Source organism: Nocardia brasiliensis, assembly GCF_011801125.1.
GTDB lineage: Bacteria > Actinomycetota > Actinomycetes > Mycobacteriales > Mycobacteriaceae > Nocardia > Nocardia brasiliensis_C.
On the sequence record NZ_CP046171.1, the window covers coordinates 915,231 to 972,901 of the forward strand.

The window sequence follows — 57,671 nt, forward strand, 5'->3', positions numbered from 1 at the left end:
TGGTTGCCTATGCCGCGCGGGCCGCGGGTGAGGCGCCGGGTTGGGCGCCGTTGCCGGTGCAGTATGCCGACTATGCGCTGTGGCAGCGTGCTGTGCTTGGTGATGAGTCGGATGTGGATTCGATTGCCGCGCAGCAGATCGGTTTTTGGCGCACGCAGTTGGCGGGGTTGCCGGATTTGTTGGAGTTGCCGACGGATCGGCCGCGTCCGGCGGTCGCGTCGATGGCGGGTGCGCGGGTCGATGTGCGGGTCGATGCGGCTACGCATGCGGGTTTGGTGGAGCTTGGCCGGGCGCACGGCGCGACGTTGTTCATGGTGGTGCACACCGCTTTGGCGGTCTTGCTCGCCCGGCTGTCCGGCACTCCCGACATCGCCATCGGCACACCGGTGGCGGGTCGTGGCGAGCGCGAACTCGACGACCTGATCGGCATGTTCGTCAACACGGTCGTGTTCCGCAGCACCGTGGACGGCTCGGCGTCGTTCACGGATCTGCTCGCGCGCCAGCGTGATACCGATCTGCAGGCGTTCGCGCATGCGGATGTTCCGTTCGAGCGGTTGGTGGAGGTGCTGAATCCGCCGCGTTCGACGGCGCATCATCCGCTGTTCCAGGTGGGCCTGTCGTTCCAGAACATCGCGCGTACCGCGCTGGAACTGCCCGGCCTCACGGTCGAGGGGCTGGACGCGGATCTCGCGGTCTCGCAGTTCGATCTGCATCTGATCGTGGGCGACAGTTACGACGAGTCCGGTGTGCCCGCCGGTATGGGCGGCTTCTTCACCTATGCCACTGATCTTTTCGACGCCGCGACGGTCGAGGGCTTCGCCGTCCGCCTCGCCAGGGTGCTCGACGCGGTGGTCGCCGCCGCGGACACGCCGGTCGGCGATATCGACATTCTCGTTCCCGGGGAACAGCATTCGGTGCTGTCGGCGTGGAACGACACCGAGCACCTGGTCGATCCGGCCGCGACGCTGCCGTCGTTCCTGCGGCGGGCGGTGCTGGCCGCCGCGCCGGAGGCGGTCGCCGTGGTGGCCGACCTGCCCGATGGTTCGCGGCACGAGCTGACCTATGTCGAGCTCGACACCCGCGTGAATCGCCTTGCCCGATATCTGATCTCGCGTGGCGTCGGCCCGGAGACACGCGTGGCGCTCGCGCTGCGGCGATCGGTGGATCTGGTCGTCGCGATGTACGCGGTCGCCAAAGCCGGTGGTGTGTACGTGCCGGTCGATCCGGACCAGGCGACCGAGCGCACGAACTACATCCTGGCCACGGCCGCCCCCGTGTGCGTGCTGACCAACGCCGAGGCCGATTTCGATACCGCCGCAGCCCCGGTGGTGCGTCTCGACGAACTGGTGCTGAGCTCGTTTGCCAGCGGGCCGCTCGCGGACGCCGAACGGGTCGCGCCGCTGCATCCCGAGCACACCGCGTACGTGATCTTCACGTCGGGCTCGACCGGCAGGCCGAAGGGCGTCGCCGTGTCGCATGCCGCGATCGCCAACCAATTGCAGTGGAAGATCGCCGAATTGGGCCTGGCCGAGCACGACGCCGTGCTGCTCAAGACGGCCGCGACCTTCGATCTCTCGGTCTGGGAGTTCTGGTCGGCGGTGGTCTGCGCGGGCAAGCTGGTGATCGCCGCGCCGGACGGGCACCGCGACCCGGCCTACCTCAACGACCTGATCATCCGGGAAGGCGTGACGACGCTGCACGTCGTGCCGTCCATGCTGGACGCGCTGCTGGTGCACACCAGCACGGCGGCCTCGGCACAGCCGTCGCCGCTGACCCGGGTGCTCGCCATCGGCGAGGCCCTGCCCGCCGCGCTGGCGCAACGCTTCCTGGCCGCGCAGCCGGAGGTGGAGCTGCTCAACCTGTACGGCCCGACCGAGGCGGCAGTGTCGATCACCCGGCACCGGGTCACTGCGGCCGATCAGACCGTAGTGCCCATCGGCACGCCGGAATGGAACAGCCAGGCCTATGTGCTGGATGGCCGGTTGCGTCCGGTGCCGGTGGGTGTTTCGGGTGAGTTGTATCTGGCTGGTGCGCAGTTGGCGCGTGGCTATTTCGGTCGTGCGGATTTGACCGCGGATCGGTTCGTGGCGAATCCGTTCGAGCCCGGGGTGCGGATGTACCGCACCGGTGACCTCGTGGCGTGGAACAGTTCCGGTGAACTGGAGTATCGGGGGCGCACGGACTTCCAGGTGAAGATTCGTGGTTTCCGGATCGAGCTCGGTGAGATCGAGGCGGCGTTGCTCGCGCTGCCCGAGGTCGCGCAGGCGGCGGTGGTGGCCAAGACCGACGCCAAGACCGGTGATCGCGTGGTGGCCTATGTGGTGGCCGCCCCGCCGCCCGCGGCCCCGCCCGCCACGTCCTTCGCGGTGCAGGCCGCATCGTTCGCCGCGCAGGCCGCCGAGGCCGTCGGCGCCGCGCCGGCGGCTTTCGATGTGGCGCAGGTGAAGTCGGCGCTGTCCGCGGAGTTGCCTTCGTATATGGTGCCGTCGGCGTTTGTGGTGCTCGATGCGCTTCCGTTGAATGTGAATGGGAAGTTGGATCGGAAGGCGTTGCCGGAGCCGGAGTTCGAGGCTCGGGTGTTTCGTGCGCCGTCGACGCCGATCGAGGAGATCGTGGCGTCGGTGTTCGCCGAGGTGCTCGGGGTGGAGCGGGTCGGTGCGGATGACGACTTCTTCGGTCTGGGTGGTAATTCGCTGTTGGCGACGCAGGTCGCGGCGCGTATCGGTGCGGCGCTGGATTCCCGGGTGCCCGTGCGCGCGCTGTTCGAGGCCGCCACGGTCGCCGGACTCGCGATCAAGGTGGAGCATCTCGCGGGCGAACGCGCCCGCACCCCGCTGGTGGCTCAGCAACGGCCCGAGCATATTCCGCTGTCCTTCGCCCAGCAGCGGATGTGGTTCCTCAATCAATTCGACACCGCCGCGGCCGTTTACAACATCCCGGTGGCCATCCGGCTCTCCGGCGACCTGAACGTCGAGGCGTTGCAGCAGGCCGTCACCGACCTGGTCGCCAGGCACGAGATCATGCGCACGGTCTATCCGGAGACGCTGGACGGCCCGCAGCAGCGCATCCTCGCGCCGCACGAGGTGCTGGTCGACCTGGCGCCCGCGCAGATCGGGGAGGAACGGGTCGCGCACGAGGTGCAGCGCATCGTGGCGGCCGGTTTCGACGTCACCATGGAGGTGCCGTTCCGCGCCAGGCTGTTCCAGCTCGCGGGCAGCGAGTACGTGCTGGTCTTCGTCGCGCATCACATCAGCGCCGACGGCTGGTCGATGGGCCCGCTGACCCGAGACCTGATGCTGGCCTACGCCGCCCGCAGCGGTGGCGAGGCGCCGGGCTGGTCCCCGCTGCCGATCCAGTACGCCGATTACGCGCTCTGGCAGCGCGCGGCACTCGGCGCCGACGACGATCCCGAATCGGTCGCGGGCGCCCAACTCGCCTACTGGACAACCGAACTCGCCGACCTGCCGGACGAGCTGAACCTGCCTGCCGATCGGCCGAGGCCGGCCGCGCAGAGCTTCGCGGGCGCCAAGACGCACTTCGTGGTCGACGCCGAGGTGCACGCCGCGCTGGTCGAGCTGGCCAAGCGGCACAACGCCACGCTCTTCATGGTGGTGCACACCGCGCTCGCGGTGTTCCTCGCGCGCCTGTCCGGCACCGAGGACGTGGTGGTCGGTACCCCGATCGCGGGCCGCGGCGAGGCCGAACTCGACGATCTGATCGGCATGTTCGTCAACACGCTGGTGTTGCGCACCCGGGTCGCACCGCAGCTCGGCTTCACCGAATTGCTCGCCGCCAACCGGGAAACCGATCTGCGGGCCTTCGCGAACGCCGACACCCCGTTCGAGCGGCTCGTCGAGGTGCTCGATCCGGAGCGCTCCGCGGGCAGGCATCCGCTGTTCCAGGTCGCGCTCTCGTTCGAGAACCTGGCCGCCACCAGCTTCGAACTGCCGGGGCTGAGCTTCGCGGCGCTGGACCCGGCGGCCGACACCGCCAAGTTCGATCTGCTGCTCACCCTGCGCGAGCAGCGCACCGAGGCGGGCGCCGAGGCCGGGCTCGCGGCCGAATTCACCTATGCCCGTGACCTGTTCGACGAATCGACGGTCGCCGACTTCGGCCGCAGGTTCCGCCGCATCCTCGCCGCGGTCGCCCAGGATCCCGGTATCGCGGTCGGTGATCTGGAGATCCTCGACGATTCCGAGCGCGCGGACCTGGTCGCGCGGGCGGGCGCCGAGGCGGTGCCGCCGCGCACCCTGCCCGAGCTGATGGCCGCTGCGGTCACCCGCAACCCCACCGGCCCCGCCATCGTGGTCAACGGGCGCGCCTTCAGCTACGTCGAACTCGACGCCGCCTCTTCGCAATTGGCACGCACCCTGATCGATCGCGGGGCGGCGCCGGACGTGCTCGTCGCGGTGGCGATTCGGCGCTCGGTCGAATCCGTGCTCGCGCTCTGGGCGGTCGCCAAGACCGGTGCCGCGCTGGTGCCGATCGACCCGACCTATCCGGCCGAACGCATCGCGCACATGGTCGCCGATTCCCAGGCGCACCTCGGCGTGACGTTGACCGCGGAACTCGGCGCGTTGCCCCCGATGGCGGGCGGACGGCCGTGGCTGGTGCTCGACGACCGGGACTTCACCTTCGACGTCGCCTCCCGCTCGGACCGCCCGATCGGTTTCGGCGAACGGCACGGCCCGATCCGCAGCGGCAACGCCGCGTACGTCATCTATACCTCCGGCTCCACCGGCCTGCCCAAGGGCGTCGTGGTGACGCACGCGGGCCTGGCCAATTTCAGTGCCGAGCAGGTGGAGCGCTATCAGCTCGACCAGTCGACGCGGGCACTGGCTTTCGCCTCGCCCTCGTTCGACGCGTCGATGCTCGAGCTGCTGCTCGCGCTGGGGTCGGCGGGTGCGCTTGTGGTCGCGCCGCCGCTCACCTTCGGCGGCGAGGAACTGGCCGCCCTGATCCGCGAGGAGCAGGTCACCCACGCCTTCCTCACCCCGTCGGTGCTCGCCTCGCTGGACCCGGACGCGCTGTCCGGGATGCGGGCCATCGTCGCGGGCGGGGAAGCGGTGCCCGCCGATCTGGTGGCCAAGTGGGCCGGGGCCGAGCACCGACGCTTCCACAACGGCTACGGGCCGACCGAGACCACGATCATGACCAACATCAGCGACCCGCTGCGGCCCGGCGAACCGGTCACCATCGGTGGTCCGATCCGCAGCATGCGCTCGCTGGTGCTGGACAGCAGGCTGCGCCCGGTGCCGGAAGGCGTTGCGGGCGAACTGTATCTGGGCGGCATCCAACTGGCCCGCGGCTATCACGCGCGGCCGGGACTCACGGCGGCCCGCTTCGTCGCCGACCCCTACGGCGCCCCCGGCGACCGGCTCTACCGCACCGGTGACGTGGTGCGCTGGCGCCGCGGCAGTGCCGTGCCCGAGGTGGAGTACGTGGGCCGCAACGACTTCCAGGTGAAGGTGCGCGGTTTCCGGATCGAGCTCGGGGAGATCGACGCGGTGCTGGCCGGGCAACCCGGCGTCGAGTTCGCGGTCACCGTCGGTCGCGAATCCGGTTCCGGCGCCACGATGCTGGTGTCCTACGTGCTGCCGGGCAAGGACGTCACCCTCGATCCGGCCGCGCTCACCGAGCAATTGGGTGCGACCCTGCCGGAATACATGGTGCCGACCGCCATCGTGGTGCTCGACGAGATCCCGCTGACGCCGGTCGGCAAGCTGGATCGACGCGCGCTGCCGGAGCCCGCGCTCGAGACCGCCGCGTATCGGGCGCCGCAGACCCCGGCCGAACTGGCCATCGCAGAGGTGATCGGTGAGGTGCTCGGGCTGGACCGGGTCGGGCTCGACGACGATTTCTTCGCACTCGGCGGCGACAGCATCGTGTCCATTCAGGTGGTGTCGCGCTGCCGCGCCCGCGGGGTGAACTTCACGCCCCGTGCGGTTTTCGAGTCGCGCACGGTCGCGGCGCTGGCGCGCGTCGCGGTGGTCGAGGACGGACCGGGCGACGAGTCCGGCGACCTGCCGTTGACGCCGCACGCGGCCCGGCTGCTCGATACCGGCGTCGAGGTGCGCGCGATCGCGCTTGACGTGCCGGACAGCTGTGCCGTCGAAGCCGTGCGCGCCGCGGTGGCCGCTGTGCTCGAGCAGCATCCGATGCTGTGGGTGCGCCTCGATCGCACGGGCGAGGCCCCGGTGTTGCGCATTCCGCCCGCCGACGAGCGCACCGGCGAGGCGTTCCGCAGGCTCGATCCGCGGCACGGTGAGACATCGCTGCCGATCGACGACGTGGTGCAGGCCGCGGCCGCAGCACTGGATCCGGAGCAGGGCCGCAATATCCACTTCGTGCTGACCGGCGGTCCGGAGGGCCGGTCGACCCTGATCGTGGTCGCCAACGGCCTTGTCGTGGACGACATCTCGTGGCGCACCATCGTCGACCAGCTGACCGCCGCGTGGAGCCGGGGCAGGCATGCCGCTCCCGCGGCGCCGGAGTCGGGCCTCGGCGTGCTGATCCGGGCGCTGTCGACGCGGGCGCACGATCTGCGCACCGTCGGCGAACTCGGTTGGTGGGAGCGCGCTTTGGGCGACGCACCGGACGACGCCGATATCGACCGGCTGGATCTGCGCACCCGCAGCCGGGTCTCGCTGGCCATCACCGCCGAGGGCGCGGCCGCGGTGGCCGCCGCGGCGGCGGCCTATCACACCCTGGTGGACGACGTGTTGCTCACCGCGGTAGCGCTGGCGGCGCAGACCGCGGCGCGGGAACCCGTCACCAGGGCGCTCGGTGGGTTGATCCGGCTGTCCGCCGATCAGCGTTCGGCGACCAGCGCCGAGGACAGCATGGTCGGCGGCTTCACCACCGAGTACCCGCTCGCGTTGCGGCTCAGCAGGATCGACACCGCGGAGGCCTTGGTCGGCGGTCCCGCGGCGGGGGCGGCACTGGCACAGATCAAGGAACTGCGCCGCGCGGTGCCGTCGCAGGGCGTCGGATACGGCCTGCTGCGCTACCTCAACGCCGATACCGCGGATGAGTTGAGTGCGCTCGGGCGTGGCCGGTTCGCATTGCGCTATCGGGATCTGCGCCCGGCGCGGGTGCACACCGACATCGCCGTCGACGATCTGCTGCTCGACCTGACCGTCGACGCCACCGACGACGGGCTGCTCGCCCGGTTCGACTACGCCACCGCCGCGTTCACCGCCGACGAGGTGAAAACCTTTGCCGAGCATTGGATCCGGGCGCTCGGCGGGCTGGCCGAGCACGGCCTGCACCCGGACGCGGGCGGTTTCACGCCGTCGGACTTCGCGCTGGTGCGGTTGAGCCAGCCCGGCATCGACCGGCTCGCCGCCGCGTACCCGAACCTCACCGATGTGTGGCCGGTGACGCCCTTGCAGTCGGGCATGCTGTTCCACGCGCTGCTGGCCGAGTCCTCGATCGACGCCTACACCACGCAGTTCGTGCTCGACCTCGGCGGCGCGGTGGACGCGGACCGGATGCGGCGGGCCGCGCAGGCCGTGCTGGACCGGCACGACAACCTGCGCGTCGCCTTCGCCGAGGACACCGACGGCACACCGCTGCAGATCGTGCAGGACGCGCTCGAAGTGCCGTGGCGGCTCATCGATCTCGCGCAGCTGGAACCGGAGGCCGCGGTCGCCGAGCTGGACCGGATCAAGGCCGCCGACCTCGCCGATCACTTCGACATGCGCACCGCGCCGCTGCTGCGCTTCGCGCTGATCCGTTCCTCGGCCGAGGCCTACCACCTGCTGGTCACCAGCCATCACATCCTGATCGACGGCTGGTCGATGCCGCTGCTGATGAAGGATCTGCTCACGCTGTACGCGCTCGGCGGCAACTCCCGGCACCTGACAAGGGTGCCGTCGTACCGGAACTACCTGGCCTGGCTGACCGCACAGCCCGCGGGCGCGGCCCGCGAGGCCTGGCGCGCGGCGCTGGCCGGTATCACCGAGCCGACGCCGCTGGCGCCGGTCGATCCCGGTCGTGAGATCGCCGCGGGCGTAGGCGAAGTCGGCTTCGAGCTGGCACCCGCGGACACCACCGCGCTGACCCGCCTCGCCTCCGGGCTCGGCGTCACGGTGAACACCGTGGTGCAGGCGGCGTGGGGGCTGCTGATCGGGTGCAGCGTCGACCGCGACGATGTGGTCTTCGGCGCCACCGTCTCCGGTCGTCCGCCACAGCTCGACGGCGTGGAGAGCATGGTCGGCCTATTCCTCAACGCGATCCCGGTGCGGGTCCGGCTCGGGGCCACCGACACCCTCGGCGGGCTGCTGCGTCAGCTGCAGGCCGAACAGGCCGGGCTGCTCGACCACCACTACCTCGGCCTGAGCGATATCCAGGAAACCGTGGGCGTGGAAGGACTTTTCGACTCTCTGGTGGTGTTCGAGTCCTTCCCGGTCGATCGGGACGGCCTGGACAAGGCCAGCGCGATCGACGGCATGAGCGTCACCGGTGTCGGCGCGGTCAACGGGACCCACTACCCGCTCACCGTGATGGTGGTGCTCGACAGTCAGCTGCGGGTGTCGGTGAAGTACCTGCGCGACCTGTTCGACGAGGCGACGGCGGAAGCACTGGCGCAACGGCTTTCGGGCCTGATCCGCCGCTTCGTGACCAACCCGCAGGCCCGTGTCGCCGACATCGACGTGCTGCTCGATCAGGAGCGGACCGAACTGGCCGCCCGCAACGGCACCGACGTGCCCGACCTGCTGGACGAGGCCACCCTGCTGTCGCTGTTCGACGCGCAGGTGGCACGGACGCCGGACGCGCCGGCGGTGCGCTTCGGCGAGACCACGCTGAGCTACGCCGAGCTCGACCTGCGCTCGCGCGCGCTGGCCGCCGAGCTGGCCCGCTGGGGCATCGGCGCGGAATCGCTGGTGGCCGTTGCCATGCGGCGCGGCATCGATCTCGTCGTCACGATCTACGGTGTGCTGCGCGCGGGTGCGGGCTACCTGCCGATCGACCCGGACCACCCGAGCGAGCGCAACGAGTTCGTGCTCGACGGTGCGGCTCCGGCGTGCGTGCTGACCACCACGGCCGACGGATTCGACACCGCGGCCACCGTGCCGGTCGTCGCGATCGACACGCTCTACCTGCCACTGGAGGCGGTGTCGCTCGCGCAGCCGCGGATCACACCGGACAACGTCGCCTACGTCATCTACACCTCGGGCTCCACCGGCAGGCCGAAGGGCGTGATGATCACCCACCGGCAGATGGTGAACCAATTCCGCTGGGCGCAATGGATCTATCCGCACGACGCGGGCGATGTGGTGCTGCACAAGACGCCGATCACCTTCGACATCTCCACCTGGGAGTTGTTCTGGCCCTTGCAGACCGGCGCCACGATAGTCGTCGCCGAGCCCGACGGGCACCGCGATCCGGCCTATCTGTCCCGGGTGATCGCCGAATACGGGGTCAGCACGGTGCATTTCGTGCCGTCCATGCTCGACGCGTTCCTCGATCCGGCACTCGCCGCGGAGTATCCGACGTTGCGCCGGGTGTTCGCCGCCGGCGAGGCGCTCTCCGGCGAGACCGCGGCGAACTTCGCCGCCACGATCCCGACCGCCCAGCTGATCAACTGGTACGGGCCAGCGGAAGCCACCGTGGTCACCGACTATCCGGTGCAGGACACCGCCGTCGTCGCGGTGCCGATCGGCACGCCGGTCGCCAACACCAGGGTGCACGTGCTCGACCGGCAGCTGCGTCCGGTGCCGCTAGGCGCCGCGGGCGAGCTGTACATCTCCGGCGTGCAGCTGGCCCGCGGCTATCTGGGCGCACCGGCGCTCACCGCGGAACGGTTCGTCGCGCACGAGGGCGGAACGCGGCTGTATCGCACCGGCGACATCGTGCGCTGGCACGGCGCCGCGCTGGAGTACTTGGGCCGCAGCGACTTCCAGGTGAAGCTGCGCGGCCAGCGGGTCGAACTCGGCGAGATCGAGACCGTGTTGCTCGGGCATCCGTCGGTGCGCCACGCGGCGGTCGCGCTCGTCCGAGGCGGCACCGGCGACCGGCTCGTCGGCTACCTGGTCGCCGCGCCGGGGGAGAGCATCGACAATGCCGAGGTGCTGAGCCACGCGCGCGGTGCGCTGCCGTCCTACATGGTGCCCGCCACGCTCGTCGTGCTGGACGCGTTGCCGCTCAACGCGAGTGGCAAGCTCGACCGCAAGGCGCTGCCGGTGCCCGAGTTCACCGCGCGCCCGTACCGCCCGCCGACGACCCCGCTGGAACGGACCGTCACCGAGGTCTTCGCCGAGGTGGTCGGCGCCGAACAGGTCGGCCTGGACGACGACTTCTTCGATATCGGCGGCAACTCGCTGGTGGCGACCCGCGCGGTCAGCAGATTGCGCACGCTCACCGGCACCGAGGTCCGGGTCCAGTGGTTCTTCACCGATTCGACCCCGGCGGCGCTGTCGGCGCGCGTACTGGCCGCGCTCGCGGGCGACCACGATTACGACCTGGAGTCGAACGCCGCGCTGGGCGTGCTGCTGCCGATCCGCACCAGGGTGCCGCACGACACCGCGCCCGCCGAGCCGCTGTTCTGCATCCACCCGATGTACGGATTGTCTTGGTGCTACGCGGGTCTCGCGCGCTATGTGCCCCCGAGCACGCCGATCTACGGCCTGCAGTCACCCGCGCTGACCGAGGACGGCTACCTGCCGACCTCGCTGGCCGAGATGGCGGACCGGTATGTCCGGGAGATCCGTGCGGTGCAGCCGGACGGGCCCTACCGGCTGCTCGGCTGGTCGCTCGGCGGTGTGCTCGCGCACGCCATCGCGACGGAGCTGCAGGCCGCGGGGGAACAGGTCACGTTGCTCGCCATGCTCGACAGCCACCCCGACATCGACGTGACGGACTTCCGCGCGGCGATCCGGGAGGCGCTGGCCGAACTCGGCATCGGCGCGCACGCGCTGCTGCCCGAGGACGGCGACATCCACGAGCTCAGCGAGGAGGCGCTCGCCGCGCTGCACGCGACCATTCCGCCGGACATGGCCGTGCTCACGCCGGAACGGGTGCGCCGGATCTACCGCAGCGCGGTGCGCTCGGCCGAGCTCATCGCCGAGCATCGGCCCGCGGTGTTCCACGGCAGGCTCGACTATTTCAGTGCGGTGGGCCACGACGCCGCGGCACTGAACTGGCATCCGTTGGTCGAGGGCCGTGTCGAAGATCACCCGATCGGGGTCGCGCACGATCAGATGACCTCCCCGGAGGCCTTGGCGGAGATCGGTCCGGCCCTGTCCGGCCTGCTCGATCCGCGTATGAGGGACACGGCACGTCGATCAGGTCTGACATGACGAAATCGAGTCTGCTCAGGCATGATGGGCACCGCTGCGGTAACGATGACCCCTGTTCGCGCGACTACATAGGCCGTATGGTCTGGCGGAGGTGTGTCCAGGGCACGCTCGCCGGCGCGTGGGGCATGCAGATGACATTTCGAGACGAAGCGAAGGTGCGAAATTGATACGTCGACAGACTCGGCGCGGCGGTCTACGTGCCGCGGCGGCGATCGCGGCAACAGCGGTCCTTGCGGGCGTGATGACCGGTCTGGGCGTGACCACCGCGTCGGCTGCTGATCCGATCATCGACGGGAAGAGTCTGCTGGCCAACCCGACCGCCCCCGACGGTTCGAAGATCACCAAGGCCGAGTACAAGGACGACCGCAACATCCGGCTGTACGTGTACTCCGCGGCGATGGACCAGAAGGTCATCATCGACGTGCAGCGCCCGGCCGATGCCTCGGTGCCGCGTCCGACGCTGTACCTGCTCAACGGCGCGGGCGGCGGCCAGGACGACGCCTCGTGGCAGGCGAAGACGGACGCGCTGAAGTTCTTGTCGGACAAGAACGTCAACGTCATCCAGCCGATCGGTGGCAAGTGGAGCTACTACACCGACTGGATCAAGGACGACCCGACGCTCGGGCGCAACAAGTGGAAGACCTTCTTCACCGAGGAGCTGCCGCCGCTGGTCGACGGTGCGCTCGGCACCAACGGCGTGAACGCGATCGCGGGCCTGTCCACCTCGGGCACCACGGTGCTCTCGCTGCCGATCGCCAAGCCCGGCCTGTACAAGGCCGCCGCGGCCTACAGCGGTTGCGCGCAGACCAGTGACCCGGTCGGCTCGGAGTTCGTCAAGCTCACCGTCGAGACCTGGGGTGGCGGCGACACCGAGAACATGTGGGGCCCACAGGGTTCGGCCGAATGGGTGGCCAACGACCCCTACGTGCACGCCGAGGGTCTGCGCGGCCTTGACCTCTACATTTCCACTGGCAACGGCCTGCCCGGCCAGTACGACACGCTGGACGGTCAGTACGCGCTCCCTGGCGCCTACGGTCTGGCCAACCAGATCATCATCGGCGGCGTGATCGAGGCCGGCACGAACTTCTGCACCAACAACCTCAAGAACAAGCTGGATTCGCTGGGCATCCCGGCGACCTACAACTTCCGCAACAGCGGCACCCACTCGTGGGGCTACTGGCGCGACGAGTTCCAACTGTCCTGGCCGGTCCTCGCCCGGGGCCTCGGCATCTGAGGTAGCTCGGCAAATACCAACCGACCACCCGGTTATGTCCGACAGGCATGACCGGGTGGTCTGCTTTTATGGGTACCTCTAACGAAAAAGTTCGGGAACCCGTAAAATTCTGTTCTGTGAGTACCACCTTGGCCGAGTCGGCCAGATCCGCCACCCAACGCGCCAGGGCGGCCAGCCTGCTGCTCGGCCCCGCCTTCGTGGCCGCGATCGCCTATGTCGATCCCGGCAATGTCGCCTCGAACATCAGCGCGGGCGCGCAGTTCGGATACCTGCTCGTCTGGGTCATCGTGATGGCCAACGTGATGGCGGGCCTGGTGCAATTCCTTTCGGCCAAGCTGGGTTTGGTGACCGGCCTGTCCTTGCCGGAGGCGGTGCGCGACCGGTCCGGCAAAGCGACCCGCCTTGCCTACTGGGGGCAGGCCGAGACCGTCGCGATGGCGACCGACCTGGCCGAGGTGGTCGGCGGCGCGATCGCGTTGAACCTGCTGTTCGGCCTGCCGCTGCTGGTCGGCGGTGTGATCACCGGCGTGGTCTCGATGGGCCTGCTGCTGGTGCAGGACCGGCGCGGCCAGCGGCCGTTCGAGCGGGTGATCACCGGTCTGCTCGCCATCATCGCGATCGGCTTCCTGGCCAGCGTGTTCATCGCGCCGCCGTCGGCGGGCGGCACGATCGGCGGACTGGTGCCGCGCTTCCAGGGCGCCGAGAGCGTGCTGCTCGCCGCGGCCATGATCGGCGCGACGGTCATGCCGCACGCGGTGTACCTGCACTCCGGCCTCGCCCGGGATCGACACGGGCACCCCGAGCCGGGACCGCTGCGGGCCCGGCTGCTGCGCGTCACCAAAGTCGATGTGCTGCTCGCGATGCTGCTCGCCGGCACGGTGAACCTGGCGATGCTGCTGATGGCCGCGAAGACGCTGCGCGGCCGCGAGGTCGAGACGCTGCAGGACGCGCACACCGCCGTCGGCGATGTGCTCGGCCCGGTCGCGGCGCTGCTGCTCGCCATCGGCCTGCTCGCCTCGGGACTCGCCTCCACCTCGGTGGGCGCCTACGCGGGCGCGATGATCATGCAGGGCCTGCTGCGCAGGCGCATCCCGCTGATGGTGCGTCGACTGGTCACGTTGATCCCGGCGCTGGTGATTCTCGCCGTCGGCATCGATCCCACTCGCGCGCTGATCATTTCGCAGGTGGTGCTCTCGTTCGGCATCCCGTTCGCGCTGATCCCGCTGGTGCGCCTGACCAGCGATCGCGCGCTGATGGGCGCGGACGTCAACCATCGCGTCACCACGGCGCTGGCCTGGCTGATCGCGGCCATCATCTCCGCGCTCAACGTCGCGCTGATCTACCTGACGATCACCGGCGCGTGAAAGCCCTTCAGACGACCCAGTTCTCGATCCAGTACTTCCAGATGAGCGGGGCGTAACCGGCCAGCGGCGGCACCTTGATATCGGTGCCCGCCAAGGCGGCGGTGGTGTTGCGGCAATCGAACCAGCAGCTGAACTCGCTGTGCGCCAGCACCTCTCGGGGTACGCCGACGCGGGGGAGCAGCCAGCTCGCGCCGGGCACCTGTAGGGCCAGATCCAACGCGCGCTTCGGCATCACCTCGACCAGGTGCGGCGCGCCCGCCTCGTCGGCGAACAGGTTGAGCGCCTCGGCAACGCCCTGCCTGCGCGGATCGATCAGGTGATAGGTCTGCCCGTCCGCGCCCGGCCGGTGCGCGAGGTGATCCAGCGCACGAGCGACGAAATCGACCGGGACCATGTTGGTTTCGCCGAGCTTGGGCACCAGCACCGGCAGGATGCGCGGCAGCTGTGCGCCCATCCGGAGCAGCCGGAAGAAGTGGTACGGGCCGTCGATCCGGTCGATCTCGCCGGTGCGCGAATGGCCGATGACGATCGAGGGACGATAGATCCGCCACGGCAGGGCCGACTCGCGCACGATCCGTTCGGCGTCGAACTTGGCGCGCTGGGTCGGGGTGGTCAGCTCCTGGCCCTCGTCGAACATGTCCTCGGTGAACCGGCCCTGCGTCGTGCCTGCGATCTCCACCGTCGAGACATGATGCAGCAGACCGGCTTTCAGGCTCTCCGCGACGTCGACCAGATGCTTGGTGCCGTCGCCGCGCTCGGCCAGGTCGTAACTGGACGCCAGATGGAAGACATGCTCGATCGAGCCGCGGTGTTCGGCCAGCCAGCTCGGATCGATGCCGAGGCCGGGGGCGCCGAGGTCGCCGCGCACCGCTCGCACCCGATCGCCGCCGTCCCATTCCCGGGCGCAGCAGGTGAACCGGTCGGCGGACTCGAGGCCCGGCCGGACCAGCACATGGATGTCACCCTCGCGTTTCAGCAGCTCGGGGATGAGAAAACGACCGATGAACCCAGTTGCCCCGGTAACCAGGTAGCTCATAGCCGATCAACATAGCTCATCGGTCGTGGTGGGTCTGCAGTCCAGACCCCGGTTCGGCACGGGCCGCGTGGCTGATCAGTCCGCGAAGACGGCCTTGCGCTTGGTCAACATGGCGGTGGCGCCCTCGGCGAAGTCCGGGGAGGTCAAAAGTTCGCTCTGCCCGGACTTTTCGGCGGCCAGCGCGGCGTCGAGGGAGGTCAGCGTCGCCTGGTTCAGTGCCTGTTTGGTCAGCTCGAGCGCGCGGCGAGGGCCCGCGGCGAGTTTGGCGACCGCGGCCTCCACCTTCGCGTCGAGTTCGGCCTCCGGGACCACCGCGGTGAACAGTCCGGCCGCCTTCGCGGCCGGCGCGGGCAGGCGTTCGCCGAGCAGCGCCATCTCCGCCGCCACGGTGCGGCCCGCGGCCGCCGCGATCATGGCGGCCGCGCCGCCGTCGGGCATCAGCCCGATGTTGATGAAGGCCAGCAGCAGGTAGGCCTCTTCGCTGGCGTAGATCAGGTCCGCGGCCAGCGCGATGCCGACGCCGACACCCGCTGCGGCGCCCTTCACCCGGACCACCACCGGGATCGGCGCGTTCACGATCGACTTCACCAGGCGGTTGGCCGCGTCCATCGTCATCTCGGGGGTGATGCCGCGCTGTGCCTCGGCCACCGAGGTGGACAGGTCGGCGCCGGTGCAGAAGTCGCCGCCCTCGCCGGTCAGCAGGATCACCCGCACGGACCGGTCCGTGGCCGCCGCGGCGATGGTGTCGCCGAGCGCGACCATGGTGTCGTAGTCCACCGCGTTCTTGCGCTTCGGTTTGGTGAGGGTCACCCGCAGGACCTTGCCGTCCCGCACCGCCGAGAAGCCCGAGACGGGCGCGGAGGATGCGGTCACGGCCGCGGAATCTGTATCGCTCATGTTCGCTCCTACGCTGCAACTCTGCGGCTATCGTGCCATGAATACTGGTTAACTTTGCGAATTGTGGTTAACTTAGGTTCCATTGTCGGGCGCTGTCAACCGGCGGCGTGGCAGAACGGAGAGGTGCATGGTGGCCGAACGCAGCGAGGTCGGCCTCGCTTCCGCGCGGCCCGATGCCGGAACCGTGCGCCGCAGGCCCAAGGATCGCAAGGTCCAGATCATCCGGGCGGCCGCGCGCGCCTTCAGCGATCGCGGGTACTACCCGGTCGGCGTGGACGAGATCGCCGCCGAGGTCGGCATCTCCGGTCCCGCGCTGTACCGGCACTTCACCAACAAATACGCGCTGCTGGTCGCCGCGGCGGAGGAGGGGGCGCGGCACCTGCTCAACGTCGCGCGGGCCGCGGACGATGCGCGGCTCGAGCCCGCCGCCCGGCTGGACGCGCTGATCAGGGCGATCAGCGAACACACCATCGACATCCGCCGCGAGGCCGGGCTGTACCGCTGGGAGCGGCGCTACCTGGAACGCGACGATCGGATCCGGATCCGCGAGATCTACGACGACCTGAACGCCACCCTCGCCGCGCCCATCGAACAGTTGCGCCCCGAGAGTCCGCCCGCCGACGTCGCGATGCTGGCCGCCGCCGTGCTCAGCGCGATCGCCAGCATCTCCGCGCATCGCAGCGCGCTGTCGGGGGCCAGGCTGCTGCCGCTGCTGCGTGAGATGGCGTGGGCGATCCTGCGCGCCGAGCTGCCGCCCGCGCCGCCGGAACCCGAGCCGAGCCCGGTCACCCGCGGCCTGCCGGTCTCCTCGAAACGCGAACAGCTGCTCACCGAGGCGATCCGGATCTTCGGCAGGCAGGGCTACCACGAGGCGAGCATCGAGGAGATCGGCGCCGCCGTCGGCATCAACGCCTCTAGCGTGTACCGCTACTTCGCGAGCAAGTCCGATCTGCTCGCCGCCGCGTTTTATCGGACGGGCGATCGGGTCGCGCTCGCGATCACCGAGGCGCTGGCCGAGGCGACCAGCCGCGCGGACGCCGTGCGCCGGATCGCCGAACGGCAGGCTCGGCTCACCTTCCAGATGCCGGAGATCATGCCGGTCTACTACGCCGAGTTCAGCAACCTGCCTCCGGCCGAACAGCACAAGCTGCGCGCGATCCAGCGGCAGAACGTGCTGGAGTGGGCCAACCTGCTCGACGGCGACCCGACCGAGGCGCGCTTCCGGGTGCACGCCGCGATCGGTCAGGTGATCGACGTCGGCCGGTTGATCCGATTCGACTCGCGCCCAGCCCAACTCGCCCGCGTGACCGCGCTGATGGAGGCGGTGCTGCTAGGCGGCTCTGCCGTGTCGCAACCGGAAGATGGCTCTGGCCAGCCGTAGATGCCGGGGATGCCGGTCGAAGGTGGACAGGTCGACCGGCGCCTTGTAGCGCTTGCGGGCGATGGCCAGGGTATGGCTGAACTCGCGTAATCCCTGATCGCCGTGGCTGTGGCCCTGCCCGTACTCGCCGACGCCGCCGAACGGCAGCGCGGGAATGCCCGCGTAGGCCGATGCGGAGTTGATGGTCACCACGCCGACCCGCAGTTGCTCGGCGAACTGCTCGATCTCGTGCACGTCCCTGGTGAACACCGAGACCGCGATGTCGGTGCCCACCGCGTTGATGCGCCGGGCGGCATCGTCCATGCCGGTCACCTTGTTGACGATCAGCACGGGGCCGATGCTCTCGCCGGTGATCGCCGTGCTGTCCTCCGGTACCTCGGTGAGCACGACGGGTTCGATGTAGGGCTCGCGGATCGAGTCGAGGCCGCCGACCACGGCGCGACCGCCGCGGGCGAGCGCGTCGCGAATCTGCTTGCGCACCACCTCGACCTGAGACTCCAGGATCATCGGACCGTACGACGCCCGCTTGTCCGCGCCGGGGCGCAGCTTGCGCGCCTGGGCCGCAACGAGTTCCAAGAACGGTTCGTACACCGACTCGGCCACGTAGGCGCGTTGGATGCCGGTGGCGTTCTGTCCCGCGTTGGCCATCGCGCCGAAAACCGCTGCCTGCGCTGCCTCGTCGAGTTTGGCGTCGACGTGCACGACCATGCTGCCCTTGCCGCTGCGCTCGACCACCACCGGCGTCATCGTCTGGGTACACAGCGCGATCACCTCGCGGGCGCCGGATTCCGAACCGGCATAGGCGATCTTGTCCACCTTGGCTCGGCACAGCGCGTTACCGGTGCCGCCGTCGCCGGTAACCACCTGCAGCACCGGCTGATTCGGCGCCAGTCTGGCCCAGCTCTCGGCCAGCCAGACGCCCGTGCCCGTGGTCAGCTCGTGCGGCTTGAACACCACCGCGTTGCCCGCTGCCATCGCGTAGGCGATCGAACCCATCGGCGTGAACACCGGGTTGTGCCATGGCCCGAGCACGCCGATGACGCCGAGCGGCAGGTAACCCACCGAGGCGCGCTGGTTGCGACTGAGCCAGCTCGACCCGAGCTTGTGCCTGCCGAGCGCGCGACCGGCATTGCGCGCGGCCCAGTCGAGGTTCTCGACCGCGAGCATCACCTCGATCGTCGCGTCGGCCTCCGGCTTTCCGGTTTCCTCGGACAGGATCTCGACCAATTCGCCTGCGCGGCGTGCGATATCGCGTTTCCAGTCGAGCAGCCAGCGCTTGCGACCGCTGAATCCCAGTTCGGCCCACCATTTTTCGGCCGAGCGCGCGGCTCGGACGTTTCGGTTGATCTCGCCTGCGCCCATGATGGCGTAGTTTCCGACGGTCTCGCCGGTGCGCGGGTCGTAGGACGTCAGCACGTTCGGTCGGCCCGATCCTCCCGGCTGCGCTGCCACCCGGGGCTGCGCGGACTCGGCCATGATCACCTCTCGCAGTGTCGAAATCGGCGTACGGACCGGCGGCCGCCGCGCACGAGTGAGTGTTCCCCCGATTAGCAGACTATGGTCGCCGCGTCGGGCCGTAAAGGCGTCTTTGTCGCCACCTCGCTGCCCTTGACGTGGCCCACCAGGGCCGATCGCGTCACCGCCGGATCGGGAGGGGTGAATGTGAGTAAGGACACAATTAGCAGACGGTCCAGTTGGGTACTGCGCGGGCGGCCCGGCCGGAACCCCGCAGACCGGTAACATCACGCCCAGCGCTACGGATCACCATTCGGGACGTATACGCGCGCGCTCCGGCGACCGAGAATCGCCGTAATTGCCGATAGTGGAGAGTTGATGCCGAGCTTGAACCAAGCAGATCTGCGTGCGAATGAGCCAGCGGTCCGTGTGGCGGATGTCCGGAAGTCGTTCGGGGACGTGCACGCACTGCAGGGCGTCAGCTTCGTCGCCGACCGTGCCTCCGTACTCGGCATCCTCGGCCCCAACGGCGCGGGCAAGACGACGATGGTGAAGATCCTGTCCACCCTGCTGCGCCCGGACTCGGGTACCGCGGTCGTCGCCGGGCACGACGTGGCGAAGGACCCGGCGGGGGTGCGGCGTTCGATCATGATGACCGGCCAGTACGCCGCGCTCGACGAGAACCTGTCCGGCCGGGAGAACCTGGAACTGTTCGGCAGGCTGATGGGTCTGAGCAAGTCGGTCGCGCGTAAGCGGGCCGACACCCTGCTCGAGGAATTCGATCTGGTCGGCGCGGGCCGTCGGGCCGTGCGCAACTACTCCGGCGGTATGCGCCGCCGCGTCGACATCGCCTGCGGTCTGGTGGTGCGGCCCGAGGTGGTGTTCCTCGACGAGCCGACCACCGGTCTGGATCCCCGCAGCCGCCAAGGCGTCTGGGATCTGGTGAACGCGCTCAAGGCTCAAGGCATCACGGTGTTGCTCACCACGCAGTACCTCGAGGAAGCCGACGTGCTCAGCGACAACATCATCGTCATCGACAAGGGCACGGTGATCGCCGAGGGCACCGCCGACGAGCTCAAGGAGAAGACCGGCGGCAGCTACTGCGAGGTGGTTCCGTTGGATCCGACCAAACTGCAACTGACCGCGGACGCGCTCGGCGATCTGGTGCCCGCCGCGGTGCTCGCCGATCTGAACGGCAACGACCGGCTCTCCATCCCGGCGCGCGACGGTGCGGCCACCCTCACCGAGGCGCTGCGCAGGCTGGACAGCGCGGGCATCCCGCTCGCCGACATCGCGCTGCGCAGGCCATCGCTCGACGATGTCTTCCTGTCCATCACCGGCCACGCGGGCGGCAAGCCGTGAGCACTGCCACCGCCGCGGCGCCCGAGGCGGGCGCGGCCATGCTGTTCGCTGACTTGCCCGAGGCCAAGCTGTCCGCGTTCGCCCAGTGGCGCGCGCTGACCGGTCGCATCGTCCGGACCATGGCGACCAAGGGGGAACTGGTCGTCGCGGTGATCACGCCGCTGGTGTTCACCCTCGGTTTCTATCTGCCGCTGCGCCTGGTGATGAGATACCAAGGCATCGATTACGCGCAGTACGTCATGCCGATCATCGTGTTGCAGACGATGGCGTTCACCATGATGTCGAACGCGCAGCTGTCGGCCTTCGAGGCGCTCACCGGATTGACCACCCGCATGCAGACCATGCCGATCGGCATGCTGGTTCCGCTGTCCGCGCGGATCGCGGCCGGGCTGGTGCGCTCGGTCACCTCGCTCGTCGCGGCGCTGCTGTTCGGCTACCTGATCGGCTTCCGGTTCGTCGCGGGCTTCGGCCAGGCCGCGCTGTTCTGCGCGTTCTCACTGGCGATCGGCACCACGCTGGCGCTCGGCGCCGACGCGCTCGGCAGCCTGACCAAGAGCCCGGAATCGCTGAGCCAGGCGCTGACCCTGCCGACGTTGATCTTCGGCATGCTCTCCTGCGGGTTCGTGCCGGAAGACAAGTTCCCCGAATGGATTCGCGGGTTCGTGCGAAATCAACCGATCTCGCAGTTCTCCTTCGCCCTGCGCGACATGGCCGCCGACGGGGTGACCTGGCAGGTGCTGTGGGTGCCCCTGGTGTGGGTGAGCGGGCTCGCGCTGGTGTTCATCCCGTTGGCGATCTGGGCGAGTGTGAGGCGGTCATGACCAGTTTCGCGGAGACGACCTCGGCACAGGCCGACGCCGAGCACAGCACGTGGAAGACGCCGTTGCCCGAGGTGACGGCGAAACCCGAGAGCGCGCTGGCCAATTGGGCGACGCACAGCCTGATCCAGTGCAAGCGTCTGCTGCTGGTGTGGGCGCGCGACCCCGCGACCACGATCCAGACGCTGGTCTATCCGGCGTTGACGCTGTGGATGTTCCAGATCGTGCTCGGCCGGTCGATCTCCGGCTTCACGCATCAGCCGAGCATCTACGCGCAGGTCTCGTTGCTGACGCTGGTCGCGGCCATGTCCGGCGCGGTGGTGAGCGCGCTGGGTTTTAAGGGCGAGAAGATGACCGGCCTGCTCGGCCGGTTCTGGACCATGCCCATCCACCGGGCCGCCGGGCTGACCGGGCGGCTGCTCGCCGAGGCGGTGCGCGTGCTCGTCACGACGCTGTTCGTCATCGGGGTCGGCCTGCTGCTCGGGTTCCGATTCCTCAACGGGCCGCTCGCGGGTCTGGCGCTGATCGGCATCCCGGTGCTGTTCGGTGTCGCGTTCGCGGTGCTCGTCACCGCGCTGGCGACCATCACCGAGGGCGTGATGCTGGTGAATGTCATCGGCATCATCAACACCCTGCTGATGTTCTTCAACACCGGTTTCGCGCCGGCCTTCGCCTACCCGATGTGGTTGCAGTCCACGGTGCAGAACCAGCCGATGAGCTGTGCGATCGACGCGATGCGCGGGCTGTCTTACGGTGGACCGGTCGCCGAGCCGCTGATGAAGACGCTGCTGTGGACCGTCGGCCTGATCGTGGTGTGCACCTACCCGGCGATCCGGGGCTACCGCCGGGCCGCCGAGACCGGCGCCTGATCGAAGTCGTAACCGAGCCACCGGTTGCGGTGCGTCCAGCCGACCAGGTCGTAGCGCCATCGGAACGGCCAGGTGTGCGCGACCGTGTTGAACAGCACCGCACCGAGGGCGGCGTAGTCGTCGTGCGCGGACAGCAGCGCGCGCTGCCCGCGCGGGGAGGCGCTGAAGAACGCGTCGAACATCGAGATGGACTGTTCGGTGGTCAGCCGGCCGAGCCCGTACAGTCCGCGCATCCGCATCCAGTACACCAACCTGGCTCGGCGCGGCCAGAGTTCGGCCACCGGGTCGCGGCCCGCCCGCACGGCGGCCACCGCGGTGTCGACCAGCGCCAGCGAATCGGCCACGCTGTAGCCGGTGCACGGGTGCATCATGCCGCCGCGCGAGCCGAACGGCACCGCGACGGCGGTGCCCCGCTTCGGCGGCGGCTGATCGAGCGGGTAGTGCGCGGCCTCGTGCGGTTCGCTGCCGGTGAGTTGGATGCCGTGCGCGGCAAGGCGATTGAGCGTGCGTCTGCGTAACTCGTGCTGTGGCATGCCGCCGCGCAGGCCGAGGCTGGTCTCCTCGAAGATCACCGTGCCGTCCCCGAGCGGCACCGCGTAGAGGAACGACGGCGGCTCGTCGGGGCCAGCGCCGTTCTCCGGCCGCCAGTCCAGCAGCAGGCCCTCCTGATCGGCGACCATCGGCGCGGCCGTTTCGGCGGCGACGAAGATGCCGTGCGCGCTCGCGGCCCTGCGCTGCCCGAGCGTGGGCAGGCCGCGGGTGTCGAAAACCGTTGCGGCGGTGAGCGTCGCGCCCCCGGCCAGTTCCACGCGATGCGCACCGACGCTGGTGGCCCGGTCCGCGAGCACGGTGGCGTCGTCGAGGGGCAGCGCGTCGCGCAAACCCGTCTTGGACAGCACGCAGTAGGGCCGGTCGATCCGGCGTTCGGTCGTCGTCCAGACCGTCGGCGTCGGAATCCGGCTGGCGATGGCGCTCGCCGGGAGCCACTGCGGGAGTTCGTCGACCCAGCAGGAGAAGGTCGGCGGCCACAGTCGGTCCGGGCGCGGATCGACGGCCGTCACGCGCAGCCCGGCCCGCATCGCGCGATGCGCCAGTGCCCGGCCGGTCGGGCCGAGCCCGACCACACAAACGTCGACTTCTCCGCCCGCGCTGACACCCATGCAGGCATTCAATCCGTTACGGCCGCACCGGCGCAACTGCCCCCGCCCATCGGGGCCCCGGAATTCGGGTCTCGCGATAAGTCGGCGACATGCAATAAAAGCGTCCCGGCAATTGCTTTTCGACCCTGCCCCCAGAATTGTTGGCCCAGCAACTCCAGGCGTGAAAGTGGTTGTGCCGCAAGCTAGCCTGGCTCAGGAACACGGGCGGTTTCGTGTTCTGGAGAAGGGGAATCATGAGAGGCAGCTACCTCCGCTGGCTTGGTGTGCTCGCGGTCACGGTCGGAGCCTTCGCCACGGCGGTGATTTCGACACCGGCGCAGGCCGAGCCTGCGGAATCCTCGATTGTCGCGGTGCGGCAGCACGATGCGCGCAGGGCGACTTTGACAATTCATTCCGCGGCCATGGAGCGGGATATCCAGGTCGATATGCAGCGCGCGTTCGACACCAGCGTGGCACGCCCCGTGCTCTATCTGCTGCAGGGTGCGGGCGGTGGCGAGGACGGCGTCACCTGGGCGACCGAAACCGATGTGATGGAGTTCCTTTCGCCGAAGAACGTCAATGTGGTCTCGCCGATCGGCGGGCAGTTCAGCTACTACGCGGACTGGGTGCGCGACGACGAGCGGCTTGGCAAGCAGAAGTGGAAGACGTTCCTCACCAGGGAACTGCCGCCGATCGCGGACAAGTACTTCGGCAGCAGCGGCCGCAACGCGCTCGCCGGGTTCTCCATGGCGGGCACCACCACCCTCGCGCTCGCCGCTACCACCGGCGACTTGTACGCCAGTGTCGCCGCCTACAGCGGCTGCGCGCAGATCAGCGATCCGGTCGGCCAGCAGTTCGTCCAGCTCACGGTCGAGGCGTGGGGGTGGGCGAGGATGGCGAATATGTACGGCCCGCCGGATGATCCGCGCTGGGCCGCCAATGATCCCTATGTACAGGCCGAGGGATTGCGCGGGAAATCGATTTACATTTCCAGCGGCGGTGGCATCCCCGGAAAATACGACGAGCTGAACGGTAAATATTCGTTGCCCGGCGTCGACGGATTCGCGGCACAACTCATCAAGGGTGGCGCCATCGAGGCGGCGACCAACTATTGCTCACGCAATATGCAGGCCCGCCTGAATTCCCTCGGTATTCCGGCGACCTATGACATCCACCCGGACGGCACCCATTCCTGGGGCTACTGGGAAGAAGCGTTCAAGAACTCCTGGCCGACCCTGGCCGCTCCGTTGGGAATTTGACATGTGGTTTCGCAGACAGGCCGCGCGGATCGCCGGCCTGATGTTCACGGCTGCCTGCACGATGTTGCTCGCCGCCCCGGCCGCGACGGCCGCACCGGTCTTTCCCGTGCTCGGCGGCGCGAACGAGGCGGCCTGCCGTCCGGCGCAGGCCCGGCCGCAGCCGGTGGTGCTGGTGCACGGTTCCGGCACCGACGCGGTGAGCAGCTTCGCGCTGCTCGCGCCGCTGTTGCGCGGGGAAGGCTATTGCGTCTACGCGGCGAACATCGGTGCCGCACCCGCCCTGCGTGACGTGGTCAGCGGCCAAGCCGGTTCCAGCACAACGGGTATCGGCCCGGTCGGGGCCGCGGTGCTCGGCCGCACCATCTATGGCGTCGCCGATATCGATCGCATGGCGAACGACCTCGGTGATGTCGTGCAGGCCGTGCGGGACGACACCGGCGCCGCTCAGGTTGCCCTGGTCGGGCACTCCACCGGTGGCACGATGATCCGGCAGTACCTGCGCACGCACGGTGCCGAGGCCGTCGCGCAGGTGGTGACCCTCGGCACCCCGTATCGGGGTTCGACCTGGGACGGGCTGCGCGCCAACTATCCCGACCTGGCCTCGGTCGGCCTGAGCAACGCCCAGATCGCGGCGCAGGTCTTCGGAGCTCCGGGGCAGCAGCAGGTGGTCGGGTCACCTCTGCTCAACCGGTTGAACGCGGGGGGCGAGACCGTGCCCGGTGTCCGGTACACGGCCATCGCCTCCCGCGCCGACTCGGTGGTCACCCCGCAGGAGACCGCGCTACTGGCGGCGCCGACCGGCGCCGATCGCAATATCTGGCTGCAGGACGGCTGCCCGGCCGACCGTGCCGATCACGGTGGCATGCTGGCGGATTCGCGCGCCTCGGCCGCGGTGCTCGGTGCGCTCGCCGCCGACGACCGTGCCCTGCCCTGCTGAATCCGCTGCCCGCCGCGTCGAGCCCTGTCGGTAGGTGAGGCCAGGCGCGGCGGACTACTTCGGGGTGACCCAGGTGGTGATGTCGGCGTGCACGACCTCGACGCCGTGCTTGTCGTAGACCGACACCGGGACCGTCAGGTTCTGTCCCTCGGTGATGGTCGCGAAATCGGGGACCTGTGCCAGCTTCGCGACGGCCCGCAGTCCGGTCTCGGCCTTGGCCAGGTACTGCACGTTCATCGCCTTCGGAATCCAGCGATGCGTGGCGGGCACGGTCGCCTCGCTCAGCATGCCCATCGCGACCTCGGCCAGGTTGCACGCCGCGATGGCGTGGAAGGTGCCGAGGTGGTTGTGGATGCCGAACCACTTGGGCGAGGTCACCTCGCACAGGCCCGGTTCGAGCCGCACCACGTTCGGCAGCACCGTGCCGAAGTACGGCACCCGCACCACCATGCCCAGCGAGAACAGCGTGTGGCCGAGCCGATTGTCCGGCAGCTTCTTCCAGCCGCGGTAGGTCGCGGTCTCTTTCGTCATGCGGACATCTTACTGTGGAGTAAGTTCGGTCCGTCCAGTGTGCGCCGCCACTTTCTGTTTTTGTGCTCTGACCAGGGGTGGTCGGACTGGAGCCGGTGTGTGGGGGGTCGGATTTGATGTCACTGAGCACGTCGGGCATACTGTTCGGGTTGCCTTGCACCGGGCCGTGCCTGTTTCCGAGCGAGACGGGATGGCCGGGCGAGGCGAGTGAGCACCAAATCGTGTACCTCGCTGGGAGACCGGCGTGGGTACGTCCGGGACATTGTTCCAGGCCTGAGATGAAGTTCGATCCGGGCCGAGGAATGAGCGGATGGGCGACACGCCCGACCGCGTGGACCGGAGAACCATGACAGATGAACAGCGGCGAGGATCGAGCATGCGTGCTTGATCGCGGTCTCACGTGAGACGTCTTCGTGTGTTCGGGCTGTGCAAATAGAGGGTGGTACGGAAGCCAGCTTCCGGATCACGAAGGTAAAAGCGGAGAAAAGGACACTTAGCGTGGCGGGACAGAAGATCCGCATCAGGCTCAAGGCCTACGACCACGAGGCGATCGACGCGTCAGCACGCAAGATCGTCGAGACGGTGACCCGTACCGGGGCCCGCGTCGTCGGCCCGGTGCCGTTGCCGACCGAGAAGAACGTGTACTGCGTCATCCGTTCGCCGCACAAGTACAAGGACTCGCGCGAGCACTTCGAGATGCGTACGCACAAGCGGCTGATCGACATCCTCGACCCGACGCCGAAGACGGTCGACGCGCTGATGCGCATCGACCTGCCGGCCAGCGTCGACGTCAACATTCAGTGACGGGGACTCGAGATATGACTGACAACAAGAACAGGCCTGCGGCGGGCATCCTGGGCACCAAGCTCGGCATGACCCAGGTGTTCGACGAGAAGAACCGCGTCGTTCCCGTGACCGTGATCAAGGCCGGACCGAACGTTATTACCCAGATCCGCACCGTGGAGCGCGACGGCTACAGCGCCGTCCAGGTCGCCTTCGGCGCCATCGACCCGCGCAAGGTGAACAAGCCGGTCTCCGGTCAGTTCGCCAAGGCCGGTGTCACCCCGCGCCGCCACGTCGCCGAGATCCGCGTCGCCGACGCGTCCACCTTCGAGGTCGGCCAGGAGATCAACGCCGACGTGTTCGAAGAGGGCACCTACGTCGACGTCACCGGTACCAGCAAGGGCAAGGGCTTCGCCGGCACCATGAAGCGGCACGGCTTCGCCGGCCAGGGCGCCTCGCACGGCGCGCAGGCGGTGCACCGTCGCCCGGGTTCCATCGGTGGTTGCGCCACCCCCGGCCGCGTGTTCAAGGGCATGCGCATGTCGGGTCGGATGGGTAACGACCGTGTCACCACCCAGAACCTCTCGGTTCACAAGGTGGATGTCGAGAACGGCCTGCTGCTGATCAAGGGCGCCGTCCCTGGTCGTCGCGGCAACGTCGTCGTCGTCAAGAGCGCCGTGAAGGGTGGTGCGCACGCATGACCAGCCTCGAGAAGAAGGCCAACCTCACGCTGCCGGTGAAAGAACCGGGCGGCAAGACCAACGGCACCGTCGATCTCCCCGCGGAGATCTTCGACGTGACCGCCAACATCGCCCTGATGCATCAGGTCGTCACCGCGCAGCTGGCCGCGGCCCGTCAGGGCACGCACGCGACCAAGACACGTGGCGAGGTGTCCGGTGGTGGCAAGAAGCCGTACCGCCAGAAGGGCACCGGTCGCGCCCGTCAGGGTTCGACCCGCGCACCGCAGTTCACCGGCGGTGGCACCGTGCACGGCCCGCAGCCGCGCGACTACAGCCAGCGCACCCCGAAGAAGATGAAGGCTGCCGCCCTGCGCGGTGCCCTCTCCGATCGGGCGCGCAACGAACGTATCCACGTGGTCACCGAACTGGTCGCCGGGCAGACCCCGTCGACCAAGACCGCCAAGAGCTTCCTGGCCGAGCTGTCGGACCGCAAGAAGTTCCTGGTCGTCGTCGGGCGCGAGGACCTGGCCGCGTGGAAGAGCGTGGCGAACCTGGAGCACGTGCAGCCCATCGCGCCGGATCAGCTCAACACCTACGACGTGCTCTACAGCGACGATGTGGTGTTCAGCGTCGAGGCCTTGAACGCCTTCGTGCACGGCCCGGCCGAAGCAGCACAGGAGGAGAGCAAGTGACCACGATCGCCGACCCCCGCGACATCCTGCTGGCGCCGGTCATCTCGGAGAAGTCCTACGGACTGATCGAGGAAGGCACCTACACCTTCCTGGTGCACCCGGACTCCAACAAGACGCAGATCAAGATCGCCGTCGAGAAGGTCTTCGGTGTCACGGTCACCAGCGTCAACACCGCCAACCGTCAGGGCAAGCGCAAGCGGACCCGCTTCGGTTACGGCAAGCGCAAGGACACCAAGCGCGCGCTCGTGACCATCTCGGCCGACAGCAAGCCCATCGAGATCTTCGGAGGCCCGGTCGCGTAAGCGGACGGGAATCCAGAAAGCAGAGAAGAACTCATGGCAATTCGTAAGTACAAGCCGACAACCCCGGGTCGCCGCGGGTCGTCCGTTTCGGACTTCGCTGAGATCACTCGGTCGACCCCCGAGAAGTCGCTGATCCGTCCGCTGCACAGCAAGGGTGGTCGTAATGCGCACGGTCGCATCACCACTCGGCACCGCGGTGGCGGCCACAAGCGTGCCTACCGTCTGATCGACTTCCGTCGCCTGGACAAGGACGGCATCCCGGCCAAGGTCGCGCACATCGAGTACGACCCCAACCGCACCGCGAACATCGCGCTGCTCCACTACGTGGACGGCGAGAAGCGCTACATCATCGCCCCCAAGGGCGTGGTGCAGGGCACCCCGATCGAGTCCGGCCCCACGGCCGACATCAAGCCGGGCAACAACCTGCCGCTGCGCAACATCCCGACCGGTACCACGATCCACAACGTGGAACTGCGTCCGGGCGGTGGCGCGAAGATGGCCCGTTCGGCCGGATCCAGCATCCAGCTGCTCGGTAAGGAAGGCACCTACGCCACGCTGCGTATGCCCTCCGGCGAAATCCGCCGCGTCGACGTGCGCTGCCGCGCCACCGTCGGCGAGGTCGGCAACGCCGAGCAGTCGAACATCAACTGGGGCAAGGCCGGCCGCATGCGCTGGAAGGGTCGTCGTCCCACGGTCCGTGGTGTCGTCATGAACCCGGTCGACCACCCGCACGGTGGTGGTGAAGGCAAGACCTCCGGTGGTCGCCACCCGGTCTCGCCGTGGGGTCAGCCGGAAGGCCGCACCCGCAAGCCCAACCGCCCGAGCGACAAGCTCATCGTCCGCCGCCGCAAGTCCGGCAAGAACAAGCGCTGAAGGAGGAGGTAAGAAATGCCACGCAGCCTCAAGAAGGGCCCGTTCGTCGACGACCACCTCCTCGCGAAGGTGGACGTGCAGAACGAAAAGGGCACGAAGCAGGTCATCAAGACCTGGTCGCGTCGTTCGACCATCATCCCCGATTTCATCGGCCACACCTTCGCCGTCCACGACGGTCGCAAGCACGTGCCGGTGTTCGTCTCGGACAACATGGTCGGGCACAAGCTCGGTGAGTTCGCGCCGACCAGGACGTTCAAGAGCCACGTCAAGGAAGACCGGAAGAGCAAGCGGCGATGAGCGAAGCGAAGAGCAAATTGACGCAGTCGACGACTGAGACTCAGAACCCTCACGCCCGCGCGACGGCGAAGCATGTTCGCGTAACCCCGATGAAGGCACGCCGTGTCGTGGATCTGGTCCGCGGCAAGCGCGTCGAGGACGCCCTCGCGATCCTGAAGTTCGCGCCGCAGGCCGCGAGCGAGCCGGTCGCCAAGGTCGTCGCCAGTGCCGCGGCCAACGCCGAGAACAACCTCGGCCTCAACCCGGACACGCTGGTCATCTCGACGGCCTACGTCGACGAGGGCGCCACCATGAAGCGGTTCCAGCCGCGTGCCCAGGGCCGCGCGTTCCGGATTCGCAAGCGCACCAGCCACATCACCATCGAGGTCGAGAGCATCCCCGCCGCCGGTGGAGCAGCAACTCGTAACCGCCGGAAGGGAGGGGCAAAGTAAATGGGACAGAAAATCAACCCCCATGGCTTCCGCCTCGGTATCACCACCGACTGGAAGTCGCGTTGGTACGCGGACAAGCAGTACGCGGACTACGTGAAGGAAGATGTCGCCATCCGCAAGCTCCTCGCCACCGGCATGGAGCGGGCGGGCATCTCCAAGGTGGAGATCGAGCGCACCCGTGACCGGGTTCGCGTCGACATCCACACCGCCCGTCCCGGCATCGTCATCGGCCGCCGCGGCGCCGAGGCCGATCGCATCCGGGCCGAGCTGGAGAAGCTCACCAAGAAGCAGGTGCAGCTGAACATCCTCGAGGTCAAGAACCCCGAGTCCGATGCGCAGCTGGTTGCTCAGGCCGTGGCCGAGCAGCTGTCGAACCGTGTGGCGTTCCGTCGCGCGATGCGTAAGGCCATCCAGTCGGCCATGCGTTCGCCGAACGTCAAGGGCATCCGCGTGCAGTGCTCGGGCCGCCTCGGTGGCGCCGAAATGTCGCGCTCGGAGTTCTACCGCGAGGGTCGGGTGCCGCTGCACACGCTGCGCGCCGACATCGACTACGGCCTCTACGAGGCCAAGACCACCTTCGGTCGCATCGGCGTGAAGGTCTGGATCTACAAGGGCGACATCGTCGGTGGCAAGCGTGAGCTGGCCGCCGCGAGCGCGCCGGCGGGTGGCGATCGCGATCGTCCGCGCCGTGAGCGTCCGTCTCGCCCGCGTCGCTCCGGTTCCGCCGGCACCACGGCGACCAGCACCGAGGCCGGGCGCGCCGCCACCGCGGTGGCCGACGCGCCGGCAGAGACACAGGAGGGCTGACGCAATGCTGATGCCTCGCAAGGTCAAGCACCGCAAGCAGCATCACCCGAGTCGTTCCGGCATGGCCAAGGGCGGCACCTCGGTGGCGTTCGGTGAGTTCGGCATCCAGGCGCTGGAGCCGGCCTACGTGACCAACCGGCAGATCGAGTCGGCACGTATCGCGATGACCCGCCACATCAAGCGTGGCGGCAAGATCTGGATCAACATCTACCCGGATCGCCCGCTGACCAAGAAGCCCGCCGAGACCCGCATGGGTTCCGGTAAGGGTTCGCCGGAGTGGTGGGTCGCGAACGTCAAGCCCGGTCGGGTGATGTTCGAAATGTCTTACCCCAATGAGGAGATCGCTCGCGAGGCCCTGCGCCGCGCGATGCACAAGCTCCCGATGAAGTGCAGGATCGTGACCAGGGAGGAGCAGTTCTGATGGCTACTGAAACACCGGCCGCAGAGCTCCGCGAGCTCACCGAAGAAGAGTTGGTGCAGAAGCTGCGCGACTCCAAGGAAGAGCTGTTCAACCTGCGCTTCCAGATGGCGACGGGTCAGCTGGACAACAACCGTCGGCTGCGCGTGGTTCGTCACGAGATCGCGCGCATCTACACGGTCATGCGCGAGCGCGAGCTCGGTCTGGCCACCGGACCCGCCGACAAGGGAGACGCGGCATGAGTGAGCAGAAAGTGGAAGAGCGCAACAGCCGCAAGGTTCGCACCGGCTACGTTGTCTCGGACAAGATGAACAAGACGATTGTCGTCGAGCTGGAAGACCGTAACCGGCACCCGCTCTACGGCAAGATCATTCGCACCACCTCCAAGGTGAAGGCGCATGACGAGAACGAGATCGCCGGCATCGGCGACCGCGTCCAGCTGATGGAGACCCGACCCCTGTCGGCCACCAAGCGCTGGCGTCTGGTCGAGGTGCTGGAGAAGGCCAAGTAGGCCGCTCCGATCCGAATGTCGAAGGCCCGCTTCCCGTTTCGGGAAGCGGGCCTTTGTCGTAACTGCCGTTGGATACGCGGCCCGTACAACACGCGATTCTCACGTGCTCCACGTGATATCCTGTGGCATGCCCAAAAGAAACCTGACCATCCAGCTGGACGAAGAGGTGATCGCGCAGGCAAAGGTGGTCGCCGCCCATCGGGGCACTTCCATCAGCGCGCTGCTTGCGCAGCAGGTGCGCGAGCTCGCCCAGGATGTCGATCGCTACGAGTATGCGAAAAAGCTTGCGTTGCAAGCGATGGCGGACGCGACAGGGCATGGCGGGACTATTACCTGGAGTCGCGACGAGCTGTATGACCGGGGGGAGTGCAGGAGCTCGTGACGGACTTCGGGCGCACCTTCATCGATACGAATATCCTCGTCTATGCGCACGATGCGGATGCTGGCCGAAATCATCAGATCGCGCAGACTGTCTTGGAGAGCCTGTGGAGCCGTAAAACCGGCGCGCTCAGTACTCAGGTACTTCAGGAGTTCTACAACATTGCCACTCGTAAGCTGTCGCCGCGGATGAGTCAGTCGAAGGCGCGTGGCATAGTCGCCTTGTACAGCGAATGGTGCGCCATCGATATGGACCCGCTGGTCGTCGTCAATGCGTCCTTCCTCCAGGAGACACACACTGTGTCCTGGTGGGACGCGCTGATCGTCGAGGCCGCCGTGCGGTCCGGCGCGAAGTATCTGCTGTCGGAAGATCTGCAACACGGGCGGAAGTTCGCGGGCTTGGAAGTGCGCAACCCGTTCATCGATCTGCCGAAATAGGTGTGCCCGCTGCGGGGTTCGCACCGCATCGGGTTGCCGCCCATCGCCGAATTCGGCGCCCGCGCTCGGTGCGCGGCATGTGACATGCCGACGTTCTGCGGGATGTCCGTTGTGGCTTGTACTGTCGGATTGTGTTGCGGCAGGTCGGGCTCAGCGCGCAGTCGGTCGATGCGGAGGTGTGACCAGTGGAATCCACGCGGGAAGCAGGGCAGTCCAACGACCGGATGTTGCTGCGCAAGCACCTATTGAAGGCCAAGATCGCGGGGGAGGTCGCGACACCGCGCGAAGGAAACCTGGCGCACTACCGCAGGATGGTCGACAAGGACCCGGCCTACCAATTCGGACTGGCGCTGAAGGATTGGACGTTCACCGAAACGCTGGCGATGATGGCGCGACTGTGCGGCGTCAATCCGGATCCCCGGCATCGGCACGGGCAGGACACCATCGACCCCGAACTCACCCTCGACGCGCTCAACGCGATGGGTGCCCGCATCGGCCGCGCCGCCGAACGCCAGGAAACGGTGCTGCTCGCGACCGGGCATCCGGGAACACTCATGGGTGTCTATCGCGCGGTCGAGGATGCGTTGCGCGCCAACGGATGTACGGTCCTCACCCCCGCCGCCGGCTGGTCGTACCGCATCGTCACGCCCAACGGCGCGGCCCGGCGCGAGATCGTCTACACGTCGCGGGTGGCAGCGCTCGGCACCAACGGCTACCTGAAGCACACGCACGACCCGCAGCCGATGCAGGCGATCCTGCACGAACTCGCCGACGGGGCGGGCTGGCCCGACCTGGTCGTGGCCGACCACGGCTGGGCCGGGGCGGCGGGCGAAGCCGGTATCGACACTGTCGGCTTCGCCGACTCGAACGACCCCGCGCTCTTCGCCGGGCACGCGGAAGGCAAGATCGCCGTCACCGTCCCGTTGGACGACGGTGTTTTCCCCGAGTACTACGAACCGCTGACCACCTATCTGCTCGACCGTGCGGGTCTGTCCGCCTGAACCGTTCGTGCGCCGGAGAACGCCGAGGCCGGGCACGCTCCTGAGCGCGGCTTTGCTCGGAAGCATCGGGCTCGCGGCAGTCCGGAGTGCGAAGGTTTCGCCCATCCGGCGGGCAATACGCTGCGACCTCGGCGCGTGAGATTCGGGTTGGCTCGGGCGATCTGGCGATGTCCCGCACTACCACCGAGCCACCATTTCGCTGTTCGGCCAAGGCGGTGTCGAGTGGTGGGCCAGGTGCCTGCAGCTCCCACCCGGGGTGGCGGAATTCATGGGATAAATCGCTGGCGGCGGGTGCCGGGAGCGTGCCAAGCTCTGTCGGTGCGGGCGTATCGGGTGGTTCTGGCGAGCGCGGCGGTGCGCAATGTTCTCCTGCTCGGATCCCTGGTCCGAATTCCGTTCTTCGCGGGAGCCGTGCTGCTGGCGTTGCATGTGGTGCAGACGCTGGACGGGTCGTATGCGCAGGCCGGGGCGCTGAGCACGGTGGTCACCGTGTGCATCGCGCTCAGTGGACCGTGGCGGGGCAGGCTGCTCGACCGGTTCGGGTTGCGGCGCACGATTCTGCCGTCCATCGTGATCGAGGCGGTGTGCTGGTCGATCGCGCCGTTCGTCGACTATGTCCCGCTGCTGATTCTGACCGCGATCGCCGGATTGTTCAGCGTCCCGATATTTTCCGTGGTCCGCCAGGCGGTGATCGCGGCGACCACCGAGCAGAATCGGCAGCCCGCGCTCGCGTTGGAGGCGGTATCGGTGGAGGCCGCGTTCATGGTCGGCCCGATCATCGGCGTCGCCGCCGCGGGCATCTGGTCCACGACGATCGTATTGTTCTGTGCGCAAATGGGTCTCGTGCTCGCCGGCGTGCTGCTGTGGATCATGAATCCGCCGCTGCGTTCCGCTGACCCCGCGGCCGAGGCGGCGGCGATACCGCGGCGCAGCTGGTTCCGAGTCGAGTTCGTCGCGCTGTGTATCGGTGCGAGCGTTGCCATTTCGGTGCTCGCCGCGAGCGAGTTGACCTTCGTCTCCGCGATGCGCGAGTTCGACGCGCAGCAGTGGCTCGGCATCGTCCTGGCCATCTGGGGTCTGGGGTCGATTATCGGTGGGCTCGTCTATGGCGCCCTGCACCGTCCGATCTCGACGTATCTGCTGCTGTTCGGCCTCGGCGTGGTCACCCTGCCGATGGCCTTCGCGGTCGGCCCGATCTCGCTGGCCATCACCGGTCTCATCGCGGGCGTGTTCTGCGCGCCGACCGTCACCGCCTCGCTCGATCAGGTCAGCCGCATCGTCCCCGAGGGCGGCCGCGGCGAAGCCATCGGCTGGCACGGTGCCGCCCTCACCCTCGGCAACGGCATCGGCAGCTCCCTCGCCGGCCTGGCCATCGACGCGGGCGGCTTCGCCGCGGGTTTCGCCGCCGCCGCCCTCCTCGGCATCGCCCTCGGCGCGGGCCTGGCCCTCCTGGTCCGCCTCATGAACCGCCGCAACCCCACCCCCGCAAACGACCCCACGCCGGTCAGCGAAATCGCATCCTGAATCTCTACGCGGCTGCTACGCAATCAGCCGAGGTCGCCGATCCACTGGATCATGAGCAGATGGACCTCGCGGCGTTGTTCTACGACGAGGTAGGTCGCGAGTCCTTCTTGGTGCACCCCGAACGGCAGCGTTCGTACCGGTGCATCGGGATTCGCGCGGTTGACCGAATCGCCGCTCCACGGGCTGACTTCGAGGGTGACTCGCAGCTCCGCGAACGAGGCAAGTGCGGGTATCGGGAGGGCTGCGATTTGTTGAGCTACGTCAGGGTCGTTCTCAACTCTGTACACCTACATGCCGGCTTTGGCGCGGGTGACTTCCAGCGGTTCGTCTTCGGGGATCGCGGCACCCGTGATCAGCTCGGCCGCTTTACGCACGACGTTGCGATAGTTTTCGCGGTCGCTTTGCAGAAGTGCGGTGCGCCGCCAGAGTTCGAGGGTGCGGAAGAGTTCGGTCAGATCGAGGCTCTTCCGGGCATCGACAAGGGCCTGCTCGTACGCGCTGTCGAACTCCGCGCGGTCGGTGGGCAGTAGCGCCGAGCGAATGTCCTGGGGCGACGCGCCGGGGCGCAGTGGGTGTCCACTGCTCGGCTGTTCGTCGTAGGCATAGGTGGCGGTCATGCCACCAACGATAGCTGGACGTCGATGGTTATCACGGGTTGTGGCTCTCCAGACCTGGGGTTCTGGTGGGTTTGGTTCGGGTCTTGCGTTATACGTATACACCTACTTATACAGGCGGAGCCGAAGGGGGCGCGCTTCGCCGCGATCGGTGCGGCGCTGGGGCGGCGTCCCGCCGCGTTCGCGCTGGCCTCGGTGGTCTGCTCGTCGCGCTCGGCATTCTCGCCGTCGGATTCAACCCGACCTTCGACCTGACCTCCGGCTCGACGTCGGACGCCTCCGAATCGGTGGTCTACAACAAGGAATTGCTCAAGGGCATGCCCGCCGGCGCGACGCAGCCTTCGCATGTCCTGCTCCGCTCCGATGGCGCTTTGACGGCCGAGCAGCTCACGACCTTCCGCTCGGCGCTGACCGAGGTGCCCGGCGTCGGACAGGTGGGCGAGCCGCGGTTGTCCCAGGACCGGGCGATCGCCGACTTCCAGGACGCGATGAATCGGGACTACCTGATCGTGTTCCCGGTGGCCGCGATTCTGATCATGGTCGTGCCCGGGCTGTTGCCCCGCAGCCTCGTCGCACCGTGGTATCTGATGGTCTCGGTGTTCCTCGGCTTCGCCGCGACGCTGGGGGCGGCGGTGCTGGTCTTCCAGCACATCCAGGGGAACTCGGGACTGATCTTCACCTTGCCGTTGATCATGTATCTGTTCGTGGTCGCGCTCGGCACGGACTACAACATCCTGATGGCCGCCCGGCTGCGCGAGGAAGCGCGTGCCGGAAACGACCCGAAGCAGGCTGCGGCGTTGAGCCTTCGGCATACCGGGCCGACGGTGGCCGCGGCGGGGGTGATGCTGGCGGGCAACAATGTGCTCGCGCAGATGGGCTTCGCCATCTCGGTCGGTATCGGTATCGCCGCGTTCGTGATGGCGATGTTCTTCACCCCGGCGTTGACGGCGCTGCTCGGACATCGTGCCTGGTGGTCGGGGCACGGAGATGAAAAGCCCGGTGGTGCTGAACAATCCGGCGGTGTCGACGCACCCTCGGTTCGGGTGGACGCACCTGCGGGCAGCGGGCCCGCGAACGCGGGAGAACTGCGGCAATAGCCGAAATAGCAAGGGCCGCCCGCCGGTTGGTCCGGCTGGCGGCCGCTGTTGTTCAGTGGTGGGCTGATCCAGCCGCCAATTTCGCGAGAGTATCGCGCAGCAGGCCGGGTACCAGGCTGCGATGTACGGCGGACAGCCGCGTCCAGAGCGATGCCGCGATCGGCCGGTCGTATCGGATGACCGTGACCAGCGTGACCTGGTCCTGCTCGAGTTTCAGGATCAGCTGTCCGGTCAGCATCCAGGAGCGCGCCTCGAGCCGGATCCAATCGTCGCCGTGCCCCACGATCCGCCACCCGGCGATATGCGCGGAGGATCGCCGCCACGCGAGCCGCATGCCGAGCAGCACGCGCCAGATGAATTGGCCGCCAAGTCCTGCGACGTCCTCGAACGCCGCGTGCGCCCATCGGTCGGGGGACCAGGCCGGACCCGCGTCGGTGAGCATGGTGAAGGTGTCCAGGTAGTCGGCGCCGGTGAGCGTGACGAGCTGGTGCAGCGCTTCGGGAATGTCGTGGAGCTCGATCACCGTCGGCTCGGATTCGCGTGCGGCCGAATACTTTCGGTCGCCGATGGGGGAGGTGGTGGACTGTTTCGACACGGCAGGCTCCTTCGACTGCGTACGCCGTTTCCAGCGTCGGTGACGTGGTCGGTCTGCGGGAACCGGACCCTGCCATCTATACGGCTACGTATAGATCGAGGGTAGCCCGCGATATACGGTGCCGTATAGATGGTGTGATCGAACTATCGCGGTGCGCGCCGAAACGCACCTTCGTGACTTCACCTACTTGCGGCGAACTGCTGAAACTGTCTGCGCGGATGCGGAAAAGGGTGCGCGGTATGCGGTGGTGGCGGGCGCGCGGCGTCCGGTGTCAGCCGCTGATCGCGTAGGGCCTGCGGACCTTCATGGCCGCTTCGACCGCGCGATCGACGGCGGCGCGGGACACACCCACCTCGTTGGCGATGCCCGGGGTCGCCCACGCCTCGTCGGCGAGGCGGAGGATCTCCGCGAGCTGGGCGGCGGAGAGATTCGACATGCGCCGTCGCACGATTTCATGGGCGATCACGGCGATTTCGTTGTCCTCGTCGAACTCGTCCTCGTCCTCGAACATCGCGGGCTCGGGTTCGGGCTCGATCGGGCGGCGGGCGACGGTGCCGCTCGGTGCGACGTGGGCGCGCGGCCCGGGTGCCTCGGCTGGTTCATCGAGGACCAACTGCTCGCTCTCGGCCGCCGCGGCACGCGTCTCGTCGGAGGCGACGGACTTCTGGCGAGCGGCAGGTTTGGACGTGCCCGAGATCGCCTGAGCGACGCGGTCGGCGATGGTTTCAGCGGCTTTCCTGATGGGGTCACCAGGGTGAGGCTCTTCGGGATCGTCGCCGCGCGGCGCATCGGTGGTGGGCTCGTTCATCGGCGCAACCGCGCCGCCGGGCTCGGTCTGCTCCCGAGCCACCTCGTGCATCGGAAACAGCGGAATAGCATGCCCATTCACCCCACCATGCCCATTCCCTCGCCCCTCACCATTGGTGAGCGGCTTCCCACTGGGCGAACCGGCCCGTCCGCTGACAGCATGCCCGTTGGTTACGGCATGTCCGTTGGTCGTGGCGTGCCCGTTGGTCGTGGCAGGGCCGCTAGCTGAGGCATGACTGTCGGTCGCGGGGCGGTCGTTGGTCTGGGCTCGGCTGTTGCTCCGGGTCTGGTCCGGAAGCGAGTCCTGCGAGTCCCGCTGGCCGAATGAAGAGGACTGTGCGGCATGGCCGTTGATCGGATGCGTTGCTTGCACGGGGCGGGTTTCGGCCGGACGGGTGTACCCGTTTGTCGGGGTGCAAGCGTTTCCGTTGACGGTGGGGCGGGGCGACTCGTTCAGGTGGCCCGGCATCTCGTATCCATCGGTCTTGCGAATAGCGTGCCCGTTGTGCGCGGGACCGGCAGACTCGGTCGGGTCAGCCGTCGGTTGCTCCGCGGCGGCCGAGAGACCTTGGGTCGCCTGCGCACTGGCGTCTTGGCTATTGGGAAGTGTGGGTGTTTCGCCTGCGCCATCGGTCGAGAAGTCCCGCGTGTCGGAGAGGGTCGCCTCGAACGCGAATCGTCGGGGCTGGCCGTCCTCGTCCGATCCGGCGTGCTCGACGTACCCGTTGGTGGGTGCGTGCTCGTCGGTATCGCGCTGCACGCGACCGTCGTTTGCAGTAGATGTCGGCAGTGGGTAGCCGTCGGCGGACGAAAGACCGTGGACTGCCCAGCCATTGGTGGTGGAACCGGTGGACGCGTGGCCGAACGGCCGCCCGTTGCTCGTGGGCAGGGTCTGTCCATTGACCGTGGAAACCGCGTGCCCGTTGCTCGACCGGGTGGCGGTCGGGCTCGTGGGCGGCTGGTGGTTGTCGACGGAGACGTCCTGTGCCGCAGCGCTGTTGGCGGCGGCATCGGCGTAGTCGCGCTGCTGCTCACCGTGCACCGCATGACCGTTGGTCACCGAGGGGCCTGCCGTGGCGGTCGAAAGCCCCGGAACCTCACGGCCGTTGGTCGCCGGTTCTGCGGAGGTGGTGGTCTGGTCCAGGGTCTGCCGGTCTGCCGCGGGCCGGGAGAGTTCGTTCCCTGCCCGCATTGCTCGCTCGTCGGCAGCGGTTCCGGCCGCGCGCACGCTGTATCCGGCCGTGGCGGCGGCGGGCGAAGTCGGTAGCGAATCGTCCTTGCGCACGCCCTGTCCGCTGACACGCTGGTCGTCCACCGGGGTCTCCCCGCGCAGCAGCGGATCTGGCGCCGCCAACTGTCCGCTCGGCGCGGAAGGGTCGGTGCGCGCGGGCAACCACGCGAGATCATCGGGCGCCTCGACGGTGTATCCGCGTTCGACCGGTCGCCGCACCGTCGTCGGCTCGGCGTCGACCACGGCGGCCCCGTCGATGAGCAGTGCGTAGCGGGCCGAAACCCAGGCGTGCAACCAGATCACGACGCCGACCATCACGGGGGCGATCGCGTACTCCGCGGCCTTTCCGTAGGAGCCGGCGGTCAGATGCGGGCCCGCGTTGAGTGCGATGGTGGTGCCGAGCAACGCGGTCTCGAAGAACACCACCTTGCCGCGGGCGAGTTCGCGGCCCCAGCGGGCGGCGGTGGTGGCGGCGACCATGATGGTGATGATCGGGATCGAGATCATCGCCTCGATGCCGTAGCTCAACCAGTACAGCGGATCGGACATGTCGCCGCTCGGCACCAGGTTGTGCTGCACGTTGACCCCGGCCCACACCATGCCGAGCACGACCACCGCGATCAGTGCGCGCGAGGACCATTCGGCGCGCCGGTACAGCTGGGCGAGCCGGGCGTCCTGGCTCGACACCCGCCTGCGCGCGGCCAGTGCGCGCCGATGCCATCGGGCGTCGTCCTCGTCGGAGCGGCGAATGCGGGCCGCGGTGCGCCGGTCGCGCCGCTCCGCCGCCAGCTCGGCTTCGACAGCTTGTTTGCGCTGCTTACGTCGTTGCGCTCGAACCCATTCCGCGAGTTCTCGTTCCGCGGCGATCTCGTCCTCGGACAACACCTCGAACAGTGCCGCGTCGTATTGCAGGGGCAACTTGCCGCGAGCGGTTTCGACCCGCTGCGCCAACGCGGCGATTTCGGAACTGCCGGTCGATTGTTCGTCGCGCATCGCGAGCCTTCCCGGAGCAGATCGTGCAGCAGACCTACTTGCTCGAACGTATGTGTGATCGGAGTGAGACTAAACCTGGCACAGGCCGAGGTCAACGCCGACGCTCGAAAACATGTGCGAAATAATTTGCACCGGAAACTCGCTCGGAGGAAAGGTCCGGGTAAACCCACCTTTCACTCCCGACACACCGTTTCGAGCAACACGCCGGTATCGCCGGCGGCGATATGGCCACGGCGACGGCTGAGGAATTGCGCTGAGTGGTGGTCGATTTCGACGAGCCGGAGCTCAGGTGAGGGTGGTGTGCCACACGATGGCGGCCGCGAGCGCGCCCGCGCCGTTGACCGACCAGTGCAGTGCGATCGGGGCGAGCAGGCTGCCGCTGCGGCGACGCAGCCAGGTGAAGACCACGCCCGCCGCGGCGGTGGCGAGTACGGCGAGCGCGATGCCCGCGATCTGTCCGGCGACGCCGCCGCCGACGAACCCGGTCAGCCCGCGATTGCTGCTGGTGAGACCCAGCGAGGAGGCGATGTGCCACAGGCCGAACAGCAGTGAACCCGCCGCGAACACCCCACGTGCGCCGTAGACCCGGTCGAGCGTGCCGTGCAGTACCCCGCGGAACGCCAGCTCCTCCGGTATCACCGTCTGCAGTGGGATGACGATCATCGAGGCGATCAGCGCGCCGGAGATGGTGGCGTAGCGATCGGCCAGAAAGAACGGCCGGGTGATCGGCAGTGCCGCGCCGATGGCGACCGCGGCGAGCACCACGCCCACGGCGCCGAGCGCGTAGAGCGTGCCGCGTTTCCATTGCCGCGGCGAAAGCCCCAGTTCGTGCCAGTGCAGCCCGCGCCTGCGCATCAGTGCCAGCAGCACCACGGCGGCGACGGGCACGGTCACGATGCTCGCCCACGCGGTGGTGAAGTGGGCGATGAGATTGGTGCCCGCCAGCGCGAGAACGACAACCGCCACATCGATATAGGCATGCGTCTTGTGGCGGGGCGTGGCCTCGTCCGCGAGTTCCGGTGCGAGCATCCCGCCTAGTGTACGGATGGTCGCCGAGGGTGCTGATCGATCGGTCATTTGTGGGCGGTCTACCCGAATTCTCCCGATCCACCGGTCCGCGCGTGTGGCCGCTACTCGCGCGCTAGTCTGACTGGAACTCGTTTCAATTGAGTGGACCACGTCCGGCGCGGCTCGAGCCACCGCGCCGGACGTCCGGGCCGGCTGACCACCAGTGCGTCAGCCGGCCCACCCCGCCGGATCGGTCCATGCCTGCAACGTGCGGGTGGTCTCGAACCGACGCGGCGCGCCGGTGATCGGATCGGTGAATTCCAGTGTCGCGGCGAGCAACTGCAACGGGCGGGTGAAGTCGTCGACCGGTTTGTCGGTGAGCACCGGATAGAAATCGTCGCCGAGGATCGGGATGCCGAGGCTGTTCATGTGCAGGCGCAGCTGGTGGGTGCGGCCGGTGTGTGGGCGGAGCCGATAGCGGCCGAGACCGTCGCGGTGCTCGAGCAGCTCGATCGCGGTCTCGGCGTTCGGCTCCCCCGCGACCTCCTGCGCCGCGAGCACGTGCTTCTCCTTCACGATTCGGCTGCGTACGACCCGCGGCAGCGTCAGCGTGGGGTTGTAAGGAGCGATCGCCTCGTATTCCTTGCGCACCGTGCGCTTGTGGAACATCGTCTGATACGCCCCGCGCCGGGCCGGATCGATGACGAACAGCACCAGTCCCGCGGTGACCCGATCGAGCCGATGCGCCGGGATCAACTCCGGCAGATCGAGCTCGCGGCGCAACCGCACCAGCGCGGTCTGCAGGATGTGCTGCCCGCGCGGGATCGTCGCGAGAAAGTGCGGCTTGTCCACCACCAGTAGCGTCTCGTCGCGGTGCACGATGGTGATCTCGAACGGCACCTCCGTCTCGACGGGCAGGTCGCGGTGGAACCACACGGCTCCGCCGGGCAGATACGGCGCGTCGGGTGCGATCGGACCGTCGAGATCGACGATCTCGCCGTTGCGCAGCAGCTCATCGATGCGGGCCGGATCCACCCGGGGCAGTCGGTGCACCAGGTGGTCGCGAATCGTCGCCCAGTCGCCGTCCTCCGGCAGCCGGAGCCGGGCCGGGTCAAGGCCGTGCCGCTTGGGCAACGGCGGTTGTTGCCGCCTTCTCATCGGCATCGACCCTAGGCCCTGTCCCGTGCGTCCCTTCCGGCGGCTTGGGAGACAAGGCCAAGTCGTCGTGGTTTTCCGGGAGTTCCGCAGGCGGGCTCAGAAGCCGCGCAGCCGATCCGGTCGGATGCGTACGACGGCCGAGTATTCGGTGTAGAACTGTTCGGCGGTCATCGACAGCCCGGCCAGGCCGTCGCGATACTTCTCGGTGAATGCCGCGACTTCGGCGGCGGGCGGTGCGGTCTCGTCGATCCGCGCGGTGCCTGCGAAGATGGCGATGCCGCCCCCATGCTCGTCACCACGCCGACCCGCTCGCGCCGATTCCGGGTGCGCGCGCCGCATCGCTACGGCGTGGCCCGCTCGTCCAGCACCATCCGGCGGGATTCGACCAGGGTTTGCCGCGCCCGCCTGCGCACCCGGCACAGGTCCACGCTGCAGCACAGATGGATCTGCATGGCACGGTGCGCTTGCGCCGGGGTGAGTTCGCCGGGATCGGTGGAACAGTGTGAAATTGTGGAAATGATATGTGTAACAAACATTTTCACGGCTCCGAACGCAGTTTTTCCAGGTAGTCGCCGAAACTAGCCATGCGCGCGTGCTATCGGGCCAGGTTGGGGAGCCGTTCACGGAGCATTCTTCCCGCCGAAATCCGTGCGACCGGAACCCATTTCGTAGTTGGCCGGAATGCGGCCGCCGATCGGGTGCTGATCGACATTTCGAAGAATTCGGATAGTCGGCGCGATATGCGCGGTTCGGCGGACCGAGGCGTCGGTCACCCGCATCGGTACCGAAAGTCGCGGACCAGCCAACTTAGGCTAGCCTATCTTCTCGGATCGTTCTGTGTTTGGATGAGTCCGATTCCGGGCGAGACATCGGATGATGGTCGAGAGGCGAAGAAATATGACGGTGGAGGTCGCGCCGCTGCCCGCGGCGGAGACGGGGAACCGACCGCCCCGAGCGGTACAGAAGGCGCGCAAGCGGCAGCAGGCGCAGGCCCGCAAGGAAATCCTTGCCCCGGTCCGGCGCACGCTCACGCTGGCGAGCCTGATCATGGCGGTGGCCTCGGTGTGCACCGTCGTGCCGTTCGTGCTGATCGTCGAGGCCGCCAGGGAACTGCTCGCCACCGAGGTCGACACCGATCGGGTCTGGCGCCTGGTGTGGGCGGCGATGCTGGTGCTGCTCGTGCGCGGGCTGTTGCAGGCGGTCGCGCTCACCTGGTCGCACCTGGTGGACGCCGGCTACCAGCTCACCGTCCGACGGGCGCTGGCGGCCAAGCTGACCAGGGTGCCGCTGGGCTGGTTCGGTGAGCGCACCTCCAGCGAGGTGAAGAAGTACCTCCAGGACGATGTCGAAGCACTGCACTATCTGATCGCGCACGCGCGCCTGGAGTTCGTCGGCGCGCTGATCGTGCCGCTGGTGACCCTCGGCTATCTGGTCACCGTCGATTGGCGGCTCACCCTGGTGCTGCTGATTCCCTTGGTGGCGTACGCGATCGCGCTCAGCAAGATGATGGATCAGGACAGCAGGGACCGGCTGGCGGTCTACAACCGCTGGGAGCGCCGGGTGCAGGAGGCGACGATCGAGTTCGTCGACGGCATCCAGGTGGTGCGCGCGTTCGGTCAAGCGGGCAAGGCGCACAGCGAATTCCAGGAGGCGGCCGACGGTCAGGCCCGCAGTCTGGACCGGTGGAAGACGCCGATGATCCGGCTGCAGTCGGCCTCGGACATCACGCTCGCCCCGGTGTTCGTGATGGTGCTCATCGTGCTCGCCGGACTGGCGGGGGTCGGGCTCGACTGGTTCGCCCCGCTCGATGTGCTGCCGTTCCTGCTGGTCGGCCTGGGGCTCGGCGGCTCGTTGCTCGGCCTCGGCTACGGCGGCCAGGCGCTGCGCGCCGCGAGTGCGGCGGCGGTGCGCCTGCACGAACTCCAGCAGACAACCGAGTTGGCCACGGGGACAGGCACACCGGCGTCGGCCGACGAGCCGGGCGTGGTGCGGTTCGAAGCGGTCGGCTTCGGCTATCGCAGCGACCACCAGGTGTTGCGCGACGTCGAGCTCGAGCTGCGGCCGGGTACCATCACCGCGCTGGTCGGCCCGAGCGGATCGGGCAAATCGACGCTCGGCAAGCTGGTTCCACGCTTCTACGACGTCGACTCCGGCCGGATCACCATCGGGGGCCGCGATATTCGCGACTACTCGACCGAAGAGCTGTATCGCACGGTCGGATTCGTCTTCCAGGACGTGCGACTGATCCGCGGCAGTATCCGGGAGAACCTGCGGCTGGCGGATCAGGACGCCGACGACGCCGCATTGGAACGCGCGGCACGGGCCGCCCAGATCCACGACCGGATCATGGCGCTGCCGCGCGGCTACGACTCCGAGATCGGTGTCGACGCCAGCCTGTCCGGCGGTGAGGCGCAACGACTCTCGATCGCCCGCGCGCTGCTCGCGGACAGTCCGGTGCTGGTGCTCGACGAGGCGACCGCGTTCGCCGACCCCGAGTCCGAGGCCGCCGTGCAGGACGCGCTCGCGGTGCTCGTCGCGGGCCGGACCGTGTTGGTCATCGCGCACCGGTTGCACACCATCACCGGCGTGGACCGAATCCTGGTGCTGGAGAACGGAACCATCGTCGAGCAGGGCGACCATCAGAGCCTGCACCGGGCCGGCGGTACCTACCAGCGCCTCTGGGAAATCAACGAGGCGGCGCTCGGCGCCGTCTCGCTCATCGAAAAGGAAACGGCGCGATGATCCGCAAGGTGCTCGGGCTCGTCCCGGACGAGTTCGCCCCGCTGACCCCCAAGCTGTTCGCCGCGATCACCGCGCAGGCGCTGAGCCAGGCCGTCGCCTATCTGCTGCTGGTTCCGGTGTTGGAGGCCATGTTCGATCGTGACCTCGGCCGCGCTTGGTTCTGGGCACTGCTGATGATCGCGGCGGTCGCGAGCGTCGCGATCTTCGGTTACCTCCAGGCGGTGCTCGGACTTCGGATCGCGGTCGGCATGCAGCTGAAGGTGCAGACCCGAATCGGCGACCACCTCAACGCGCTGCCGCTCGGCTGGTTCGAAACCGCCAGCGCCGGAAAGCTGTCCAGGATCGCCGTGGAGAACGTGCGCGAAATCCAGGGCGCCGTCGCGTATCTGCTGGCCAAGGTGCTCAACAGCATCATCGTGCCGCTGGGCGTCGCGGTGGGCATGCTGTTCATCGACTGGCGGATCTCGGTGGCGATGCTGCTCGCGGCGCCGGTGCTGTTCGTGGTGAACAGCCTGGCGAACCGGGCCTACACCACCTCCGACGAGCGGGTGCACGCCGCGGCCGCCGAGGCGGACGCGCGGGTGGTCGAGTTCGCGCAGGCACAGCCGGTGCTGCGGGCCTTCGGCGCGGTCGGCGCGGGCAACCGCGCCCTCGATTCCGCACTGCACCAGCAGCGTTCGGCGATCAGCAGAATGGTGTTCACCGCGGTGCCCGGCCTGATCGTTTTCGCGCTGTTCGTGCAGGCGGTGTTCCTGGTGCTGGTGTACGTGGTGGTCAGCCGCTGCACCGGTGGCGCGCTCTCAGCCGCGGCGGCGATCGCGCTGATCGCGGTGAGCTCGCGGTTCATCGAGCCGCTGAACCAGGCCGCGCAGCTGGCCAACGGACTGCGCGCGGCCGCGGGCGCGGTCGACCGGGTCACCGAGCTGCTCACCGAACCTGTGCTGCCGGAGGCAAAGACGGCGGTCACGCCGGGTGCGCCCGCGGTGGAGTTCGACGACGTGAGCTTCGGCTACCGGCCGGGCGAGCCCGTGCTCACCGAGCTGAGCTTCAGCGTGCCCGCGGGCACGACCACGGCGATCGTCGGTCCGAGCGGAGCGGGCAAGACCACGCTGCTGCGTCTGGCCGCCCGTTTCTACGACGTAGACACGGGCCAGGTGCGTGTCGGGGAGCACGACGTGCGCGAGCAGCCGTCGGAGACGCTGCTCGGTCAGTTGTCGCTGGTCTTCCAGAACGTCTATCTCTTCAATCGTTCGGTGGCGGACAACATTCGGATCGGCAGGCCCGAGGCCGCCGACGACGAGGTCTGGGCGGCGGCCGAAGCGGCGCGGGTCGACGAGATCGTGCGGCGCCTGCCCGACGGCCTCGATACGGCGGTGGGCGAGGGCGGCGCCGCGCTCTCCGGCGGTGAACGGCAACGCGTTTCGATCGCGCGCGCCCTGCTCAAGGACGCGCCGATCGTGCTGCTCGACGAGGCGACCAGCGCGCTCGATCCGCACAGCGAGGCGGTGGTGGTGCGCGGAATTCACCAGCTCACCAAGGACAAGACGGTCATCGTGGTCGCGCACCGGCTCGCGACCATCGCGCACGCCGATCAAATTCTGTTCCTCGACGGCGGCCGGATCGTCGAACGGGGAACCCACGCGGAACTTTTGGCGGCGGGCGGGCGATACGCCGACTTCTGGAACGAGCGCTCCCGTGCCGCGGGCTGGCGGTTGGAGCCTGCCGCGGTCTGACCCGGCGACGGACCCGCTCGTGGATTCGACACCGCGAGCGGGTCTTACGCACGGGCCGTCGTGCAGGGGCCGTGCCCGCGGGTCTCAGTCTGGTTTACGAGCGCGTCTGCGCGCGACTACCTCAGATAGTGGTCGAGCAGGCCGGTGGAGAGAAGCGACTCCGGCGCAGAGCGGGCCTACTTCCAGTAGGCCTGCGACTTGATCGCGGTCTTGGGCAACTGGTGAGTGGTCTTGAGCGTCTTGACGATCGAGCGTGTGGTGTGGCCGTCACAGGTGACCCAGCCGAACGCGTCCTTCGCGCACGACATCTCATGAGCCTGCTCACGCAGCAACCGCCCGTCGTCGATCCGCTGCACCCAGGTGACCTGATGGTGCGGCTTGTTGCGGACCGGCAGGGTGGTGTCGGATTCGTACTGCCATTCCAGCCAGACCCGCGCCGGCGTATCGCCGATGGCGTCGAGCAGCGAATTGATCGCGGGCAGCGCCGCGGTGTCGCCGAAGATGACGTATTCACTCGGCGTGGTCTCGGGCAGCCGGAAATTCGAGCCGAGCACGCACGCCTCGATCTCGTCCCCGACCGCGGCGCGCTGTGCCCAGGCGCTGGCCGGGCCGCTGTGCAGCGCGAATTCGATGTAGAAGTGGTCGTTCTCGGGATCTTGATCGACCAGGGTGTAGCCGCGCTGGTGCAGCTTGTCGCTCTCGGCGTCGGGGATCCACAGCCTGATCCACTGCGTGGGGTGCACGGGATGGTTCGCCAGCAGGCCACCCGCGGTGAAGCCGATGCGCTGGTATTTGTCCGTGATGCTCTCGGTCGAGGTGACCCGGAAGCGATAGTCGTCTGCCCGCCACGCCTTCAGGATGAGACCGTTGGCTCCTTTACCCATGCGGCTAAGGCTAGCCTAAGTAAAGTCGAAAGTCTCGTGGTGGGGGCATGGATCGGGCCCGATGCGCGGCACCGGGCCCGATGTCGTTGCGGCGCTACGCGATCAGCGCTGCTGCCCCGCGTAGTAGGCGATGGTGTCGACGGACTCGCTGGTCAGCTTCCAGGTGCCGTCGATCTGGCGCCAGGCGATCTGGATCGGCGGGAAGGTGCCGTAGCCGGGGACGGTGACCATCAGATCGGCATCGAGGGTGTCGCCCGAGGCGTTCGGGTTCTGCACCGCCCAGGTCAGGCCGGGCACGCTGCCCATGACGCCGCCGACCCGCTCGACGACCGCGAGGTCGGCCTCGCCGCCCTCGAGCTCGGCCGCACGCGCGGAACGCGCAGCGCCGGAGTTCAGTACCAGCGCGAGCTTGGACTGGAGTTCGCCGGCCGACGGTGCGGCGGTGCGCACGATGGACGGTGTCGCGGTCGCGGGGGCGGCGGTGGCCACCGTGCCGAGGGCGCCGAAGGCGGCGGCGGTGAGGGCGATTGCCGCGGTAGCCACGCGGGCGTTGCGCTTGATCATCTGCGTTTCCATTCCTTTGGGGCGTGGTGATGCCGCTCCTGGGTTCTTCGCCACAGTGCTGGCACTGCCCATAAATATAAGGTAAGCCTATGCACATTAGGGCGGGCCACCCGCTCGACGTCGTGCGGTCGACTGGCCTCGCCGACCGTCATCGCAGCTGACGGCCCGATCCGATAGCTGCGAGGTGGCTGGAATCACAGATGGGAGTACCGGTGGACAGACTTCTCGTGGTCGGCGCTGGTCCGAAGGCGATGGCGGTTGCGGCGAAAGCGCATGTGCTTCGTGCGTTGGATCTGCCAGCACCCCAGGTCATCGTCGTGGAATCGCATGCGGTGGGCGGCAATTGGTTGCCGAGCGGCGGCTGGACCGACGGTCAGCACCGGCTCGGCACCAGCCCGGAGAAGGATGTCGGCTTCCCGTATCACTCGACCTGGGCGCGCGGTCACAATCACGCGATCAACGAGGCGATGATGGCGTTCAGCTGGACGTCGTTCCTGGTCGAGCGTGGTACCTACGCCGAATGGGTCGACCGGGGGCGGCCGAGCCCGCACCACCACGTCTGGGCGAAGTACCTGCAGTGGGTCGCCCGCAAAACCGAGCTCGAGCTGGTGCTCGGTTCGGTTCGCAAGATCTCGCCCGCCGCCGATGGCTGGACGGTCTCGGTGGCCGACGCCGACGGTGCGATCAGTGAGATCGACGCGGACGGGCTGATGATCACCGGTCCCGGGCACTCGCGCCGCGCGCTGGCCGACCATCCGAAGGTGTTGAGCATCGCGGACTTCTGGGATCTCGCGGGTAAGCGCAGGCTGCCCGCGTCGTCGCGGGCCGCGGTGATCGGTGGCGGCGAGACCGCCGGTTCGGCGATGGACGAGCTGGTCCGCCACGACGTGCTCACTGTGTCGGTGATCTCGCCCGCGGCCACCATCTATACCCGTGGCGAAAGTTACTTCGAGAACTCGCTGTACAGCGATCCGGCGAAGTGGCGAGCGCTGAGCCTGCAGGAGCGGCGCGATGTCGTCCGGCGCACCGATCGCGGCGTCTTCTCGGTGCGTGTGCAGGAGAACCTGTTGGGCGACAGCCGGGTTCATCATCTGCAGGGGCGGGTGATGCGGGTCGCCGAGCAGGGCGCGGGAGTCGCGCTCACGCTGCGCAACGAACTGCGTCCGGATCAGGTGCACACCTTCGACCTCGTGGTCGACGCAACCGGCGGGCAACCTTTGTGGTTTCTCGAGCTGTTCGACTCGGACGCGGCGGATCTGGTCGAACTGGCCATCGGCGGGCCGATCACGCAGTCGCGCATCGAGGCCGCGATCGGTCATGATCTCGCGATATCCGGGCTCGACACCAAGCTCTATCTGCCGAATCTCGCCGGCCTCGCGCAGGGCCCCGGGTTTCCGAACCTCAGCTGCCTCGGTGAGTTGTCCGATCGGGTGCTCGCCTCGACGCCCGCCCGCGCCGCGGCGATTCCGTGGTCCGGCAACACAGCGGCCAACCAGTAGGCTAGGCTTGCCTTACTAATTTCGAGGATGAGGTTCGGTTCATGCGCATCGTGTCGTTCGGCTTCCAGACCTGGGGCCGCAAAACCCTGCAGGCGCTGCTCGATTCGGAGCACGAGGTGGTGCTCGCGGTGACCCATCCGGCCAGTGCGCAGTCCTACAAGGCGATCTGGTCGGATTCGGTCGAGGAGCTCGCGCGCGAGCACGGTGTTCCGGTGCATCTGACCGAGCGCGCCGATGCCGAGACGATCGATCTGGTCAAGCGGGCTGAACCCGATGTCATCGTGGTGAACAGCTGGTACACCTGGATGCCCGCCGAGCTCTACGACCTGCCGCCGCACGGCACGCTCAATCTGCACGATTCGCTGTTGCCGAAGTTCACCGGCTTCTCGCCGGTGCTGTGGGCGCTGATCAGCGGCGAGTCGGAGTTCGGGCTCACCGTGCACCGGATGGACGAGCAGCTCGACACCGGCGACATCCTGGTGCAGCGCTCGCTGCCGATTCCGCCGGACGCGACCGGGACCGAGTTGGTCCTGGCCGGAATGGAACTCATCCCCGGCGCGGTGCACGAGGCGCTGAGCCTGCTCGAATCCGGCAACGCCGTGTGGCGCCCGCAGAACAAGGCCGAGCGCACCTACTTCCACAAGCGGTCCGACCGGGACAGCCAGATCGATTGGCAGTGGAACGCGGTGGATCTGGAGCGTTTCGTACGCGCCCTGTCCGAGCCGTACCCGCGGGCGTTCGCCTACTACCGGGGCGAGCGGATCGAGGTGCTCTCGGCCTCGGTGTCCGCGGCCTGCTACGGCGGCACCGCGGGGCGGGTGATCGTGCAGGAAGGCGGCGGTGTCGTGGTGTGCGGACCGGATCCGGTGCGCGGGCGCAATCGTGGTCTGGTGCTGACCAGGGTGCGCACTGCGGACGGCGTGGAGCACGACGGTGTCGAATTCTTCAGACGCGGTGGTTATCTCACCGCTACACCGGAACCGGTTACCGGCTGACGGGTTGCCGAGGGGGTACTCGCGGCTGGCGCCGCGAGCCGGGAAGCGACGTTCAACCGGGGGGTGAAGGAATCATGTCGACCATTGCCAACACCCCGGACCGCGTGCGGGACAATAGATCCGAACGGTCATCGAACGCGGCCGACGAGGGTGCGCGGTATCCGCTGTCGGCCGCGCAGCGCCGTGCCTGGTTCCTGCAGACTCGTGATCCTGCGGACACCACCCTCAATGTGTGTGTCGCGCAACGTCTGACCGGTCCGCTGGTGGTGTCTCGATTGGCGGCCGCCGTCGACGCCGTCGTCGCTCGGCACGACATCCTGCGCACCACCTACGGTCCGGCCGCCGACGGTGAGCCCGGTCAGATCGTGCGGACCGATGTGGTGCCGTCCTGGCACGAACACGATCTGTCGGAGCTGACGGAACCGAGCCGGTCGCGACGCTTGGAAGTATTGGCGCGCCGGGAGTTCGGCCGCCCCTTCGACCTGGTCGCGGAGGCGCCGCTGCGCTGCACCCTGGTGCGCACCGGCGCCGAGGAGTTCGTCTTCCTCCTCGTCGCGCACACCATCTGCTGGGACGACGATTCGTGGAGCGTGCTGCGCGCAGAGCTGAACGCGGCCTATAACGGTGCCGCGCCGCCCGCCGCGCCGGGTGTGCAGTTCGTCGACGTCGCCCTGCCCGGGGACGGGTCCACCGCACCCGATGACGCGGCGGTCGACTACTGGCGGCGCACATTGCGTCCGCTGCCGGAACCACTCGAGTTGCCGGGCAAGCCGATCGGTGCGGACGCCGGGAACCGGCGGACCGGACGGAGCCTGCTCGCGGTGCCGAGCGATCTGCTCGCCCGGGTCTACGCGTTCGCGGGCGAGCACGACTCGACGCCGTTCGCGGTGGCGCTCGCCGCGTTCCACGCGGTGATCCATCGCTACACGGCCGCAACGGATTTCCTCGTCTCGGTGCCGGTCTCGACCAGGGACGCGGCCGCGGTGTCGGTGATCGGATACTTCGGCAACACGGTGCTGCTGCGGGCGGCGGTGCGGCCGGGCGACACCTTCGCCGAGTTCGCCGCGGCCGTGCGGGACAACTGCGCCGCGGCGTTCGCGCACCAGGAACTCGGCATCGATCGGGTGATCCGCGAGATCAACCCGGACCGGGGCAACGGAAGGGACGGCCTGGAACAGCTGGTGCGGGTCGGTTTCGGGGTGCGCGAGGCGCCGCGCGGCTTCGAGTTCGACGCCGTCACGGCCGTCGGCCTCGACCTCGGCCGCCCGGTGCCGCAGGTGCCGCTGCGGGTCACCGCCGTCTTCGACGTGGACGGTGTGCACCTCGAGGCCGAATACTGGGCCGACGAGGTCGAACACCGCCTGGTCGAACAGTTGCTCGCGCATTACATCCGGTTGCTCGACAGCGCGCTGGCCGCGCCGGACGCCCGGGTGGGCGAGCTGGATATGTATGGCCCGCAGGATCGTTCGCGGTTGCTGGCCCAGTCGCACGGCGTGCTTGTCGACACACCGCCGACCACCGTTGTCGCGCTGTTCGAAGCCGCTGTGGCGACCACCCCCGACGCGCCCGCGGTGCTGGCGCCGAGCCTTGATCGGGCTGGGGATCTGGCACTGACCTACGGCCGGCTCGATCGCCGCGCGAATCGGCTGGCGCACTGGCTGATCGGGCAGGGCATCGGCCCCGAGGACGTGGTCGCGCTGCGGCTCGGCAACTCGGTCGAGTTCGTGGTCGCGGTGCTTGCGGTGCTCAAGGCGGGTGGCGCATATCTGCCGATCGACCCGGCCGATCCGGACGAGCGGATCGACGAGTTCTATCGGGACGCGGGCCCCCGCCTGGTGCTGGGCACGGTCGAGTTGGCCGCGGCCGAAGAGTCCGCGGTCGAGTTGTCCGAACACGCTCCGACGGACCGGGATCGGGTCCGCCCGCTGCGTCCCGGCAATCTCGCCTATCTGATCTACACCTCGGGTTCGACCGGAAAGCCCAAGGGCGTGGCGGTTTCGCACGCCGCGATCGCCGAGCACCTGGATGGTTTCCGGGCGGAGTGGGGGATGACGGCCGAGGATCGGCTGCTGCAGTCCTCGCCGGTGAGCTTCGACGCGTCGCTGCTCGATATCTTCGTCACGCTGACCGTCGGTGCGTGCCTGGTGATTCCGAAGCCCGCCGCGTTCCGCGACATCCCCTACGTCGCCGATCTGATCGCGCGCTGCGGTATCACCGTGCTGCACATGGTTCCTTCGACGCTGAGCACCTTCCTGCTGCTGCCTGAGGTGAGCGAATGGCGTGCGCTGCGCCATGTTCCGGTCGGCGGCGAGGCGCTGCTCGGCGAGGTGGCCGACCGGTTCGCCGGTGTCTTCGACGCCGAACTGCGCAACCACTACGGGCCGACCGAAGCGGTGGTCTCCGCGACGCATATGCCGGTGGATGGTCCGCAGGGCACTCGGATCGTGCCGATCGGCGTGCCCAATCGCAACGTGTACTGCTATCTGCTCGATGAGCGCCTGCAGCTGGTTCCGCACGGCGTTGTCGGGGAAATCTATTTGGGGGGTGCGCAATTGGCGCGTGGCTATCTGCACCGGGCGGGGCTGACCGCGGACCGGTTCGTCGCCGATCCGTTCCTGCCGGGTGCGCGGTTGTATCGCACCGGCGATCTGGCCCGGCGCGGTGCCGACGGCGTGCTCGAGTTCGTCGGCCGCGCCGACGCGCAGGTGAAGGTGCGCGGGTTCCGTATCGAACTCGGTGAGGTGGAGGCGACCATCGCGGCGCATCCCGGAGTCGGGCACTGCGCGGTTGTCGCGGCGGCGGACCGCTCGATCGGGACCATGCTCGCGGCCTACGTGGTTCCCGCCACGGGTGAGCTCGACCTGGCGCAGGTACGCGCGCACACGGCCGCGAGCCTGCCCGAGTACATGGTGCCCGCGGCGTTCACGCTGATCGATCGGATCCCACTGACCAAGCACGGCAAGCTCGACCGCGACGCGCTCCCGCCGCCGGTGCGCCTCGCGCACGGCTTTCGAGAACCGGGTACCGCCACCGAGATTCGGCTCGCCGAGCTGTATCAGGAGCTGTTCGGCGTGGACCGGGTCGGCGCCGACGACTCGTTCTTCGATCTCGGCGGACATTCCCTGCTGGCCAACCGGCTGGTGCCGCGGCTGCGCGCGGAATTCGGGGTGCCGATCGACGTGCGGGTGGTTTTCGACAATCCGACGGTGGCCGGGCTGGCCGCGCTCATCGAGGCGACGCCCATTGTGGCGCAGGAGGAACTGACCACCGCCGAACGCGAGCGGGTGCTCGGCGAGTGGTCCACCGGGGTCGACCTCACCGACGTGCTCGACCTGACCGAGGTCGTCCGCCGCGGCTACGGCTTTCCCGGCGTCCGTCCCGCGATACGTTGTGGCACAAAATCATTGACCTACGGGGAGCTGTTCGATCGGCTGGCGGCCGGGCGGCCCGACGAGGTCACGCCCGCCACCGACGCGGCCGAGCGGCTGGTCCGGCTGGTGACGACGCTGCTCGGCGCCGCGACGGAATCGGGCGCGGGTGCCTGTGTCCTGCCGCCGGCCGAGGCGCTGGCGGTGGCCGTCGCGGATCGGCGCGCGGTGGCCGCCGATCGGCGCTGCCGGCGAACCGATCCCGCCTACCAGGCGCGCGATGTGCGACTGCTCGCGGTGCGCCGCGTCGACGCGCGTGCGGCGGTGGAGCTGTTCGCCGCCCTGGCCGATGGCGCGCAGCTGATCGTCGCCACGGCGTCGCAGTGCGCCGATTCCGCTGAATTGGCCGCGCTGGTCATGGAATTCGCGGTGACCCACGTGGTCGCGGAGGCGGCGACGGCCGGCGCGATCGCACGGGCCATCGGCCAGGACCAGGTGTCGGTGTGCCGCTGGGATCTCATCGGAACCGACGCCGCGCCAACGCTTCCCGCCGCGCTCGCGGCGGCCGCACCGGGTTCGGTCGGCACCGTGGCCTATTCGGTGCCGGAGTACGTGGGTGCCGTGGCGCGCGGTCCGCTGGACGGCACCGGGCGGGTGCGCCCTATTCCCGGCGCGCGGGTGCTCGTGCTGGACGAGCGCGGCAGACCGGTGCGGCCCGGGGTGCTCGGTGAGGTCTTCGTCGGTGGCGCGGCGCTCGGCCGGGTCGGCGACCCGGCGGCCGGTCCGATGCTGGCCGACCCGTTCGCACCGGGGTTGCTGGTGCGTACCGGCGATCGTGCATCCTGGACCGACGATGGTTGGCTGGTGTTTGCTTAGCCTTACCTTTTTGCGGCAAGGATCGGCTGATCCGCGATTTGAGGAGTGACGGACATGATGCTGGGCCGAAGAACGGCTGGACGAGGTCGTGGCATGGTCGGCCGCGCTGTCGCGGTGCTCGCGGCGGGCCTGCTGTTGACCACTGCGGCCTGCGGCTCCGGCGACAAGGGCGAGGATGCCGCCGGTGCGGTGACGATCACCCATTCGCTCGGTGAGACCGCGGTCAGTGGCACCCCGAAGCGCATCGTCACCCTGGGCAACCAGTGGCTCGACGCCACGTTGGCGCTGGGCGTGACCCCCGTCGGCTACGCGGACAACGTTTCGATGGGCAGCAAGTCGAAGGTGCCGTGGGCGCCCGACTCGCTGAACGAGGCCAAGGTGCTCAGCATGGGCGCCGATGTGGTGGAGCAGATCGCCGCGCTGGAGCCGGATCTGATCCTGGTGCCTGGCTTCATGGTCGACAAGGCGATGTACGAGAAGCTGTCCAAGCTGGCGCCGACGATCGGACCGGTGACGCCCAACGCGCAGGTGGACCAGTGGTCGGATCAGCTCGCGACGCTCGGCAAGGTGCTGCACCGGCAGGCCGACGCGGACAAGGTGGTCGCGGACGTCAACGGCCGGATCGACCAGGTGGCACAGCGCTACCCGGGTCTGCGCGGTAAGACCTTCCTCACCTGCATGCTGACCGGACCCGCGCAGTTGATGGTGCTCGCCGACCCCAAGGACGGCTCGGCCGTGCTGTTCAACCGCCTCGGCATGTCGATCCCCGAGAAGATCGCGCAGGAGGCGCCCGCCGGTGGCCGCCTGGCGTTGTCACCGGAACGGTTGGGCGACTTGACCTCCGACATGCTGGTCTGCGGCGCGCTGCCGGCGTTCGAGGAGAAGTTCAAGCGGCTGCCCGGCTACGACCAGTTGCCTTCGGTGCAGCGCAACGGCATCGCCTTCGTCGACGTGACGACGATCAGCGCGATCAATACCCCGACGCCGCTGTCGGTGCCCTTCGTCCTGGACAAGCTCGACGCGACGTTCGCGGCGGTGAGTAAGTAGCCGCGGGCTGGTCCGCTGACCACAGCTGTTTTAGGATAGGCTAACTTTAACCGGGGGTGGGTAGCCATGCGCTGTCCGCCCCCGCTTGCTTGATCGGTAAATAGTGGCCGCGGTGGTTTCCCCAATGGTTGCCGCGGTGCTCGGAAGGATCGAAGATGTCAGATTCGCTGGTGCGAAATGTGAACAGGGCCACCACCTCTGGTGATCGTGGCACGCCGCTGTCACTCGCGCAGCAGGCGGTGCTGCTGCCGGAACGGCTGCGGCGCACCGCCGCCGCGAATCTGTTCGTCGCGCTGGAGGTCACCGGCGACTTCGACGACGAGGCGTTCGAGCAAGCGGCCATTGCGCTGCTAGCCGAGCACGAGATCCTGCGCACCGTCTTCCCCGACGACCGCCGTGTGCCCTACCAGCGCGTGCTCCCGGTCCCGGACGCCGTGGTCGAGACCGTCCGAATCGAGCAGGCCGCGCTGGACGCCGCGCTGCGCTCGGACGCCGTGCACCGCTTCGACCTGGTACACGAGCTTCCGATCCGCCTGCGGCGCTATGCGTTGTCCGACCGCACTGTCGTCTCCCTCACGGTGCACCCGGTCGCGGCCGACGACCGCACGCTCGACCTGCTGGCCACCGGACTGTTCGCGGCATACGAGCACGGCCAGGCCGAGCCCGCGGGCGCGCAGTACCGCAGCCTGGTCGCCGCCCAGCTGAAAGCGTTGGGCAGCACCGCCACCGCCGACCCGGCGCTGGCCTACTGGACGACGCGACTCGCGAACCTGCCCGACCGGGCGACGCCGATTCTCGACGACGAGCCCGGCGCGCAGGGGCCACGCCGGTCCTTCCGCCTCGCGCGGTCCACGTTCGACGCGTTGCGCGGTGCGCACGATGCGAGCGTGGTCTTCGCCGCGCTCGTCGCCCGGACGCTGGCCGAGGCGGGCATCGGCGACGATGTGCTGATCGGTCTGGTCGAGCCGGGACAGACGCCCGCCGATCCGGGCACGGTGCTCGGCAATATCGCGAATCAGCTGGTGCTGCGGCTGGATTCGGTGCGCGCCGGCGGGCCGCGCGAGCTCGTCGACGCCACCGCGGCCTGCACGGTCGAGGCGCGCGCCAACGCGCAGACCAGGATCGAACAGCTCACCCATCAGCTGAAGGGCACCGCGGCGGTGGTCACCGGCGCGCTGTTCCAGGCGCTGATCGGGGTGCGTGCCGATGGACCGATCGCGCTCAGCACACCCGAATACACCGTGCGCGAAGTGCACCGGCGCACCGCGCGTCCCCACGGTGTCGATCTCACCGTGGACGTCGCGATCGACGCGGACGGGGTGACCGTCACCCTGGAGTTCCCGGCCCTGTCGAGCCGCCGTGTCCTCGACGACTTCGCCGCCCACCTCGAACGACGTTGTGCGGCATGGGCTACCGACACCGACACCGACATCGTCTTCGGCACGGAGCTTTTCATTCGAGCGGGCGCCGACGGCGGCCTCGCGGGCGGTCCAGGGCTGGGCGGTGCGCCGCAAACCGACGCGGAACGCGTTGTCGCCGCGGCGATCCGGAAGGTGCTCGAGCTCGACGAGGACGACGAGGTCGGTCGCGCGGACACCTTCTTCTCCCTCGGCGGCGACTCGATCGCGGCACTGCGCCTGGTCACCGATCTGGGCGAACAGGGCTATGTGCTCGATGTGCAGACCGTGTTCGCCTTCCCCACGGTGCATGAACTCGCCACGCAACTGACCGAGGGCGCGC

General features: G+C 68.4%; 45 protein-coding genes (2 of these 45 cut by a window edge). 32 read left to right on the forward strand and 13 right to left on the reverse strand.

Translation table 11 applies throughout. From position 1 onward, the window contains the following. From F5X71_RS04240 to F5X71_RS04250, 3 genes are all read left to right on the forward strand, one after another. A protein-coding gene (locus F5X71_RS04240) for an amino acid adenylation domain-containing protein (RefSeq protein ID WP_428981449.1) crosses the window boundary here: on the forward strand, positions 1-11,303 show its 3' portion. Its footprint begins 5,515 nt before the window's first position; the window shows 11,303 of its 16,818 coding nt (coding positions 5,516-16,818); its start codon lies off the left edge, out of view; the stop codon is at positions 11,301-11,303. 241 nt (positions 11,304-11,544) lie between these two features. After that, complete coding sequence (locus F5X71_RS04245) at positions 11,545-12,537, forward strand: alpha/beta hydrolase (protein WP_167466205.1); 993 nt, start codon at positions 11,545-11,547, stop codon at positions 12,535-12,537. A gap of 128 nt (positions 12,538-12,665) precedes the next feature. After that, entirely contained in the window at positions 12,666-13,901 is a 1,236-nt protein-coding gene (locus tag F5X71_RS04250) for an Nramp family divalent metal transporter (RefSeq protein ID WP_167466206.1), read from the forward strand. A 7-nt stretch (positions 13,902-13,908) separates the two neighbouring features. On the opposite strand, the gene F5X71_RS04255 is transcribed toward F5X71_RS04250, so the two are convergent. Both F5X71_RS04255 and F5X71_RS04260 read right to left on the reverse strand, forming a co-directional pair. Next, a complete protein-coding gene (locus F5X71_RS04255) occupies positions 13,909-14,937 on the reverse strand; it encodes an SDR family oxidoreductase (RefSeq protein ID WP_167460757.1) in 1,029 nt (342 codons plus the stop codon). Between the two features lie 75 nt (positions 14,938-15,012). Next, positions 15,013-15,834, reverse strand: coding sequence for an enoyl-CoA hydratase (locus F5X71_RS04260; RefSeq protein ID WP_167460758.1), 822 nt, complete (start codon positions 15,832-15,834; stop codon positions 15,013-15,015). A gap of 127 nt (positions 15,835-15,961) precedes the next feature. Between F5X71_RS04260 and F5X71_RS04265 the strand changes: the two genes are divergently transcribed. Next, positions 15,962-17,215 (forward strand): TetR/AcrR family transcriptional regulator, encoded by a 1,254-nt coding sequence (locus F5X71_RS04265; protein ID WP_167460759.1) that lies wholly within the window; start codon positions 15,962-15,964, stop codon positions 17,213-17,215. On the opposite strand, the gene F5X71_RS04270 is transcribed toward F5X71_RS04265, so the two are convergent. Further along, entirely contained in the window at positions 17,165-18,691 is a 1,527-nt protein-coding gene (locus F5X71_RS04270) for an aldehyde dehydrogenase family protein (RefSeq protein ID WP_174817220.1), read from the reverse strand. The two genes, F5X71_RS04265 and F5X71_RS04270, sit on opposite strands and share 51 nt — an antisense overlap. Before the next feature lie 357 nt (positions 18,692-19,048). On the opposite strand from F5X71_RS04270, the gene F5X71_RS04275 reads away from it, so the two are divergent. From F5X71_RS04275 to F5X71_RS04285, 3 genes are read left to right on the forward strand one after another with little or no spacing between them, the layout of a single operon-like run. Further along, positions 19,049-20,032 carry an ATP-binding cassette domain-containing protein gene (locus tag F5X71_RS04275; RefSeq protein WP_167460760.1) on the forward strand — a complete coding sequence of 328 codons (984 nt, stop codon included), beginning with the start codon at positions 19,049-19,051 and terminating at the stop codon, positions 20,030-20,032. Between the two features lie 38 nt (positions 20,033-20,070). Beyond that, positions 20,071-20,853 (forward strand): ABC transporter permease, encoded by a 783-nt coding sequence (locus F5X71_RS04280; protein WP_167466208.1) that lies wholly within the window; start codon positions 20,071-20,073, stop codon positions 20,851-20,853. After that, complete coding sequence (locus F5X71_RS04285; protein WP_167460761.1) at positions 20,850-21,719, forward strand: ABC transporter permease; 870 nt, start codon at positions 20,850-20,852, stop codon at positions 21,717-21,719. The genes F5X71_RS04280 and F5X71_RS04285 overlap by 4 nt, the downstream gene beginning before the upstream one ends. Here the strand turns inward: F5X71_RS04285 and F5X71_RS04290 are convergent. After that, complete coding sequence (locus tag F5X71_RS04290; protein ID WP_167460762.1) at positions 21,689-22,879, reverse strand: lycopene cyclase family protein; 1,191 nt, start codon at positions 22,877-22,879, stop codon at positions 21,689-21,691. The two genes, F5X71_RS04285 and F5X71_RS04290, sit on opposite strands and share 31 nt — an antisense overlap. A gap of 233 nt (positions 22,880-23,112) precedes the next feature. Here F5X71_RS04290 and F5X71_RS04295 point away from each other — a divergent pair, with 233 nt between their 5' ends. Next, positions 23,113-24,117 (forward strand): alpha/beta hydrolase, encoded by a 1,005-nt coding sequence (locus F5X71_RS04295; RefSeq protein WP_167460763.1) that lies wholly within the window; start codon positions 23,113-23,115, stop codon positions 24,115-24,117. A gap of 1 nt (position 24,118) precedes the next feature. Then, on the forward strand, positions 24,119-25,054 hold the full coding sequence (locus F5X71_RS04300; protein ID WP_167460764.1) for an esterase/lipase family protein: 936 nt from the start codon (positions 24,119-24,121) through the stop codon (positions 25,052-25,054). 54 nt (positions 25,055-25,108) lie between these two features. Here the strand turns inward: F5X71_RS04300 and F5X71_RS04305 are convergent, their stop codons facing one another. Then, complete coding sequence (locus F5X71_RS04305; RefSeq protein WP_167460765.1) at positions 25,109-25,585, reverse strand: hotdog fold domain-containing protein; 477 nt, start codon at positions 25,583-25,585, stop codon at positions 25,109-25,111. 498 nt (positions 25,586-26,083) lie between these two features. Between F5X71_RS04305 and rpsJ the strand changes: the two genes are divergently transcribed. From rpsJ to F5X71_RS04380, 15 genes are all read left to right on the forward strand, one after another. Next, entirely contained in the window at positions 26,084-26,389 is a 306-nt protein-coding gene (gene rpsJ / locus F5X71_RS04310; protein WP_003938093.1) for a 30S ribosomal protein S10, read from the forward strand. Positions 26,390-26,403: 14 nt separating this feature from the next. Continuing rightward, positions 26,404-27,069, forward strand: coding sequence for a 50S ribosomal protein L3 (gene rplC / locus F5X71_RS04315; RefSeq protein ID WP_014981655.1), 666 nt, complete (start codon positions 26,404-26,406; stop codon positions 27,067-27,069). Continuing rightward, positions 27,066-27,740, forward strand: coding sequence for a 50S ribosomal protein L4 (gene rplD, locus F5X71_RS04320; RefSeq protein WP_167460766.1), 675 nt, complete (start codon positions 27,066-27,068; stop codon positions 27,738-27,740). Before rplC ends, rplD begins: the two co-directional genes overlap by 4 nt. Beyond that, positions 27,737-28,042, forward strand: coding sequence for a 50S ribosomal protein L23 (rplW, locus tag F5X71_RS04325; protein WP_167460767.1), 306 nt, complete (start codon positions 27,737-27,739; stop codon positions 28,040-28,042). Before rplD ends, rplW begins: the two co-directional genes overlap by 4 nt. A gap of 33 nt (positions 28,043-28,075) precedes the next feature. Beyond that, positions 28,076-28,915 (forward strand): 50S ribosomal protein L2, encoded by an 840-nt coding sequence (gene rplB, locus F5X71_RS04330; RefSeq protein ID WP_014981658.1) that lies wholly within the window; start codon positions 28,076-28,078, stop codon positions 28,913-28,915. A gap of 15 nt (positions 28,916-28,930) precedes the next feature. Next, positions 28,931-29,212 carry a 30S ribosomal protein S19 gene (gene rpsS / locus F5X71_RS04335; RefSeq protein ID WP_039795442.1) on the forward strand — a complete coding sequence of 94 codons (282 nt, stop codon included), beginning with the start codon at positions 28,931-28,933 and terminating at the stop codon, positions 29,210-29,212. Continuing rightward, positions 29,209-29,643 carry a 50S ribosomal protein L22 gene (gene rplV / locus F5X71_RS04340; protein ID WP_167460768.1) on the forward strand — a complete coding sequence of 145 codons (435 nt, stop codon included), beginning with the start codon at positions 29,209-29,211 and terminating at the stop codon, positions 29,641-29,643. The genes rpsS and rplV overlap by 4 nt, the downstream gene beginning before the upstream one ends. Further along, positions 29,644-30,450: a 30S ribosomal protein S3 gene (rpsC, locus tag F5X71_RS04345; protein ID WP_029892584.1), complete on the forward strand. Its 807-nt coding sequence runs from the start codon at positions 29,644-29,646 to the stop codon at positions 30,448-30,450. Positions 30,451-30,454: 4 nt separating this feature from the next. Continuing rightward, a complete protein-coding gene (rplP, locus tag F5X71_RS04350) occupies positions 30,455-30,871 on the forward strand; it encodes a 50S ribosomal protein L16 (RefSeq protein ID WP_014349059.1) in 417 nt (138 codons plus the stop codon). Continuing rightward, entirely contained in the window at positions 30,871-31,110 is a 240-nt protein-coding gene (gene rpmC, locus F5X71_RS04355; RefSeq protein ID WP_014981663.1) for a 50S ribosomal protein L29, read from the forward strand. Before rplP ends, rpmC begins: the two co-directional genes overlap by 1 nt. Beyond that, positions 31,107-31,379, forward strand: a complete 273-nt coding sequence (gene rpsQ, locus F5X71_RS04360) for a 30S ribosomal protein S17 (RefSeq protein ID WP_029892583.1) — start codon at positions 31,107-31,109, stop codon at positions 31,377-31,379. Before rpmC ends, rpsQ begins: the two co-directional genes overlap by 4 nt. A gap of 127 nt (positions 31,380-31,506) precedes the next feature. Further along, positions 31,507-31,761, forward strand: coding sequence for a DUF6364 family protein (locus tag F5X71_RS04365; RefSeq protein WP_167460769.1), 255 nt, complete (start codon positions 31,507-31,509; stop codon positions 31,759-31,761). Then, a complete protein-coding gene (locus F5X71_RS04370; protein ID WP_167460770.1) occupies positions 31,758-32,195 on the forward strand; it encodes a PIN domain-containing protein in 438 nt (145 codons plus the stop codon). The genes F5X71_RS04365 and F5X71_RS04370 overlap by 4 nt, the downstream gene beginning before the upstream one ends. Before the next feature lie 185 nt (positions 32,196-32,380). After that, positions 32,381-33,196: a phosphatase gene (locus tag F5X71_RS04375; RefSeq protein WP_203218266.1), complete on the forward strand. Its 816-nt coding sequence runs from the start codon at positions 32,381-32,383 to the stop codon at positions 33,194-33,196. A gap of 318 nt (positions 33,197-33,514) precedes the next feature. Then, positions 33,515-34,720 (forward strand): MFS transporter, encoded by a 1,206-nt coding sequence (locus F5X71_RS04380; protein ID WP_238815712.1) that lies wholly within the window; start codon positions 33,515-33,517, stop codon positions 34,718-34,720. 287 nt (positions 34,721-35,007) lie between these two features. Here the strand turns inward: F5X71_RS04380 and F5X71_RS04385 are convergent, their stop codons facing one another. Beyond that, a complete protein-coding gene (locus F5X71_RS04385) occupies positions 35,008-35,337 on the reverse strand; it encodes a DUF6247 family protein (RefSeq protein ID WP_167460771.1) in 330 nt (109 codons plus the stop codon). Between the two features lie 83 nt (positions 35,338-35,420). Here F5X71_RS04385 and F5X71_RS04390 point away from each other — a divergent pair, with 83 nt between their 5' ends. After that, a complete protein-coding gene (locus tag F5X71_RS04390) occupies positions 35,421-36,431 on the forward strand; it encodes an MMPL family transporter (RefSeq protein ID WP_238815713.1) in 1,011 nt (336 codons plus the stop codon). A gap of 52 nt (positions 36,432-36,483) precedes the next feature. On the opposite strand, the gene F5X71_RS04395 is transcribed toward F5X71_RS04390, so the two are convergent. From F5X71_RS04395 to F5X71_RS04415, 5 genes are all read right to left on the reverse strand, one after another. After that, the gene (locus tag F5X71_RS04395; RefSeq protein ID WP_167460772.1) at positions 36,484-37,026 is read right to left on the reverse strand and encodes a hypothetical protein; all 543 of its coding nucleotides are present in this window, start codon (positions 37,024-37,026) and stop codon (positions 36,484-36,486) included. 271 nt (positions 37,027-37,297) lie between these two features. Beyond that, entirely contained in the window at positions 37,298-40,057 is a 2,760-nt protein-coding gene (locus tag F5X71_RS04400; protein WP_167460773.1) for a hypothetical protein, read from the reverse strand. 285 nt (positions 40,058-40,342) lie between these two features. Next, positions 40,343-41,086, reverse strand: coding sequence for a CPBP family intramembrane glutamic endopeptidase (locus tag F5X71_RS04405; protein WP_167460774.1), 744 nt, complete (start codon positions 41,084-41,086; stop codon positions 40,343-40,345). A gap of 207 nt (positions 41,087-41,293) precedes the next feature. After that, positions 41,294-42,223 carry an RluA family pseudouridine synthase gene (locus F5X71_RS04410; RefSeq protein WP_167460775.1) on the reverse strand — a complete coding sequence of 310 codons (930 nt, stop codon included), beginning with the start codon at positions 42,221-42,223 and terminating at the stop codon, positions 41,294-41,296. 96 nt (positions 42,224-42,319) lie between these two features. Then, positions 42,320-42,562 carry a hypothetical protein gene (locus F5X71_RS04415; protein WP_174817011.1) on the reverse strand — a complete coding sequence of 81 codons (243 nt, stop codon included), beginning with the start codon at positions 42,560-42,562 and terminating at the stop codon, positions 42,320-42,322. 558 nt (positions 42,563-43,120) lie between these two features. Between F5X71_RS04415 and F5X71_RS04420 the strand changes: the two genes are divergently transcribed. After that, positions 43,121-44,965 carry an ABC transporter ATP-binding protein gene (locus F5X71_RS04420; protein ID WP_167460776.1) on the forward strand — a complete coding sequence of 615 codons (1,845 nt, stop codon included), beginning with the start codon at positions 43,121-43,123 and terminating at the stop codon, positions 44,963-44,965. After that, positions 44,962-46,698, forward strand: coding sequence for an ABC transporter ATP-binding protein (locus tag F5X71_RS04425; RefSeq protein ID WP_167460777.1), 1,737 nt, complete (start codon positions 44,962-44,964; stop codon positions 46,696-46,698). The genes F5X71_RS04420 and F5X71_RS04425 overlap by 4 nt, the downstream gene beginning before the upstream one ends. A 176-nt stretch (positions 46,699-46,874) precedes the next feature. Here F5X71_RS04425 and F5X71_RS04430 read toward each other — a convergent pair whose 3' ends face one another. Both F5X71_RS04430 and F5X71_RS04435 read right to left on the reverse strand, forming a co-directional pair. After that, positions 46,875-47,582: a siderophore-interacting protein gene (locus F5X71_RS04430; RefSeq protein WP_167460778.1), complete on the reverse strand. Its 708-nt coding sequence runs from the start codon at positions 47,580-47,582 to the stop codon at positions 46,875-46,877. A 102-nt stretch (positions 47,583-47,684) separates the two neighbouring features. Then, complete coding sequence (locus tag F5X71_RS04435) at positions 47,685-48,146, reverse strand: hypothetical protein (RefSeq protein ID WP_167460779.1); 462 nt, start codon at positions 48,144-48,146, stop codon at positions 47,685-47,687. A gap of 212 nt (positions 48,147-48,358) precedes the next feature. Between F5X71_RS04435 and F5X71_RS04440 the strand changes: the two genes are divergently transcribed. From F5X71_RS04440 to F5X71_RS04460, 5 genes are all read left to right on the forward strand, one after another. Further along, complete coding sequence (locus F5X71_RS04440) at positions 48,359-49,645, forward strand: SidA/IucD/PvdA family monooxygenase (protein WP_167460780.1); 1,287 nt, start codon at positions 48,359-48,361, stop codon at positions 49,643-49,645. Positions 49,646-49,686: 41 nt separating this feature from the next. Next, the gene (locus F5X71_RS04445) at positions 49,687-50,640 is read left to right on the forward strand and encodes a methionyl-tRNA formyltransferase (RefSeq protein WP_167460781.1); all 954 of its coding nucleotides are present in this window, start codon (positions 49,687-49,689) and stop codon (positions 50,638-50,640) included. A gap of 74 nt (positions 50,641-50,714) precedes the next feature. Continuing rightward, positions 50,715-54,884 (forward strand): non-ribosomal peptide synthetase, encoded by a 4,170-nt coding sequence (locus F5X71_RS04450; protein ID WP_167460782.1) that lies wholly within the window; start codon positions 50,715-50,717, stop codon positions 54,882-54,884. A gap of 93 nt (positions 54,885-54,977) precedes the next feature. Then, the gene (locus F5X71_RS04455; protein ID WP_238815714.1) at positions 54,978-55,931 is read left to right on the forward strand and encodes an ABC transporter substrate-binding protein; all 954 of its coding nucleotides are present in this window, start codon (positions 54,978-54,980) and stop codon (positions 55,929-55,931) included. 155 nt (positions 55,932-56,086) lie between these two features. Next, a protein-coding gene (locus F5X71_RS04460) for a condensation domain-containing protein (protein WP_167460784.1) crosses the window boundary here: on the forward strand, positions 56,087-57,671 show its 5' portion. 104 nt of this gene lie beyond the right edge of the window; 1,585 of the gene's 1,689 nt are visible here — the first part of the coding sequence; it begins with the start codon at positions 56,087-56,089; its stop codon lies beyond the right edge, outside the window.

Excerpts from the sequence above, each read along its gene's own strand:
- F5X71_RS04245 (WP_167466205.1), top strand. The coding sequence starts at position 11,545 with ATGACCGGTCTGGGCGTGACCACCGCGTCGGCTGCTGATCCGATCATC.
- F5X71_RS04255 (WP_167460757.1), bottom strand. The coding sequence starts at position 14,937 with ATGAGCTACCTGGTTACCGGGGCAACTGGGTTCATCGGTCGTTTTCTC.
- F5X71_RS04260 (WP_167460758.1), bottom strand. The coding sequence starts at position 15,834 with ATGAGCGATACAGATTCCGCGGCCGTGACCGCATCCTCCGCGCCCGTC.
- F5X71_RS04265 (WP_167460759.1), top strand. The coding sequence starts at position 15,962 with ATGGTGGCCGAACGCAGCGAGGTCGGCCTCGCTTCCGCGCGGCCCGAT.
- F5X71_RS04270 (WP_174817220.1), bottom strand. The coding sequence starts at position 18,691 with ATGGCCGAGTCCGCGCAGCCCCGGGTGGCAGCGCAGCCGGGAGGATCG.
- F5X71_RS04275 (WP_167460760.1), top strand. The coding sequence starts at position 19,049 with ATGCCGAGCTTGAACCAAGCAGATCTGCGTGCGAATGAGCCAGCGGTC.
- F5X71_RS04280 (WP_167466208.1), top strand. The coding sequence starts at position 20,071 with ATGCTGTTCGCTGACTTGCCCGAGGCCAAGCTGTCCGCGTTCGCCCAG.
- F5X71_RS04285 (WP_167460761.1), top strand. The coding sequence starts at position 20,850 with ATGACCAGTTTCGCGGAGACGACCTCGGCACAGGCCGACGCCGAGCAC.
- F5X71_RS04290 (WP_167460762.1), bottom strand. The coding sequence starts at position 22,879 with ATGGGTGTCAGCGCGGGCGGAGAAGTCGACGTTTGTGTGGTCGGGCTC.
- F5X71_RS04295 (WP_167460763.1), top strand. The coding sequence starts at position 23,113 with ATGAGAGGCAGCTACCTCCGCTGGCTTGGTGTGCTCGCGGTCACGGTC.
- F5X71_RS04300 (WP_167460764.1), top strand. The coding sequence starts at position 24,119 with ATGTGGTTTCGCAGACAGGCCGCGCGGATCGCCGGCCTGATGTTCACG.
- F5X71_RS04305 (WP_167460765.1), bottom strand. The coding sequence starts at position 25,585 with ATGACGAAAGAGACCGCGACCTACCGCGGCTGGAAGAAGCTGCCGGAC.
- rplC (WP_014981655.1), top strand. The coding sequence starts at position 26,404 with ATGACTGACAACAAGAACAGGCCTGCGGCGGGCATCCTGGGCACCAAG.
- rplD (WP_167460766.1), top strand. The coding sequence starts at position 27,066 with ATGACCAGCCTCGAGAAGAAGGCCAACCTCACGCTGCCGGTGAAAGAA.
- rplB (WP_014981658.1), top strand. The coding sequence starts at position 28,076 with ATGGCAATTCGTAAGTACAAGCCGACAACCCCGGGTCGCCGCGGGTCG.
- rpsS (WP_039795442.1), top strand. The coding sequence starts at position 28,931 with ATGCCACGCAGCCTCAAGAAGGGCCCGTTCGTCGACGACCACCTCCTC.
- rplV (WP_167460768.1), top strand. The coding sequence starts at position 29,209 with ATGAGCGAAGCGAAGAGCAAATTGACGCAGTCGACGACTGAGACTCAG.
- rpsC (WP_029892584.1), top strand. The coding sequence starts at position 29,644 with ATGGGACAGAAAATCAACCCCCATGGCTTCCGCCTCGGTATCACCACC.
- rplP (WP_014349059.1), top strand. The coding sequence starts at position 30,455 with ATGCTGATGCCTCGCAAGGTCAAGCACCGCAAGCAGCATCACCCGAGT.
- rpmC (WP_014981663.1), top strand. The coding sequence starts at position 30,871 with ATGGCTACTGAAACACCGGCCGCAGAGCTCCGCGAGCTCACCGAAGAA.
- rpsQ (WP_029892583.1), top strand. The coding sequence starts at position 31,107 with ATGAGTGAGCAGAAAGTGGAAGAGCGCAACAGCCGCAAGGTTCGCACC.
- F5X71_RS04365 (WP_167460769.1), top strand. The coding sequence starts at position 31,507 with ATGCCCAAAAGAAACCTGACCATCCAGCTGGACGAAGAGGTGATCGCG.
- F5X71_RS04385 (WP_167460771.1), bottom strand. The coding sequence starts at position 35,337 with ATGACCGCCACCTATGCCTACGACGAACAGCCGAGCAGTGGACACCCA.
- F5X71_RS04400 (WP_167460773.1), bottom strand. The coding sequence starts at position 40,057 with ATGCGCGACGAACAATCGACCGGCAGTTCCGAAATCGCCGCGTTGGCG.
- F5X71_RS04405 (WP_167460774.1), bottom strand. The coding sequence starts at position 41,086 with ATGCTCGCACCGGAACTCGCGGACGAGGCCACGCCCCGCCACAAGACG.
- F5X71_RS04410 (WP_167460775.1), bottom strand. The coding sequence starts at position 42,223 with ATGAGAAGGCGGCAACAACCGCCGTTGCCCAAGCGGCACGGCCTTGAC.
- F5X71_RS04415 (WP_174817011.1), bottom strand. The coding sequence starts at position 42,562 with ATGCGGCGCGCGCACCCGGAATCGGCGCGAGCGGGTCGGCGTGGTGAC.
- F5X71_RS04420 (WP_167460776.1), top strand. The coding sequence starts at position 43,121 with ATGACGGTGGAGGTCGCGCCGCTGCCCGCGGCGGAGACGGGGAACCGA.
- F5X71_RS04425 (WP_167460777.1), top strand. The coding sequence starts at position 44,962 with ATGATCCGCAAGGTGCTCGGGCTCGTCCCGGACGAGTTCGCCCCGCTG.
- F5X71_RS04430 (WP_167460778.1), bottom strand. The coding sequence starts at position 47,582 with ATGGGTAAAGGAGCCAACGGTCTCATCCTGAAGGCGTGGCGGGCAGAC.
- F5X71_RS04435 (WP_167460779.1), bottom strand. The coding sequence starts at position 48,146 with ATGATCAAGCGCAACGCCCGCGTGGCTACCGCGGCAATCGCCCTCACC.
- F5X71_RS04445 (WP_167460781.1), top strand. The coding sequence starts at position 49,687 with ATGCGCATCGTGTCGTTCGGCTTCCAGACCTGGGGCCGCAAAACCCTG.
- F5X71_RS04450 (WP_167460782.1), top strand. The coding sequence starts at position 50,715 with ATGTCGACCATTGCCAACACCCCGGACCGCGTGCGGGACAATAGATCC.
- F5X71_RS04455 (WP_238815714.1), top strand. The coding sequence starts at position 54,978 with ATGGTCGGCCGCGCTGTCGCGGTGCTCGCGGCGGGCCTGCTGTTGACC.